This is a genomic window from Novosphingobium mississippiense, assembly GCF_044029535.1.
GTDB lineage: Bacteria > Pseudomonadota > Alphaproteobacteria > Sphingomonadales > Sphingomonadaceae > Novosphingobium.
Window position 1 is genome coordinate 1,083,621 of sequence record NZ_CP147001.1, and the last position, 57,671, is coordinate 1,141,291.

The following is a 57,671-nucleotide window of genomic DNA, read 5'->3' on the forward strand; positions in this document are numbered from 1 at the left end:
GCGCCCGGCGCAAAGGCCGATAGCGAAGCGGAAAGTTCGAGTTCGGCGGTGGCCTGCCAGGCGATGGTCGCTTCGGCTTCCTTGCCGACGAACTTCGCGCGGCTGTCTCCGGCGTCGCGGATCAGGTTGCCGGGAATGTCGTAGATCCCGTCCTCCCGCGAATAGCGCCAGTAGGCCATCGCGGCGAGGCTGGCCGAAATGTCCGGCGCAAGCTGCATGCCGAGCGAGGAATAGGCGTTGACGATGTTGTAGGGGCCGACCGGAGAAAGCTCTCCGAAATACTTGCCCTTGGGAAACATCGCATTGAACGTGCCAAGGCGGTTGTCGGTCTTGCTGCCATCGCCGCTGACGACATTGACGCGCATGGTCAGGTCCGGCGCCAGCGGCGCGGCCGGGAAGGCGTGGCCGAGTTCGGTGCCCAGCGTCCAGGCCGAGATCGGGCCATTTGCGAAGCGGCCGAACTGGTAGACGCCCTCGACATTCCAGTGCCAGTCGTCCTGCGTGCCGTGCCAGCGCGCGCCGAGGCTGTGGCGGGTTTCGGTGCCCTCGCGGGTGCCCCAGTGCGCGGCATCGTTGCGATAGCCGAGGTAGTAGAGGTCGAGGTCGGGCAGCGCGGCATAGGCGCCCCACAGCGACTTATCGGGCGAGGTGCGGTCATTGAAGTCGCCCTTGCGCGCCTGCACGGGGCGCACGGCCAGCAGGCTGACTTTGACCGCGCCCACCGTCACATCGCCGCGTACGCCATCGAAGGCGAGCGGCACGTTGGGGCCATAACGCGTACCGATCAGCCGCTCCGTGCCGAGCGAGAGCATCTGTCGCCCGCCGCGCAGGGTGACGGGTCCAAGGTCGGCCTCGGCAAAGCCCTGCAACAGGTCGACACCGCTGCCGTCCACCGGACCGGGCGACGGAGCGACGCCGATCGAGGTGGAGGCGATAGGCTGCACGAAAGCGCGCAACTTGCCGACGTGAAGGTCTGCATAGGGCAAAGCACGCAGCCAGACGTAGCTGTCGTCCGGGGCTTCGGCGCTGCCCCAGAGGTTGTTCGCAAGGTTCTCGTTACGCGCGCGCAGTTCGATGCCGGTGGAGAGCCAGACGTCGTCGCCGATGGGCACGTACTTGAACTGGCCGGTCCAGTGGTGGCCGCGCTTTTCGGCGTCGGCAAGGTCCGACCAGTCTTCGTCGTAGCGGGTGATGGAGAGAGTGGGCGCCTGCCAGGCTTCGGTGGGTTCGGCGTGGGCCAGTGTGGGGGCTAGTGCGGGGGCAAGGCACGCGGCCAGCAAAGTTGCCGCCGAAAATGCCGTCTTTACGCTTGGTGTTCCCCCGAAGCGGGGCCCCCGCCTTCGCGGGGGCGACGAGGAATTTTGGGCGTACCCAACGGAAGATTTAGGCACGGCTCTTGGCCCGGTGGGCAAGGATCGCCACGAGAATGAAGCCGCCGACAAGGCCCATGTGTTCGAAGAAGGCATTGGTGGCGCCGAAGCGCTCGGGCCCGGCCGGCATGGCCCAGAAGGCATTGGCGACAAGCGCGGCAAAGAACGTGAACACGCCCAGCATTCCGGCGCCCAGCCAGACGAGGCGGTCGGTGAGGATCAGCAGCGGGCCGATCAGTTCCACCGCGATGGTCAGCGCGGCCCAGAGCGCGGGCGGGGTCAGGCCGAAGTGGGCCTGTTCGGCCACCGCGCTCGGCCAGTCGGTCAGCTTGGCAAGTCCGCCGACGAGGTAGGCGCCCACCAGCAGAAGGCGGGCGAGGAACCCCGTCGGCGCGAAGTCCAGCACCGATGCGATGAGTTTGGGAGTACCAGTGCTGGACATGGCTCTTCTCAGTTCACTTCGCCGGAGTGGATTTCGGCGATGTAGCCGCCCGGGAAGCGTACGATGGCGGCCTGTCGCTTGCCCGTCGTGTAAGGCGCGACCAGCGTTTCCACGCCTGCGGTCGAGGCCTTGGCAAGCGTCGCATTGAGGTCGCCAACGGCATAGCCGGTCATGTCGCGGCCGTAGGGCCAGGGCAGTTGTCCGTCCGAGACGTAGACCACCATGTTGCCGTAGCCGCTGGTGATCGCAACGCGGCGGATGGTCTTGCCGGGCTCCCCGATTTCGGCGCCATTGGCGGCCTTGTCATCGGCGGTGACCTTGGCATGGGCAAAGCCGGTCCAGCTCTTGATGAACGTGTCGGCGGCATCGACGGTCAGGTAGATGCGGTTTTCCGGCACGGTTTGGAGCGGGGCATAGCTGGGCTTGGCGGTGTGCCAGTAGAGCTGCATGTTCACGCCGCCCGGCCACTGGATCACCGAATCCCGGCCGATCGGATCGGGGAAGGTTTCCAGACGGCGCACCGCGCCGTGGCCGATCGCGGACTTCACTGCGGCATCAAGATCGGTGACCAGATAGCCGGTGCGCTCGTCACCGAAGGGATAGGGGATCGGCGTCTTGAAGCCGAAGACCGACACGGTACCGGCGGGAGTCAGCACCAGTTGCGACTTGGTGAGGCTCTTGGTCGGCGTCACCTGGAATTCGCCCTGCTTGCTGGTGGTACCGCCGAAGGTGGCGACGAAGCTGGCAACGAAGGTGTCGAACTGGTCCTGCGGAACGTAGACGTGCGTGGTGTCGTACTGGGCACCGACCGCATAGTCGGCCGCCGGCTTTTCAGCGGCGAAAGCGGGCGTGAGGGTAGGGCTCGCGACCAGCATGGCGGTCGCGATGATCAGGGTGAAGCGTTTCATGTCCGTGGCTCCGATGGGGGGAGGGCTGTGCCGCTCGGTCGTTGGTGCAAAACCTGTCTAGGCGGTGACCGACGATCTAACGATCCGAATAATATCGACCAATATGTTCGAGATTATGGAATAGTAGCGACACGGCCCCTCCTCGCCCGAAGGGGCCGTGCGGGATCAGACGGCCCAGCAGCCGCAGCCGAGCGAGCCCCAGAAGGTCTGCACGTCGGCGGCGGGAACATTGGCGCCCAGCGCGGCGGCATGGTCGTGGCCGTGGACGCCGCAGCTGCTGGCGCAGCCGCAGGCAGAGGCCAGCTTCTGCTTGGCTTCGGGCGTCTGGTAATAGCCGCCGAATGTGGCGACCGGCGACCAGTCCGGCATCGGGCGCGGCAGTTCGGGGGCGAGTGGGCGATAGTCACCCTCACCATGCACGACCTTGCCGCCGAGCAGAGTCAGGATCGAGCGGATGTGGACGATCTCGTTGTCGGGGACGCTGAAGTAGTCGTCGGACAGCAGCGCAAGGTCGGCAAGCTGGCCGGCCTTGATCTGCCCCTTCTTGCCCACTTCGTTGGAGAACCACGTGTTCTCGTGCGTCCACATGCGCAGCGCCTTTTCGCGGCTGACGCGGTTGTCGCCGCGATAGAGCGAGAGGCCGCCCACGGTGCGTCCGGTGACGAGCCACGAGAGCGAGACCCACGGATTGTAGCTGGCCACGCGGGTGGCGTCGGTACCGCCGCCCACGGGGATGCCGGCTGCCAGCATCCGCGCGATCGGCGGTGTGCGTTCGGCAGCCTTGGCGCCGTAGCGTTCGACGAAGTATTCGCCCTGATAGGCCATGCGGTGTTGCACGGCGATGCCGCCGCCGAGCGCGGCGATGCGGTCGATATTGCGGTCGCTGATCGTTTCGGCATGGTCGAAGAACCAGTTGATGCCCTGAAGCGGAATATCCGCGTTCACCTTCTCGTAGACGTCGAGCGCGCGGCCGATGGTTTCGTCATAGGTCGCGTGCAGGCGCCAAGGCCAGCGATGTTCGGCCAGCAGACGGATGACCGGCTCCAGATCGCCTTCCATGCTGGGCGGCATGTCGGGGCGTTCGACGCGGAAATCCTCGAAATCGGCGGCGGAATAGACCAGCATCTCGCCCGCGCCGTTATGGCGGTAGGTGTCATCGCCTTGTCCGGGGCTGACCTGCTTCACCCAGCCGGAGAAGTCCGCCAGTTCCTCCTTCGGCTTCTGCGTGAAGAGGTTATAGCTGATGCGTACGGTCAGTTGGTCGTCGGCGTGGAGCTTTTCGATGATTTCGTAATCGTCGGGATAGTTCTGGAAACCGCCGCCGGCATCGATCACGCCGGTGACGCCCAGCGCGTTCACTTCGCGCATGAAGTGGCGGGTAGAGTTGATCTGGTACTCGGGCGGAAGTTTCGGCCCCTTGGCCAGCGTGGAATAGAGGATCGTCGCGTTTGGTTGGGCCAGCAGCAGGCCGGTGGGGTTGCCGTTCGCATCGCGCACGATCTCGCCGCCCGGCGGGTTCGGCGTATCCTTGGTATAGCCGACCACGCGCAGCGCGGCGGCGTTCAGCAGCGCACGATCGTAGAGGTGAAGGATGAACACCGGGGTATCGGGCGCAACCGCGTTCAGTTCCGCGATCGTCGGCAGGCGCTTTTCGGCGAACTGATGCTCGGTAAAACCGCCGACCACGCGGACCCATTGCGGGGCTGGGGTGTTGTCGACCTGCTTCTTCAACATGGCCATCGCCTCGGACAGGCTGGTTACGCCATCCCAGCGCAGTTCCATGTTGAAGTTCAACCCGCCACGGATGATGTGCATGTGGCTGTCGATCAGGCCGGGGATCAGGCGGCGGCCCTTGGCGTCGATCACGGCGGCGCCCGGTGCGGCGGCTTCACGCGCTTCCTGTTCGCTGCCCACGGTCAGGAACTTGCCGTCACGGATGACCACGGCTTCGGCCTGCGGATTCTCGCGGTCGAGCGTGGTCACCTTGGCATTGATGATGATCGTGTCGGTCATGGGGGCTTCCTTGGATCGGGCAGTTTGGCTGGTAAGCAGGGTGGGCAGGAGCGACGACGCGGCCGCTCCGGCAAGTGTCTGGCGGCGGGTGATCACGCCTTGGCGCCGAGGTCGGCATCGGCTTCGGGAGACGCGTCTCCCGGCAGGCGGCCAAGCACGTGCTCGCGGCAATCGGTCTGGACGAAGTGGATAACGTCCTCACCGGCGATCATCCGCTTGGCGAGGGGGACGACCTGTTCGCCCAGCAGGATGCCGAGCAGGCCGATCAGTGCGATCACCGGCGGCGCGGGAGAGCGCACGCCCAGCAATCCGTAGATGACACCGACAAGCAGGCCGGCGCCGAGCGAGAGGATATAGATTTTCATGGCCGGTCTCCTGATCGGTTCGAAGGTCAGTCGCGGGCGAAAGCCAGCAGGTCGGCGTTCAGGCGGTCCTGATGGGTCTTGGGAAAGCCGTGCGGGGCATCCGGGTAGGGGATCAGCGTGGCGTTGGGCAGGATCTGCGCCGCGCGCTTGCCGGTGGTTTCGTAGGGGACCACTTCGTCTCCGGTGCCGTGGATGACGAGTGTGGGGATGGTGATCCGCGTCATCTCCTCACGGAAGTCCGATGCCCAGAACTGTTCGACGCAGGCGTAAAGGGCGGTGATGTCGGCCGCCATGCCCTGCTGCCAGAAGGCCATGCGCCAGCCTTCGCTTTTAGGCGCGGCGCCGCCCCGGTGCATGCCGAAGAAGACATCGGGAAAATCGAGGAAGAACTGCGATCGGTTGTCGATCAGCGCCTTGCGCACACGGTCCGCCACGTCGACGGGAACGCCATCGTCATTGCCGTTCACGTTGCCCATCAGCGGGGTGACCGCGCCCAGCAGCACCATCTTGGCCACCCGGCCGGAGCCTTGCGCCGCGCCGTGGCGGGTGACGTAGCGGGTGATCTCTCCACCGCCGGTCGAATGGCCGACCAGGATGGCGTCCTTCAGGTCCAGATGTTCGACCACCGCGGCCAGATCGTCGGCATAAGTGTCCATGTCATTCCCGGTGGCGCTGGCGTCGGACCGGCCGTGGCCGCGACGGTCATGCGCGATCACGCGGAAGCCGTTGTTGGCCAGGAACTGCATCGTGCCGTCCCACGCATCCGAATTGAGCGGCCAGCCGTGCGAGAAGACGATGGGGCGGCCCTGGCCGAAATCGCGATAGAATATGCGCGTGCCGTCAGTGGTGGTGACGTAAGCCATGTTGCTGATCCTTATAGGAAAACGCGGCATCATAACGCCGCGGCGGCGTTTCGGGAATCGGGGAATTCCGCGAACTGGAAGAAGGGGGACCGGCAGCCCGGCGGGGGGGGTGAGGTGCTGCCGGTCCCGAGTTGTTCAGTGCCCGCCTTCGGAGGCTCCGAACATCGTCTTGGCGTACTTGATGCCAAGACCATATGCGCCGCCCACATCGGCAGCGATGCCGGTGGTGCTGTCGTAGGTTTCGCTCCGCGCCCAATCGCGCTGGAGTTCGAGAAGGTATTGCAGCGCGGTGATCGGCACGGCACCCAGCTGGATCATGCGCTGCACGGCCCGCTCATGCGCTTCGGTCGAGATATCGCCGCTGGCATCGGTGATGACATAAGCCTCGAAGCCCTGGTCGATCGCGGAGGCAACGGGGCCGACGATGCAGACGGAGGTCCAGAGCCCGGCGAACACGATGCGCGGCTTGGCGATGCGGTTCACCTCGGCGATCACCGCTTCGTCTTCCCAGGTGTTCATGCTGGTGCGATCGAGCAGCTTCTGGCCGGGGAACGGATCGGTCACTTCGCTGAACATCGGGCCGGAGAAGCTCTTTTCGGCCACCGTGGTCAGGATCGTGGGCACCTTGAAGGAGGCCGCGGCGCGGCTGACGAGCGCAGCATTGTTGCGCAGCAATTCGGGCGCGATCGACTTGGTGGCGAAGGCCATCTGCGACTGGTAGTCGATCAGGACAAGGGCGTGATTGTCAGGCGAAAGCAGCGAGTTGCCAGGCTTGGCGGTGGCGGTGATCGTCATCGGAAAGCTCCATTTGCTTAGCAGCACTTGCTGCGGTGACTGGAAGCTAGGCGGGTTCGCTGATTTCAAAAATCCTGATAAATCAGTCCAAATTGTTCCATTGAGTTGAAAAGATTGCCGGAGCGGCAAGGCGTGGGTGCACGAAGCCCCCGTGACCTAGCGCGTGGTCGCGCCCCGGTCTTGTACGGAAAGGACATGTCCGCATGACCGGACAATCAGGTGATGCGGCGTGCGACGGGCAAGCATGTCTGGTCCTTCGGCGCGGGAAAGCGCGGGCGGTTGCAATAGCCTGCGCTTTCCATCTGATTCGCTTCTGTAATCCTGATCCCGCAGTCACATTGCAGTCGTGAGGCGATTCGTGATGGACGCCGCGTTTACTTTGGCCGCCCTGTCATTCCTGCGGATAGTGGGATTTTCACTTCCCGTTGCGCGATCACACATCAGGCAGGTCCAGCCCGGGGGCATCCAGATCGCATTGCGCCACGAAGCGGTCGATCAGCCAGGAGGCGGCAGGCCCCGGCGGGAGGTCGCGGCGCCAGATGCCGGCAAAGCGATAAGTGCCGCCCGGGTGATCCGGCATCTGCAGATGCACCAGCGTGCCGGAAACGAGGTCCGCCTCCACCATCGGCAGCGGCATGTTGCCCCAGCCGATGCCCTGCCGCAGCAGAGCATGCTTGGCGCCCAGGTCGGCAAGGCGCCAGGTGCGCGCGCTGACCACGGAAAAGTCGCGCCCTTCGGTAAAGCGCGATCGGTCCGACAGCACCAGCTGCGTATAATTGCGTCCGGCGCCCGGCGGGATCGCGGTCATGCGGCCCAGCGGATGATCGGGCGCCGCAACGGGCACCAGCGCCACGGTTCCCGTCGCAACGCTGTCCAATCCGCCGGTGCCGGCGAACAGCGGCCCGGAAATGCCGATTACCGCACGGCCATCCAGTACCATGGCGGTGATCGCGCCCAGCGCTTCGACATGAAGGCGAAGCTGCACGGTGGGAAATTCCGTCTGGAAGGCACGCAGCACCACGCCCAATCGCTCGGCCGGGAACATGACGTCCACCGCCAGGTCCACTTCCGCCTCCAGCCCGTCCAGCAGGCCCTTCACTTTGGCGCGCAGCCCGTCGATCCCTTCGGCCACGCCGCGCGCTTCGGCCAGAACGGCGCGGCCGGCGACGGTCAGCTGCGGCTTTCGCGTGCCCTCGCGATCGAACAGCATCAACCCCAGTTGCGCCTCCAGGTTGGAAATCCCATAACTGACCACGGAGACCGCGCGGTTCAGCTTGCGCGCCGCGCCCGCGAAACTGCCGGTGTCGACCACGGCAAGGAAAATGCGAAGCTGGTCGAAGGTAGGCGTACCCGGATTGCTCACTTATCAACTCCATCGAACAATTGGGTCGATTTTATCCATCTGATCAGGAAAGATGGCAAGGGCTATATGGGTCTTCGACGAGGCGGACCGGGATTGACCGGCACCACCGCCCAGACAGGAGATTTAGGACCATGATCGAACTTCGCCCCTTCGACAGCCTCGGCGGTGCCAACCATGGCTGGCTGGACGCCAAGCACCACTTCTCGTTCGCCGGCTACCACGATCCGGCCCGCGTTCACTGGGGTAACCTGCGCGTCTGGAACGACGACATCATCGCCCCGAAGACCGGCTTTCCGCCGCACCCGCACCGCGACATGGAAATCATCACCTATGTCCGTGAAGGTGCGATCACCCACCAGGACAACCTGGGCAACAAGGGCCGGACCGAAGCCGGCGACGTTCAGGTGATGAGCGCGGGCACCGGGATCCAGCATTCGGAATACAACATGGAAGACGTGGAAACCCGCATCTTCCAGATCTGGATCATTCCCACCCGCAACGGCGAAGAGCCCAGCTGGGGGTCGCGTCCCTTCCCCAAGGGTGAGCGTTCGGGCCAGTTCGTGACGCTGGCTTCGGGTTACGAGAACGACAACGATGCCCTGCCGATCCGCACCGATGCGCGGGTGGTGGCGGCCACGCTGAAGGCCGGCGAGACTGCCGAGTATCCGCTGGGCAAGGACCGCAAGGGCTACCTCGTTCCCGCCACCGGCGCGGTGCAGATCGACGACGTGCGGGTCAACGCCCGTGACGGCGCCGCGATCAGCGACCTGGACGTGCTGCGGGTGACCGCGATCGAGGACAGCGAGATCGTTCTCGTCGACGCAGCCTGATAACAAAAGCCTGATAACAAAGGGGCGGGTGCCCAGCGGTGCCCGCCCTTCCTTTTTTGGAGAGCCAGCCATGACGGTGCAATCTTCCGATGTCGAAGGCGTAGACCTCGTCATCCTCCCCTCGGTCCGCGATCTTGGCGATGGCTTCAAGGTCCGCCGCGCGCTTCCCGTCGCGCAGCGCCGCATGGTCGGCCCTTTCATCTTCTTCGACCAGATGGGCGAGGCGGTGTTCAAGTCGGGCGAAGGCCTGGACGTTCGTCCGCACCCGCACATCGGTCTTTCCACCCTGACCTACCTGATCGACGGTGAGATCCTGCACCGGGATTCGCTGGGTTCGGTCCAGCCGATCCGCCCCGGTGAGGTGAACTGGATGACCGCCGGCAGCGGCATCGTCCATTCCGAGCGCACCTCCCCGGAAATCCGCGCCACCGGCGGCAAGCTGTTCGGCCTGCAGACCTGGGTGGCGCTGCCGAAGGAGTCCGAGGAGATCGACGCCAGTTTCGCCCACCACAAGGCGGACGAGATGCCCGTCAGCGAAGACGCCGGCACGCGCTTCACGCTGATCGCGGGCACTTCGGACGGCATGACGTCGCCGCTGAAGACCTATTCGGACATGATCTATGCCGATATCGTGATGCTGGACGGCGCGCGTTATCAGCTTCGTGCCGAGCATGTCGAGCGCGCGATCTACGTCGTCAGCGGCGCGGTCGAAGTCGTGGGGCAGAGCGGCACGTTCGGGGAAGGCGAACTGGTTGTCTTCCAGCCGGGTGCCGAACTGGTGCTGCGGGCCAAGGGGCCTACTCGCCTGATGCTGCTGGGCGGCGAGCCGCTGCCAGAAGAGCGCCATATTTTCTGGAACTTCGTCTCCTCCTCGAAGGATCGTCTGGAACAGGCGAAGGAAGACTGGAAGGCCCAGCGCTTCGGCACCGTGCCGAACGAGCCCGACTTCATTCCGCTCCCCGCCTGAGAGTTTCGATCATGACGCAAGCTACCGCCACCATCGGCCAGACCCCCTGGCGCACTGAAATCGTGGTCAATGGCCACGCCATCACTGCCGACGAACCGGCTTCACTCGGCGGGCAGGGGGTAGGGCCTGCGCCTTACGACCTGCTGCTCGCCAGCCTGGGGGCCTGCACCGCGATCACGCTGAAGATGTATGCCGCGCGCAAGGGTTGGGAATTCGGCGACCTTACCGTCGACCTTGCGCTGAAGGGTGGGAAGGGCGATCTGCAGATTGCCCGCACGCTGACCATCACCGGGCTGGATGACGAGCAGAAGGCCCGCCTTGCCGACATTGCCGAGCGTACGCCGGTGACGCTGACCTTGAAGAACGGATTGCCGATCGAGACACGGTTGGCTTGAACCGACAGGCCTGATTGCTCCTGATTATCGAATGACATCCAACTCTCCGTCACCCCCGCGAAGGCGGGGATCCCGCTTCCTTCCTGCAACGTCGCACGTCCCGCCGCGTTGGAGAAAGAAAGCGGGGCCCCCGCCTCCGCGGGGGCGACGGCAGGTTTTTCAAGTGGGGGAAGAGGTGGAACGGGAGCGACCGGCGCAGGCGCGCGCGGACGTAAGTTGCATCACCGTTTTCCCGCAGAAACCGCTTGGAACCGGCCGCCAAATCGCTCAGGGTCCGCCGATGGCCGCGCCTCTTCAGGGACGTGCGCGGCGCCAAGGAGCATAAGACGGGTCCATGCATATCGCTTCATCCCAGCCGGGTGAGAGTGCCAAGCCGAAACGCTGGTACGGCCATCTCTATTTTCAGGTCCTCGTCGCCATCGCGCTGGGGGTGGCGATCGGATATTTCCGGCCGGACACGGGCGAAGCGCTGAAGCCGCTGGGCGATGCCTTCATCAAGCTGGTGAAGATGGTGATCGCTCCGGTCATCTTCCTGACCATCACCACCGGCATCGCTTCGATGCGCGATCTGAAGTCGGTGGGGCGCGTGGCCGCCAAGGCTTTCGCCTATTTCCTGTTCTTCTCCAGCCTGGCGCTGGTGGTCGGCCTGATCGTTGCCAACGTGGTGCAGCCAGGGCACGGGCTGAACATCGATCCCTCCACGCTCGATGGCTCCAAGGTCGCGCTCTATTCGGAGAAGGCGCATGAGACTTCGCTCACCGGCTTCCTGATGGCGATGATTCCGGAGACGTTCCTGTCTTCCATGACAGAGGGGAACATCCTGCAGGTGCTGGTCGTCGCGATCCTGTTCGGCATTGCGCTGGCCATGCTGGGGGACCGCGGCGCGCCGGCACTTTCCCTGCTGGAAACGATCTCGCTCGTCTTCTTCAAGCTGGTGTCCATCGTCATGAAAGCCGCGCCGATCGGCGCGTTCGGGGCGATGGCCTTCACCGTGGGCAAATATGGCGTCGAAAGCCTTGCCAACCTGGCGGGGCTGGTGGCGACGTTCTACTTTACATCCGCGCTGTTCGTTTTCGTGGTGCTGGGCACGGCGGCGCGGCTGGCGGGCTTCTCGATCTTCGCGCTGGTCGCCTATCTCAAGACCGAACTGTTGCTGGTGTTGGGCACGTCGTCCTCCGAAAGCGCGCTGCCGCTGCTGATGGAGAAGATGGAGCGTGCCGGCTGCCCGCGCCCGGTCGTCGGCCTTGTCGTGCCCACCGGCTACAGCTTCAATCTGGACGGCACCAATATCTACATGACCTTGGCGGCGCTGTTCATCGCGCAGGCCTGCAACGTCCATCTCTCGCTGGGTGAGCAACTGCTGCTGCTGGGTGTCGCCATGCTCTCGTCCAAGGGCGCGGCGGGGGTTACCGGCGCGGGCTTCATCACGCTGGCCGCCACGCTTTCCATCGTGCCCTCCGTGCCGGTGGCGGGCATGGCGCTGATCCTGGGCGTGGACCGCTTCATGTCCGAATGCCGCAGCCTGACGAACTTCATCGGCAATGCCGTGGCGACGGTGATCGTCTCGCGCTGGGAAAGGGCCATCGACATGGACCAGTTCCGCGCCGTGATCGGCAATCGGGCATCGGCGGATGGCGCTGGCGTGCAGTCTGTGCAACTGGCGGCGCCGGAGTAACCACTGGTGCAGTAATTGCATTCGTAGCGGCGTGACACGGCATCGCGCGCGGTCTATCGACCTCTCGCGAGCTCGTGCCGGATCCCCCGTGGGCCACTCGCCGCTGCCTTTTCCGGGCAGGGCAGCCCACTTCGGCCGGGCCTTCCGAAGTCTGAAGAAAGGTCGCCGATGTCTCCCACCCGTCACGCCGCCGCGCGCGCGTTGCTCTCCGATCCGCTGACCAACAAGGGCACGGCCTTCACGGAGGAAGAGCGCGATCGCTTCGGCCTGCACGGGCTGCTGCCACCCCACGTCGGCACGCTGGAAAGCCAGATCGAGCGGCGCCGCAATGCGCTGGAGGACAAGGAAAGCGACTTTCAGCGCTACGCCTTCCTGCGCGAGCTTCAGGATTCCAACGAAGTGCTGTTCCATGCGCTGGTGCAGAGCGACCTGCCGCGCATGTTGCCGCTGGTCTACACGCCGACCGTGGGCGAAGGGTGCGAACGCTTCAGCGAGATCTATCGCCGCCCGCGCGGCCTGTTCCTCAGTTATCCCAACCGCAACCGCATCGCCGACATTCTGGCCGACCCCGCCTATGACCGGGTGAAGGTGATCGTCGTCAGCGATGGCGAGCGCATTCTGGGCCTGGGCGACCAGGGCGCCGGCGGCATGGGCATCCCGATCGGCAAGCTGGCGCTCTACACCGCCTGCGCGGGCATTCATCCGGCCGAAGTGCTGCCGATCCTGCTCGATCTCGGCACCGACAATCATGCCCGCCGCGAAGACCCGCTCTACATCGGCTATCGCGCGCCCCGCGTGCGCGGCAAGGACTACGACGATTTCGTCGAGGCATTCGTCTCGGCAGTGAACGATCGCTTCCCCGGCGTGCTGCTGCAGTGGGAAGATTTCGCCGGCAAGAACGCCTACGACCTGCTCGTGCGCTACCGCGACCGCCTGCTGAGCTTCAATGACGACATTCAGGGCACCGCCGCCACCGCCGTGGGCACGCTGCTTTCCGCCATTCGCAAGACCGGCGTGCCGATCACCGAGCAGCGCGTCGTGCTGTTCGGCGCGGGCGCTGCGGGCAGCGGCGTGGCCGAGATGCTGGTGCAGGCCATGCAGATCGAGGGGCTGAGCGAGGCCGATGCCCGCGCGAAGATCTGGGCCGTGGACCGCGACGGCCTGATCCTTTCCGACATTCCGCGCCTGCCGCCGCAGCAGGTGAAGCTGGCGCACGATCCGGCCGAGATCGCCGGTTGGAACCTTTCCGGCTCCAACATGATCTCGCTCCAGGACACGATCGCCAACGTGAAGCCGACCGTACTGATCGGCACGTCCGGCCAGAAGTCCGCGTTTGACGAGCGTGCGATCCGCATCATGGCGCAGCATGTGGAGCGGCCGGTGGTCTTCCCGCTCTCCAACCCGCTCTCGCGCGCCGAAGCGCATCCGGCGGACATTCTGGAGTGGACGGACAACAAGGCCATCGTCGGCACCGGCAGCCCGTTCGGCATTCCGGGCGTGACGCAGGTCAACAACGTCTACGTCTTCCCCGGCATCGGCCAGGGTGCGCTGGCGAGCGGGGCCACCACCGTCAGCGACGGCATGTTCATGGCCGCCGCCCGCCGCCTTGGCGAACTGCATGAGGGCGACGAGGGGCTGCTGCCGCCGGTCACTGCGCTGCGTGAAGTGGCGCTGGAAATCGCCGTCGCCGTGGCCGAGCAGGCCGCCGTCGAGGGGCTTGCCACCGCCGAACCCGAAGCGCTGACCCGCGAAAGCATCGCGGCCAGCATGTGGAAGGCGGAGTACGCCTGACATGGCCGGGGCGGCGGATATCGTGCGGGTCGGCCTGATCGGTCACGGCTATGCCGGGGCGACTTTTCACGCGCCGCTGATTTCTGCGGTGCCGGGGCTTTCGCTCGATGCCGTCGCCACATCGCGTCCGGAGCCGATTGCGGAGCGATTTCCGCAGGCGAAAGTTTTCGATGATCCGGACGCGCTGCTGCACGATCCGGGCATCGACCTTGTGGTTATCGCCACGCCCAATGACACCCATTTTCCGCTGGCGGCCGCGGCGTTGCGGGCAGGCAAGCATGTCGTCGTCGACAAGCCTTTCACCCTGGACCTTGCCGAAGCGCGCGCGCTTCTGGCGCTGGAAAAGGAAACGGGCCGCAACCTGACGGTGTTCCACAACCGCCGCTGGGACAGCGACTTCGCCACCGTGCGCAAGGCCATCGACGAGGGGCTGGTGGGCGTGCCCGCGCACCTTGAAATCCACTTCGATCGCTTCCGCCCGCAAGTCCGCGACCGCTGGCGCGAGAATGCCGGGCCTGGCGCAGGCGTGTGGTTCGACCTTGGCCCGCACCTGACCGATCACGCCCTTCTGCTGATGGGCCTGCCGGACCGGGTGACCGCCTCGCTCGCGCTCCAGCGCGATGGCGCGCGCAGCGATGACTGGGCGCATGTCGTGCTGGAATTCGGCGGCCGGCGCGCGATCCTGCATGCCTCGATGCTGGTTTCGGGCGGCGTCCCGCGCTTCATCGTCCACGGTACGGCCGGCAGCGCGGTGAAGCAGGGCATGGATGTGCAGGAGAGCCAGCTTTTCTCCGGCATGACTCCCGGCGCGGCGGGCTGGGGCGAGGATTTGGATCCGTTGGTGCTGCATAAGGCCGATGGCGCACCGCGCAGCATTCCTGCCGAACGCGGCGATCAGCGCGAGTTCTATCGTCTTGTCGGTGAGGCGGCGCGTAGCAGCGCGGCGAATCCGGTGCCGCCGATCCAGTCGCTTGCCGTGATGGCGGTGATCGAGGCGGCGCAGCAATCGGCTGCGGAAGGGCGCTCGGTGGAACTGCCGCTGAGCGACGCTGAACGCGCGGAGTGGCTCGCAAGTTTTTGAGAAGGGATGCTGGGGGATGATCCCCCAGACCCGCAGAATGTCTGCATTGCGCCTCGCCTCTCCGCCGCGCGCGCACTGCGACTTTGAATGGTCTTCGGCCGATAAGGGCGACCGCAGCGTCCGACCGCTCCGAAGTTGAGCCCCCTAGAAGCCTAAAATCACCTCGTCGCCCCCGCGAAGGCGGGGGCCCCGCTTGTTCTTTCGCCCCTACCGCAAGGCCGCGAAGATAAGCGGGGTCCCCGCCTGCGCGGGGACGACGAGGTTTTGTGATCTAACCGTCAGTCTGTCCGGAAGACGATCAGAGGATCCCCGGCAGATCCAGCCCCTTCTCCCGCGCACAATCGAGCGCGATCTCATACCCGGCATCGGCATGGCGCATCACGCCGGTCGCCGGGTCGTTCCACAACACGCGCTCCAGCCGCTTGGCCGCCGCCTCGGTGCCGTCGGCGACGATCACCATGCCCGAATGCTGCGAATAGCCCATGCCGACGCCGCCACCGTGGTGCAGCGAAACCCAGGTCGCGCCGCTGGCGGTGTTGAGCAGGGCATTGAGCAGCGGCCAGTCCGAAACCGCGTCCGAACCGTCGCGCATGGCTTCCGTCTCGCGGTTGGGCGAGGCGACCGAGCCACTGTCGAGGTGATCGCGGCCGATCACGACCGGGGCCTTCAGTTCACCCTTCGCCACCATCTCGTTGAAGGCAAGGCCAAGCCGGTGGCGGTCACCCAGGCCGACCCAGCAGATGCGCGCGGGCAGGCCCTGGAACTGGATCTTCTCGCGCGCCATGTCGAGCCAGTTGTGCAGGTGTGCGTGGTCCGGCAGCAGTTCCTTCACCTTGGCATCGGTCTTGTAGATATCCTCGGGATCGCCCGAGAGCGCGGCCCAGCGGAACGGGCCAATGCCGCGGCAGAACAGCGGGCGGATATAGGCGGGCACGAAGCCGGGGAAGTCGAATGCGTTCTCCACGCCTTCGTTCTTCGCCATCTGGCGGATGTTGTTGCCATAGTCGGTGGTGGGCACGCCCGCTGCCTGGAAGTCCAGCATGGCCTGAACGTGGACCGCCATGGAAGCCTTGGCTGCCTTGGCAACCGCTTCGGGCTCCCGCTCACGCTTTTCGATCCATTCGGCGACGGTCCAGCCAGCGGGCAGGTAGCCGTTGACGGGATCGTGGGCGGAGGTCTGGTCAGTCAGCAGATCCGGGCGGATGCCGCGCGCGAACATCTCGGGCAGCAGTTCCGCCGCATTGCCGAGCAGGCCGACGGAGACGGGCTTCTTTTCGGCGTTCGCCTTTTCGATGATCGCCATGGCTTCTTCGATGGTGCTGGCCGCAACGTCGAGATAGCCGGTGCGCAGGCGCATTTCGATACGGCTGGGCTGGCACTCGATGGCAAGGCACGATGCGCCGGCCATCACCGCCGCCAGCGGCTGCGCGCCGCCCATGCCGCCAAGGCCGGCGGTCAGCAGCCACTTGCCCGAAAGGTCGCCGTTGTAGTGCTGGCGGCCCATCTCCACGAACGTCTCGTACGTGCCCTGAACGATGCCTTGCGTGCCGATGTAGATCCACGAACCGGCGGTCATCTGGCCGTACATGGCAAGGCCGCGCTTATCGAGTTCGTTGAAGTGCTCCCAATTCGCCCATTCCGGCACGAGGTTGGAATTGGCGATCAGCACGCGCGGCGCATCGGCATGGGTGCGGAACACGCCGACCGGCTTGCCGGACTGGACCAGCAGAGTCTCGTCGTCATTCAGGCGGCGCAGGGTTTCCACGATTTTGTCGTAGCTTTCCCAGTCGCGCGCGGCGCGGCCGATGCCGCCGTAGACCACCAGTTCCTCGGGCCGCTCGGCCACGTCGGGGTGAAGGTTGTTCATCAGCATCCGCAGCGGGGCTTCGGTAAGCCAGGACTTGGCCGTGAGTTCGGTGCCGGTCGCAGGCTTGATGACGCGGCTGTTGTCGAGGCGGGTCATAAGATTTCCTTGATTCAGGTGCGGGCGAAGGCGATTGCGGCCTTCAGCACGTATTGCAGGATCGGGGTGAGGGCGGCGGCGCGGGCTGCCGAGAAGGGGACGGGCCAGTTGCCTTCGCTCGGCACTTCCGGCTCGTCCATGTAGCCGCGAATGGCGAGTTCCATCTGGATCGCGTGGACGCCGATTTCGGGTTTGCCGTAGTGGCGCGTGGTCCAGCCACCCCGGAAACGGCCGTCGAGGACGAAACTCAGCCCACTCGTGGCGCAGACTTCGATGACAGCTGCGGAAAGCGCCGGGTCGCAAGTCTGACCAAGGTTCGTACCAATGTTGAACTGCGGCAGTTCGCCATCGAATAGGCGCGGCACATGGCTGCGGATCGAGTGGGCGTCGTAGACCACAACCTTGCCGTGAATGGCGCGCAGCCGCTCGATCTCGGCCGTGAGTGCGGCGTGGTAGGGATCGAACCAGAGTGAGCGGCGGCGGGCGATCTCGGCTTCGTCAGGGCCTTCGCTCCTGTAGAGCGGCTCACCGTCGAACGTGGTCGTCGGGCACAATTCCGTTGTCGCCTGCCCGGGATAGAGCGAGGCGCCCGAGGGATCCCGGTTGAGGTCGATCACGCTGCGCGAGACGCGCGCCGCAATCGTCGTCGCGCCAAGATCGCGGGCGAAGGCGTAGAGATCGTCCACCCACCAGTCCGCATCGCGCCGGGCAAGCCATTCGGAACGGAACGCCGGCGCAACATCGGCCAGATCGGTGCCGACATGCGGAAAGGCGACGACCAGCGGCGCCTCCCCGCGATGGAGGGTGAAGCTCACGCCGTCACTCATCAGGCGATGCCGGGCAGCAGATCGCCGCCGATGTCCACCAGCGCGCCGGAGCGGATCAGCACGTTCGCGGCTTCCATGTCGGGGTGGAAGTGGCGGTCTTCCTCCAGCGTCGGCACCTCTGCGCGCAGGCATTCGCGGGCCTTTTCCAACGCCTTGCTGGATGCGAGCGGGGCGTGGAAGTCGATGCCTTGCACGGCGGCCAACAGTTCGATGCCCAGTACCGCGCTGGCATTCTCCACCATGCCGACAAGGCGGCGGGCGCCGTGGGCGGCCATCGAAACGTGGTCTTCCTGATTGGCGGAAGTCGGGATCGAATCGACCGAGGCCGGATAGGCCTTCTGCTTGTTTTCGGAGACCAGCGCGGCGGCGGTCACCTGGGGGATCATGAAGCCGGAATTGAGGCCGGGGCGCGGCGTCAGGAACGCAGGCAGGCCGGAAAGCGCCGGGTCCACCAACATCGCCACGCGGCGTTCGGAGATCGAGCCGATCTCGCACACGGCCAGCGCGATCATGTCGGCGGCGAAGGCGACCGGTTCGGCATGGAAGTTGCCGCCGGAAAGGGCTTCGTCCGCTTCCGGGAAAATCAGCGGGTTGTCGGAAACGCCGTTGGCCTCGATCTCCAGCGTGGTCGCGGCCTGGCGCAGCACGTCGAGCGCGGCGCCCATGACCTGGGGCTGGCAGCGCAGGCAATAGGGATCCTGCACGCGGGCGTCGTTTTCCAGATGGCTGGCACGGATCGCGGAGCCGTCCATCAGTGCGCGCAGGGCGTCGGCAACCTCGATCTGGCCGGGATGGCGGCGCAGCGCGTGGATGCGGCGATCGAACGGGGTGTCGGAACCCTTGGCCGCCTCTGTCGAGAGCGCACCGGTGACGAGTGCCGACTGGAACAGGCGCTCTGCCTCGAACAGCCCGGCCAAAGCATTCGCGGTCGAGAACTGGGTGCCGTTGAGGAGGGCCAAGCCTTCCTTGGCGCCGAGTTCGACTGGCGCGAGGCCGGCTTCAGCCAGTGCTTCGGCGGCGGGCAGGCGCTTGTCATCGACGAAGATTTCGCCCACGCCGATCATCGTCGCGGCCATGTGCGACAGCGGGGCAAGGTCGCCGCTGGCACCGACCGACCCTTGCGAGGGCACTACCGGCGTCAGGCCCTTGGCCAGCATCGCTTCCAGCAGCTCCACCGTCTCGACCCGCACGCCCGAGGCGCCTTGGGCAAGACTGGCAAGCTTCAGCGCCATCATCAGGCGGATTACCGAAACGGGCGAAGGCTCACCGGTGCCGGCGGCGTGGCTCAGCACGATATTGCGCTGGAGCGTGGCAAGATCCTCATCACCGATGCGCACGCTGGCCAGCTTTCCGAAGCCGGTGTTGATGCCATAGACCGGCTGGCCCTTGGCCAGAATGCGGGCGACGGCGGCGGCGCTTTCGGCGATCACCGGCATGCACTTGGAATCGAGCTTCACGCCGGCGCCGCGATAGATCGCGCGCCAATCCCTGAGGCTCACCGTGCCGGGGGTTAGCAGCACTTCGTTCATTGACCACTCCAGATGCGGGCATGGAGCGGGTTCAGCCCCATGCGATAGACAAGTTCGGACGGATGTTCGACATCCCAGATCGCCAGATCGCAGCGCTTGCCGGCCTCCAGCGTGCCCCGGTCCGTGAAACCGAGCGCGCGGGCGGCATGGCCGGTCACGCCGAGCAGGCATTCATCGACGGTGAGGCGGAACAGCGTTGCGCCCATGTTCATGGTCAGCAGCAGCGAAGTGAGCGGCGAGGTGCCGGGATTGCAGTCAGTCGCCAGCGCGATCGGCACGCCGGCGGCGCGCAGGCCCGCGATCGGTGGCAGCACGGTTTCGCGCGTGAAGTAATAGGCGCCGGGCAGCAGCGTGGCGACCGTGCCGGATGACGCCATGGCGGCAATCCCGGCCTCGTCCAGATGTTCGAGGTGATCGGCCGAAAGCGCGCCGAACCGGGCGGCCAGTGCCGCGCCGTGGAGGTTGGAAAGCTGCTCCGCGTGGAGCTTTACCGGCAAGCCGTGCGCGCGGGTGGCGGCGAACAGGCGCTCGGTTTGCTGCGCGGAAAAACCGATGCCTTCGCAGAAGGCGTCCACCGCATCGGCAAGGCCTTCGCGTGCGACTTCGGGCAGCATCACCTCGCAGACGTGATCGATGTAGCCATCGGCATCGCCGGCGAATTCGGGCGGCAGGGCATGGGCGCCAAGGAAGGTGGTGGCGATGGAAACGGGGCGCTCGCTGCCCAGCCTGCGCGCGGCGCGCAGCATCCGGAGTTCGCTGGCAAGGTCGAGGCCATAGCCGGACTTCACTTCCACCGTGGTCGCGCCTTCGGCCAGCAGCGCGTCCAAGCGGGGCAGCGCGCTGGCGACAAGGTCGTCCTCGCTGGCGGCGCGCGTGGCGGTCATGGTGGAGACGATGCCGCCACCGGCGCGGGCGATCTCTTCGTAACTGGCGCCGGCCAGCCGCAGTTCGAATTCGCGCGCGCGGTTGCCGGCATGGATCAGATGGGTGTGGCAATCGACAAGGCCCGGAGTGATCCAGCGGCCTTCGCAATCGGTGACGACGCGGCCCTGCAATGCGGGCGCATCGGCCTGGGGCCCGGCGTAGACGATCTTCCCGTCCGTCGCCGCGATCATGCCGTGCTCGATCACGCCAAGGCCGTCCGCTTCCGGGGCCATCGTGGCGAGGCGGGCGTTGGTCCAGATCGTATCGCAGCGCATGGCGGGTCAGTCTCTCCGGGCGGTTCACTCTCTGCCGCGTCTTATTGCATCGGCCTGCGATAATGTATAGACAAAAAGAAGTCCAAGGGAGTGCCCGATGTCTCAAACCCAGCCGCGTCAGTCCTTTACGATCCATGCGGGCCGCGCATTCATCGAGTCTGGTTGGGCGCGGGATGTGCGCTTGACGGTCGCGGATGGGCGGATTGCGCGGATCGAGTTGGGTGCCGGGCCGGAAGCAGGCGACGAATGTCACGCCTGCGTGGTTCCGGGCATTCCGAACCTGCACAGCCACGCCTTCCAGCGCGGCATGGCGGGCCTTGCCGAACAGCGCGGCAATAGCGACGACAGCTTCTGGACATGGCGCGAAGTGATGTACCGTTTCCTCGACCGCATGACGCCGGAGGACCTCCACGCGATCGCGGCGCTGGCGGCGGTGGAGATGCTGGAGAGCGGCTTCACCCGCCTTGGCGAGTTTCACTATCTCCATCACGATACGCAGGGCCGGCCCTATGCCGATCCCGCGCGCATGTGCACAGCGATTGCGGAGGCAGCGGCGGAGACCGGCATCGGGCTGACGCTGTTGCCGGTGTTCTACGCCCATTCCGGCTTCGGCGCGCTGGCGCCGAACCATGGGCAGCGACGCTTCCTGCACGATCTGGATGGCTTTGCACGGCTGTTGGAAGGCGCCCGCGCGGCGGTTTCCGGATTGGACGAGGCAGTGGTCGGCGTCGCGCCGCACAGCCTGCGCGCGGTCTGCCCGGATGAACTGCTGCGTCTGGAAGCGATGGCCGGGCAGGCCCCGATCCACATCCACATCGCCGAACAGATGAAGGAAGTCGAAGACTGCCTTGCATGGAGCGGCCAGCGCCCGGTCGAATGGCTGCTGGATCACGCGGAAGTCGATCGCCGCTGGTGCATGGTCCACGCCACGCACATGACGGCGGAGGAGACATCCCGCCTTGCGCTCAGCGGGGCGGTGGCCGGGCTATGCCCGATCACCGAGGGCAATCTGGGCGACGGTCTGTTCCCGATGGCGGACTGGCTCGCTGCCGGTGGCGCTTACGGGATCGGCAGCGATTCCAACGTGCTGATCGATGCGACCGAGGAAATGCGCCTGTTGGAATATGGGCAGCGACTGTTCACGCGAAAGCGCAACCTACTGGCCGATGCCGCAACGGCTTCGACCGGGGAGGCGATCTGGCAAGCCTCTCTCAAGGGTGGTGCGCAGGCGCTGGGCGTTGAAGCCGAGCTGAAAACGGGCTGCGCGTTCGACGCGATTTCGCTCGATCTCGACCATCCCTCGCTCTGCGCGCGGGGCGAGGATCGCGTGCTCGACGGGCTGGTGTTCGCATCCGGGCGCGCCGGGATCGATTGCGTCTGGCGCTTCGGCAATCAGGTGGTTAGCTCTGGCCGCCACCACGCACGCGACGGGATCGTCCGACGCTATCGGAAGACCCTGGACCGACTCTGCGCATGACCCTTTCCGAACGTATCCGCCACGATTTCGAGAGCCGCATCCTCTCCGGCACGCTCGCGCCCGGCGAACGCTTGCCGACCGAGCAGGAGTTGATGGAACTCTACGGCTGCGCGCGGATGACGGTGAACAAGGCGCTCTCCGCGTTGTCCGCCGCCGGGCTGGTCGAGCGGCGGCGCAAGGCGGGCACGTTCGTCGCCCGGCCGCGCGTGCATTCGATGGCTATGGACATTCCCGACCTTGGCGCCGAAGTCGCCGCGCGCGGGCAGGCCTATCGCTTTGCGCTCTCGCGCCGCAAGCTGGTGCGAGCCGCCGAAGCTGCGGTGAAATGGGATGTGGACGGCGAAGTGCCGCTGCTCGAACTGTCGGGCATCCACTTCGCGGACGATGCGCCGATGGCGTGGGAACATCGCTTCGTGAACGCGGCAGCAGTGCCGGAGATCGTGGAGGCCGAATTCTCCTCCCCCGGCGGCTGGCTGCTGGAACATGTGCCGTGGACTGAGGCCGACGCCCGGATTACCGCCGCCGCCGCTACCGGCGCGGAGGCCAAGGCGCTGGCCGTCGCAAGCGGCGCGCCGTGCCTCTGCATCGAACGCCGGACATGGCGCGGGGCGGAACCGATTACTTACGTCCGCCAGCTTTTCATGGCGGGCAGCTATGAACTGAACGCCCACTTCGGGCCCTCCGCCGGAATGCGCTAAATCATACAGCGCCGGAGGGATGCTTGCCGCTTCGGCTTGGTCCGTCTGATCGCATTTGCTAAACACCTGTTCAACAAGAGCGGGAGAGAGCATGGCGGATCAGGCACCCATCGCACTGGTTACGGGCGCAAGCCGGGGCGCGGGGCGGGGCATCGCCATCGCGCTGGGCAGTCACGGCTGCACGGTCTACGTCACCGGGCGCAGCCAGTCTTCGGGCGATCATGCGCTTCCGGGCACGATTTACGAGACGGCCGAAGCGGTCACGGCGGCGGGTGGTCGGGGCGTTGCGGTGGCGTGCGATCATTCGGACGACGAACAGGTCGCCGCGCTGTTCGATCGCATTCTCGCGGATGCGGGGCGGATCGACATTCTCGTCAACAATGCTGCGGCCATCCATGATGAACTGACCGATTCCGGGGAATTCTGGGAAAAGCCGCTGAAGCTTTCCGGCTTGATCGATGTCGGCGTGCGCAGCGGCTATGTCGCCAGTTGGCATGCGGCACGGACCATGGCGGAGCGCGATCACGGACTAATCGTCTTCACTTCGGCTTCGGGGGCGGCGCACTATTCGCTGGGCCCCGCCTATGGCGCGCACAAGGCGGGGATGGACAAGATGGCCTTCGATATGGCCGCCGATTTCCGCCACGCGGGCACCGAAGTCGCAGCAGTCTCGATCTGGATGGGCGCGCTGCTGACGGACCGGCTGAAGGCGATCATCGCTTCCGATCCCGCCAAGTACGGCCATCTGGAAGGGCACTGCGAGAACCCGGAGTTCACCGGCCACGTGATCTGGGAACTTTACAACGATCCCTATCTCGCCGGGATGAACGGCAAGACGCTCGTGGGCGCGGAAGTGGCGCGCAAGTACGGGCTTACCGACAAGGGCCGCGTGCCGCCGACCGCCGCCGAACTGCACGGCGTGGAGCCGTTGCAATTCCACCCCGCCGTCATCCGCTGAACCGGAGAGCCTGCCATGGACCAGACCGAGCAACTCGCGCGCGATGTGCGCTATCTGATGGACCGCCGCGCGATAGAGGATTGCGTGCACCGCCACGCGCGGGGACATGACCGCTTCGACGTGGAACTGCTCACCGCCGCCTATCACCCTGACGGCGTGGACGAACATGGTGCCTCAGCCGTGAATGAAGGGCCGGCCTATGCCGAGTGGGCGAACGCCATTCACGGCGCGGGCTGCCAGCTTTGCCTGCACAACATCACCACGCACAATTGCGAGATCGACGGCGATGTGGCCCATGCCGAAAGCTATGTGCTGGTCGGCCTGCTCAACCCGGATGGGAAAACGGTGCGCTTCATCAACGGGCGCTATGTCGACCGGCTGGAGAAGCGCGACGGGGAATGGCGCATCGCCTTGCGCCGTTGCACCGTGGACCTGCTGATCGCGGGCGACGCCTCGATCCTGGAGATGCCGCAGTTCAAGGCGGGCGGCTATATCAAGGGCAGCCGCGATCGGGAGGATGTGTCCTATGCCCGTCCGTTGTCGCTGGAGGTTCCCACCGAGCGTTGGTGATTCAATTCACCGTCGCATCGAACCGGATCGCGAAGCTGGTTCCGGCCCCTAACGTAGGCGCGCTCGCCTTGACGGTGCCCGAGGCATAGGAGGCACCATAAGGGTCGCTTTCGTCGCTGCCCGTATCGTTGTCGTCCTCCGCCGTGGTGGCGCTGGCGCAGTCGCTGCCGGAAGTGATGCTGCCCGCGATATAGGTGAGCGTCGAGGGGATCGGATCGGACGCAGTGACGCTGGTGGCCGCGCTGCTGCCGGTGTTGGCGACGAGGATGCAGTACCGCACCGTTGCGCCGGGGATCGCCTTGGGATTGTTGGTCCCGCTCACCGGATCGCTGACCACCGAACTGGTCTTGGACACGGCCAAGGTCGTGCTCGGGCGGCAGAAGGTGATGTCGTGCAGGGCGATGGCCTGCTGGCCGGGATCGCTGGGCGCCATTGAATGGTTGCCATAGCGGATGACGATGGTGTCGATCGGCTGCGCGAACGTGACGGTAACGGTGCCGTCGGCGCTGGCATCGTCGCTCAGGCCGTCGCCATAGGCGCTATTGCCGATCACGTAGTTGGAAACGCCGTTGGTCAGCGTGGGGGTGACGGTGGCGCCGTTGTAGCGGCCTTCCACGGTCACCTTGTCCGCGAACTGGCCTGAGTAGTAATCGACGTCGAAAATCTTGAACTGCGCGCCGGGCAGGGCGGTGGGCAGGGTGATCGTGGTCGTCGCCTCGGCGCTCACGCTGGGCATGTTGACCATCTCGAACAGCGCATAGTCGTTGAGGCCGCCGTTGACGACGTTCTGCCGCACCGGCGATTGGCCGCCATAGGTCGAACTGCTCAGCCACGTGCCCTGGTTTGTCAGCGCGAAGTTGATCGTGCCCAGCGTGTCGAAGGAATAGGAATTGCTGGTGCTGCCCGCCGTCCAGGCGCGGTTGCTCCAGTCGAATACCACCGTTCCCGCCGCGCAGGAGAGCGTGGGCGGCGTGCCGGCCACGCGGCTGCCGGAGACGGTCAGCGTGGCGCTGGCATAGTCATCCTCGCCGGTGGCGCCGTTGCCGGGGGTGGAGTCCGGATCGTTCTGATCGCTGGCGCTGATCTCGGCGATGTTGGTCAGCGTGGCGCCCGCGCTGGCGTTGACGGTGCCGGTTATATCGATGGTGACGCTGGCCCCGGGTGCGACCGATCCCACCGTCCACACGCCGGTCGCGGCGTTGAAGGATCCGGTGCCGTTGGACGAGACATAAGTGAATCCGTCCGGCAGCGTGTCGGTGACTTTCACGTTGGTCGCCGTGTCGGTGGAGGTGCTGGCGTTGCTCACCGTCAGGCGGAAGGTCGCAAGGCCACCTGCGGTCGGATTGCTGGTGAGCAAGGTATTGGCCAGCGAAAGGTCCGCGCCCTTGCCGTCGAAGGCGAGGCCGGACAGCACGATGAACTGCGCATTGGGGTTCGCCGTGCCGGACACGGCATAGCTGTTGTAGACGATGCGGATGCGCTTCACGGCCAGGGTGCCGAAGTCGAAGGCGATGTTGCCGCGGGTCTGCCCGTTGGTGCTGGCGGCGTTGCCATACCAGCCTGTCGAGGTGCTGGTGACGGCGCTGCCATCGGTCCAGTACGAAGTGCCTGCCGCGTTCACGAAAGTGCCGTTGCCGGTGTCGTAATAGACCGCGACCGCATCCTGGTTGTAGGTGCTGCCGCTGCCGGTCTCGCGATCGACATCGGCCAGCGTGAACGCCAACCCGGTCACGCTGCGGCCCAATGTGATGTCCATCGTGATCTTGTTGTTCGCATCGAAGCGGGACGCATCGAAGTTCAGCAACAGGTTGGGGCTGACGTTGCCGACCGCACCCGTGTTGTAGACCACATAGTTGTTGTAGCCCGAAGCCACCGCGAAAGTGCCGGAACCGCCGACCGTGGTGCTCCATGCGGTGCTGACGGTGGTGCCGTCGCTCGCCGTCATCGTCGTCGAGGTTCCCACCGATCCGCCGTTGGATAGGCCAAGGCTGGACCATGCGGCCGTCGCACTCTGCGCCTGCGCAGTGCCGGCCAGCAGCAGCGCGGCCAGTGCCGTGAAAAGGGCGAGCAGCCGGGCGGTCATCGGCCCAGCCCCAGGAAGCCCAGGCTGTTCTTGTCGAACTTGGCGCGCAGGGTGGCGAACACGCCCTTATTGGTGCTGCGTGCCGCCGAATAGTCGCGGTCGCGGAAGCCGGTGACATTGTAGCCGATGATCAAGAGCATGTCCTGAGTGGGCACTACACTGATCTGCGGGCCAACCGCGAAGCTGGTAGTGCGTTCGGAGAAAGCGCGGCGCACCGTGGCGGTGCCTCCCACGGAGATCCGATCACCGATGCCGATACCCAGATCGAGGCCTGCGACGGCGGTGAAGCCTGCCAGATCGAAATCCGCGTAACGGTCAAAGCTGTAGCGTCCCCCCACGAACAGGCCGACCTCCATGCGGTGCACCATGCTTTTCCCTACAGTGCCATTAACCAACTTTGCGTTAACCAAACCGAGCGGCGACCAGTTGGTGGAGAGGCTGGCTAGCAGGCGGCGCGCGGTGGCATTGTCGCTGGCGGAAAGCGCGCTGTTGCCCGCTGCGTCCGCATTGCCGCTGGTGCCGACCACCGAACGGTCGCTGCGGTATTCCAGCTTGGCGAGCGCGGCGAAGGGCGATTCCGCCGGGCGATGCGCGAGCGACAGCGCGGCGTCCATGACTTCGCTGATCGTGCCGTCCTCGGCTTTCGCATGGGTCCATGTCATGCCGGATCCGACCACGCTGCCTTCGCCGAGCTGGCGGATCGCGCCGAAGGTCAGGCCCCTGCGATCGGTCACTTCGCCGCCCCGCCATTCGGCGCGGCCGGTGACGGACCAGCGCTCATGCCGCCATGCCGCGCCGAAGGTGAGGGCGGTGAAATCTTCGAACAGCAGCGCATCGGACGTGCTGATCTGACCGCCGCTGGCGACCGGCTGGCCCTTGTTGATGATCTTCGCGGCCGAGACGCCGCCCACCGTGCGGTTACCGTCCATGGTGGCATCCAGCGTCAGGCTCTTGGTTACCGGCAGGCTCTGGGCAAGGCCATAGGCGGCGAAGGCGCGATTGCCGTATTCGCCGATGTCCTGAAAGCCCATGCCACCGGAGACGCGCGCGTTGGTCCATGCGGCAGTCTCGATCCCGCCCTTCAGCGTGCGGGCGTTGATGGCATCGCCCAGCGCGATTTCGTAGCTGCCTGTGGCGCGGATATCTTGCGTCACGGCATAGCGCAGGCCCAGGCGGTGGCGGGTCGGCAGGTCGATCGAGTCCGTGCGGGCCAGCGGCATGCTGGAATCGGCGGAGAGTTCGAGGCGGTTGCCCATAAGACGGCGGGTCGCGCCGAATTCCAGCACGGCGGAATTGCCATCGGTGCCGTCCGCCAGATGATCGGCCAGCGCGGTGACACCGGCGCGCAGGTCTGTCTGGCCGTTGCGCCAATTGACCTGCGCCTTCACCGCATCGCGGCGCGCAGCGTCGGTAAGGCTTTCGTCATGCCAGGCGCTGGCGGTGAGGCTGAGGCCCTCGGCAATCGTGTAGCGGCCGTCCACGCCGAACTTGCGGCGGCCACGCTCGGCGATGGATTGCTGGTTGGTGCCGTAATCGGCGTCGATCGAGCGGGCATAGGCCAGCATGTCCAGCTTGCCGGTGTGGTGCTCCACTTCGACCAGCCAGGCCTCCGAAGTCTGGTCGTTCGCGCGGCTGGCGCCCAGTTCCGCCCGCAGTTCGGAGCGGGCACCGAAGCGCAGGCGAGCATCGACCGCGCCGATCTCGGTATGGGTGTCGCCGTCACGGTCCGAAATCGCCGAAGCACCAAGGCGCAGTGCGCCGTTCGCCAAGGTCACGTCGCCGCGCAAGCCCGCGTTCCACTGGCCATGGTCGAGATTGCTGTCCACTTCATAGTCGACGACGATGAAACGCGGGTTCAGTTCGGAATCGCGGCTGAGCACCGGAGCCTTGAAGGTGATCGTGCCCGTCAGCAGGTCCACGTCGTAATCGAGATAGCGGGTCAGCGGCGTGCTCTCGACCACCAGTTCGGAGCGGAAACGATCACGCACCACCAGCGACACCGTCTCGCTGTTGGCGACGATGGCTTTGGAAGAGAGGCTGTAGGGTCCGGAAATACCGGCGCCCTGAATCTCGTCATGGCGGTGGTTGGTCTCGATCTTCGCGGCGAAGCCCTGCACATGGACGGCGCCCATGCGGCCCTCGGCCTTGGCACCGGTGGCGGTGCGGACGTAGCGGGCAAGTTGGGTCTGGTCGAAGCCCGTGTCGATATCGCCGTAGATCGCATAGAACGTGCGGCTTTCGATGCGCACGTAGAGCTTGTCGCGGCTGGCGGCGTCGAAGCGGCGGGTCGAGCCGTCCGCGAACACCGTGTAGTAGGCCTTGGGATCGATGGTTCCGAGCAGGACCTGATCGTCACGCTGCTTGGCGCTGTCATAGGCGGCGGTGACGAGGAAGCTGCCGAGCACGCGGCCCTTGGCATAGAACGCGGTGCGGGCGTGCTTGCCCAGATCGCTGTCGAACTTGCCGCTTTGCTGCATGGCATCGGCGATGGACTGCGATCCCACCGCGCCTTCGGCCAGACCCACCAGCGTCCATTTCTGGTCGCCGGGGACCACCCAGCCTTCAAGGTCCTGCGTGCTGGAAACTTCGCCGTCCGCAAAGGTGAAGGTCAGGTGCAGCGGGCCGGAAACCATGGTGGGCGCCAGTTCGACCAAGGCCACGCCGTCATCGCCCTCCATCGTCCAGGTGGGCGAGGTACTTCCGGTTCCGCTGAGCTGGCGCTGCTGCATCCGCTCGATGGCGGCGGCGCTTTCGTAAGGCGCGTTGATCGAGAGCGCGCCGGAAACGCCCGCGCGCACCGGGTTGCCCTTGCGGTCGGTCAAGCGCAGCGCGATCACCGGGCGCGAGCGGCCATCGGCGACAAGGTGCGAACGCTCGCGCAGGATCTGCGCATGGGCAGGCGCTGCGGCGAAATGCACGTCGCGGGTGAGTTCCGTCACCACCGAGCCATCGGCATTGCGCACGGTGGCAGCCAAATGCGTCACTTCCCCGTCCAGCGGCACACCGCGCCAGATGCTGACGGCGTAGCGGCCATCGGCGGACTTCTTCACGCCATCGAAGCTGAGCGCGGGCACCCGCTTGCCGGCGGCGGTGAGGTCCACCTTCTGGCCGGGCTTGTGGCGGATCACCACGCGAATGGCAGGCGCGCGCGGGTTGTGGTCGGGCGCGGGGAACAGGAAGTCGACGGGGCCATCGCCCATGGCCAGCCAATCGACGCCGCCGCCTGCGGCCTTGGCATCGTCCAGCACGGGCGCGTTGTCAGGAGCGGGCTCGGCCGGGGCAGGGGTCTTGGGATCGACCGGAGCAGGCAGAGCACTCGCGGGCACCACCGCGTAGAAATCGGCGGTGACGAGACTGCCGCCCTGTCCGATGGCGAACAGCGAGTTGGCCTTGCCCGCGCTGCGCACCGAGCTTCGGCAATCGACGAAACGGGCACCGGCGGGCAGCGTATCGGGTTCAGCCTGCACGACATGGGTGCCGGGCACGAGGCCCTCGAAGTGGAAGCGGCCGTCGGCGTCGGTGACGGCGAAGCTGCCGTCCTCCAGCATCACGCGCACGCCGGGGATGCCCTGCCGGGCCGAGGTCACGATGCAGTCGCCCGCGCTGACCCGGCCGATTACGGTCATGCGCGATCCGATCGTGTCCTTCTCGATCTTGACCACGGCGCTGGCCTTTTCGACATCACCGCGCAAGTCGGTGGTTTCGGCAAGGTTCAGCGCTTGTCCGGCCGGTGCATCGCCGCGCACGCTCATGGCATAGACCACGGTGCGGGTGCCGCCGGCGGAGATTGCCGCCAGATTGATGCTCAGGCGGCTGCCATCGGCGGCGACAGTCACCGCGCCATCCTCCGGCTTGGTGCCGTCGACGCGGATGGATGTCTTGCGCAGCCGCAACCAGGTCGAAGGCGTATCGACCAGCACCACGCCCGATTTGGCGCGGCCGGCATCGGTATTGCGCACGGTGACGGTGTAAAACACCACATCGCCCGGATTGGCGCTGACGCGTGAGGCGGTCTTGGTCAGCGACACCGCGTTCTCGGTGCCGTCCACCGGAATGTCGACGCGCACCGGCGCGGGGGAGGACAGCGTGACCACGCCGCCGAAAGAGGCGTCCTCGATCACCATGGTATTGCCGTCCGGCCGGGTGAATGCCGCCAGCACCGATCGCGCGACGGTGGAGGGCGTGGTGTAGCCTTCGGGCGGCTCCACCTCCAGCCGGTAACGGCCCAGCGGGGCCAGCGGGAAGCGGTACTCGCCCGCGTTGAACGCGTAAGTGTTGCCCGCGCCGTCGGTCACCGGCTCGCCCGAAACCACCGTGGAAGGCCATGTGGTAACGCCGTCATCGGCAAAGACGGTGGCAGGCAGGCCGGTGTCCGCATTGATCAGGGTGATGCGAGCGCCGGTCACGGCGGTGCCGCTCTCGCTGTCGAACACCATGCCGTAAGGGTCCGCCAGCACGGCGACCACGGTGCTGGCGATCGTCTTGTGAGTGGCGGCGGAGTTGTAGGCGATGGTGATCGTATCGTCGTTGGCGACGCTGAGGCGACAGTCGTTGGGCTTGGGCGAAGGCGGGATCGCGGTGGTGGGGGTCGAACCAGCGAAGACGCCGGTATTGGCGCCGGTTTCGTAGATCGTGATCTCTTCTGCGTCGCCTTGCGAGGTGGTGAGGGTGACGGTGATAGCGTCGACGGCGGAGGCATCGAGATTGGCGCTGGCCGCCTCGATCCGGATCACCAGATCCTCGCCGATATGGAAAGTCTTGGCGCTGGCGATAGCGGTCAGTGTTGCGGCTGTCGCCGTGCGCGCGGTGGCGGGGAGTTCGGTGCCACCGCAAGTGGACGCGGCCAGCGGCGTCGACAGCGATGAGGATGAGACCGGACGATAGGTCTGGATCGTGGCGATGGTCTGCACGACATCGAAGCTGACTTCGTTGGAGCGGATCGCGCCGCTGGTTCCGTCGTGCATCCAGCTTGCGTCGGCGATATTGGAGACGGTCGCCGCTTCGGCCGGCGGGGCTCCGGCGATCTGGACGCAGGCAAGCGAAAGCAGCGCCCCGAAGGACGCTGCTGCCCGCTTGAAGTTCGTCCAGTATCGCACCCCGGCCTGCCAGTTGCCGTCAGTTGATCGTGGCCTGGAAGACCAGTGTGCGGGTTACGCCCGCCGCAATATCCGAAAGCGTGCCGGTGACGGTGTTGCTGGCGAACGTGCCGCCAGCCGTGCCGTCCGCATTGCAGGTGATGCCGGTGACGGTGCCATTCAGCTTGATCGAACTGGTGACGTAAGTGACGTTGGAAGGCAGCGGATCGTTCACCAAGATATTGGTGGCCGTGGCGCTGCCGGTCGCATTGGCGATGGAGATGCAATACTCGATCGTCGCGCCCGGAATGGCCTTGGGATTGGTGGCCCCGCTGACTGGATCGTTGACCACGCGGCTGGTCTTCAGCACGGTGAGCGCGGCGGCGCTGACCTTGAAGTCGTCCTTGGCCGAAAACGCGCCGTCATTGGCCGCGTCGGTCGCGCCCGCAGCATCGGCCAGCACGGTGTCGACGCCGGTGGTGTTGGTCGCGCTGGTGGTGAGCGCCGCGCCCATCGATCCCGAAGTACCGCCCGCGCGGGCGGTGGCGGTCAGCACGACGGTGGCGATGTCGCCCGTCACTTGCGTCGCCGGAATGTCCATCACCACGAAGATCGTCTTGGCGCCGTCGGCGGCCAGTTCGTCCAGATAGGTGACCTGGGTATCGGCCGCGGTGAACACGCCGTCGCCATTGTCGACATAGATCTTCACGTTGGATCCGTCGAAATTGTCGGTGCCGCCCCAGGCCGCGCTGCCGCCCGATTGCTGCGCAGCAGTCAGTGCGAAATCGAGCGTGTCATTCGACAGGTTGGTGACCTTGAACGTGCTCACCGCCTGAACCTGGCCGGGTGAGACGACGGTGGCCGAACTGCCGACTTCGGTGACGGTGACGTTGACCTTGCGGTCGACCGTGAAGGTGTCCGACGCGGTCTTCGAGGTCTGCGCGACGCCGCCGACCTGGTAGCCGACCGTCACGGTGTTCTGAATGGTGGAGCCGGCCGTGGTCCCCGTGGCGAAGGCGGGGCTGGAGCCGAGCGCGACGAGCGCAAGCGAGCTCACCGCACCCAGCAGCGTGCTGGTGCGTGTCATGAACGAAGTTCCTTCAAGTATGATGGGCCGCGCCTACCCCCGCCCGCGGCCCGTGGCGGAAATCGGCCGGGTCAGCGGACCACGGCGTGATACTCCAGCGCGCCGGCCGCGCGGGGCGCCAGGTGCGCCAGCGTCCAGCGAATATGCGTAACGTCTTCAAGCTGCGCCGCGCGGCGTGTTCCCGCTGCGTCGGCGACAGTCAGTTGTGCGAGCTTTCCGAAGGACTTGCCGCCATCCACCGAAACCTCGAAGCCGCTGTCTTCGGCGGCAAGGCGAACGGGGGCGGGCAGCGGATTGGTGACGACGAAATTGTCGACCGGCTTGTCACCGTCGTTGCTGTAACGCGTGGTGAACAGCAGCCTGTCACCGGGGACGACCGTGGTCGGCGGGGCGAGCACGGTCTTCGTCGCGCCGTTTTCGGTCAAGGTCTTCTCGACCTGAACGTCACCCTTCAGCGAGACCGGCTCCGCCGCCGAAGCGGTACCGGCCAGCGAGAGGCCAAGCGCAAGAGCGGCAACGGAAGAGAGGATGGTGCGGTTCATCGCTTTGGCGACCCTTACTGGATGGTGACGTTGAAAGTGACGGTATGCGTGCTGCCGGCGGCGGCGGTGCCGACCAGCACGTCGATCCCGCTGGCCGAAGCCTTGCCCGCGTCCGCATCGGCGGCATCGCTGAGCGTTGCGGTGTCCAGCTTCAGCGTGCCGGCGGCGTAAGTCGTGCCGGTCGGGATCACGTCGGTCAGGCGCAGGTCGGTGATCGAACCGCTGCCGCCGATGGTGGCGACCAGTTTGTACGTCACCGTCGCGCCGGGAACCGGCTGGGTGCCGCCGAAGGGATCGGCGATCGTGGCCGACTTGACGAGACCGACCGTGGCGACGCTGGCGACCAGCGCTCCGTTGGCGTTTGCACTGGCGCCGGACGCCCCGACCACCGCATCGCCGCCCCCCTGGCCCTTGCCGGCGTAAGTGGTGCCCGGCGTGCCGCTGCCGGTGACGGCGCTGGCGGCAAGCTGGACCTTGCTGGTCTGCGCATCGGTCATGGCCGAAGGGCCGGTGACGATCACGAAGAGCGTGAGCGACTTGTCCTGATCGACCGAAGGCGTCGCGGTGCCGGAAGGCAGCACCACGTCCACCCCGGCATCGTAGACGCCGTTGCCGTTGCTGTCGTAGGCGATTGAGGTGACCGTTGTGGTGAACTGGTTACCGGAAACCGTAGGGTTGGCGGTAAGGGTGAAGGCCTCAGGCCCGTTGCCGGTATTGGTCAGTTGATAGGTCAGCACCGCGCTGCCGGTGGAGATCGAAACTGGCGCGCTGTCTTTCGACACCAGCGTCACGTCCAGCAGTTCGTCAACCTTAACGGTCACCGCGTTGGAATCCACCGTACGAGTGGCGCTGCCGGTGGTGAAGCTGGCCGAAGCGGTGTTCTGGATCAGCGTTCCCGCCGCCACGTTTGCGGCATGCGCCTGCTGTGCAGCGAGTGTCGCCGCAAGGACGACGACGCTGGATACTATACGGGTTTGCGCGTAGGTCATGCCTATCGAGGTGAACCGGTCTGGTTAGCGAAACCTTTCCATTGGCCGGGCTTCATACCAAGGTATGCAATCGTTACTGGAACGAACATACTTTCGGATGTACACCGCGATTTGGGGGCAGATTCTCGCGCTATACGGGGCCGTTGCGCGAGAGACGAGTACTATGGGGGGCTACTTGATTCGACATCTGATCATTGCCGACGACCACCCGATTTGCGTATCGGCGTTAATCGCGGCTGTTCACGCAGTTGACAGTTCCATCCAGGTTCGCACAGCGGAAACGCTTGGCGAAATTCAGGATTTGCTGGCCACGGAAAGCTTCGATGCCTTGTTGCTGGATCTGGCGCTGAAGGACTGTCAGGGCCTTGCCAATCTGGCGGCGGTACAGGCCGTCGCGCCGCGCCTGCCGGTGCTGGTGGTCAGTGGCAACGCGGCTTCCAACCTGCCGGCCAAGGCGGCGATGCTGGGCGCGCGGGGGTTCCTGAACAAGACCGCGCCGCTGGCCGAGATGAAATCGGCGATTGCGGTGATTCTGGAAGGCGGAACCTGGTTTCCCGCGCGGGAGGAGCAGGCCGAAAGCCTTACCGGCCGCCTGTCCCCCGCACAGCTTCGCGTCATGGCGGAACTGGCGCAGGGCAAGTCCAACAAGCTGATCGCCTACAGCCTTGGCCTGACGGAGCCCACGATCAAGTCGCACCTTTCGGCGATCTATCGGGCGCTGGGGGTGCATAACCGTTCGCAGGCCCTGCTGGCGCTGCGACAGGGGGCGGACGAAGCCGCCTGAAGACGGCTATCTGACGGCGACTACTCGGGAAAACGGCGGGCGATCCAGTCGCCCGTCTCTCGTGCCGCCGCAAGCATCAAGGCAAGCGAGGGGGCATCGGCGGGCAGGCCGTCTTCCGGCATTTCCATCTTTTCCAGCGTCTCCGCAGCGCGTGCCAGGCGGATGGCGGAAAGGTTGAAGGCCGCGCCCTTCAGGCCATGGGCCAGCCGCCGCGCGCGTTCAGGTTCGCGGGAAGCGACTGCCGCGGCGATCGCCCAGGCCTCATCCATTATAGTTGCCGCGAAAGCATGGAAGATCGGCACCAGCCGTTCGGCGCCCAGCACATCCAGCGATTGCCCCAGTTCCGCTTCGTCGATGAGCGGCGCTTCGGCGGTCTCCAACATGATCGAACTCCAGCGCGACATGTCCGGCAGCTGCGTTAGCGCGCCAGATCGTTCCATTTTGCGACACCATGTCATTCAGTTCGCCACTGTCGACCGGCAAGGTGATGATAGCCGGGGAAAAGCACTCTGCAACCGGGAAGGCGCCGACCGAAATCGCGGTACGGATCAGTCATGACGGGCATGGCTCGGTTCCTTTCGCGCAGCAGGGCGTCCGGGGGTTCGCCCCGGACCTTCTCGGGCGTCACGCTCGCGCGGATCGCGGCGCTTGCCGCGGCTTATGTGCTGGGCGGCGCCATCGGGCTCGACCTGGCGATTCCACCCGGTTACGCGACGCTGGTCTGGCCGGCTTCGGGCATTGCGCTGGCCGGGCTGCTGGCCTGGGGTCGGCGCTGCTGGCCCGGCGTCTGGCTCGGTTCGATGGCGATCAACCTCTGGCATCAGTTGGCGAGCAGCCCAGACGGTGCGGAGTTCGGGCATATCTCGCCCGCGCTTTCCATCGGTACCGCGGCGATCGTGGGGCTTGGCGCCAGCCTGCAGGCCGGGATCGGCGCCACGCTTCTGCGGCGCTGCTTCATGGCCGGCGTGGAACTGACGCGGATCCGGCGCACGTCCGCTTTTCTGGTCCTGGTGATCTTCGCGCCCTGCGCGATCGCGGCCAGCATGGGCGTGTTCGCGCTGTCGCTCGACGGGCGGATCAACGCGGCGTTGGCGCTGCGGAACTGGTGGACATGGTACCTGGGCGACGTTCTGGGCATAATCGTCGTGCTGCCCACGCTGCTGTTCTCGCCACGCTCGCCAGTGCCGCTGCGTTGGCGGGGGCGGCCGATGCGCGGGGTGACCGCGACGGTCGCGATCTGTCTGGCGCTGTCCATCGGCGTGACTTTCGCCTTGTGGAAGCATAGCGCGGAGCAGCAATTCGCACGCGCCCACGCCAGTTTCTTCGCGCTGACGACCGAGACGGAGCGCGCGCTGGATCGTCGTTTCGAAATCTATTCGCAGGCGCTGGACGGCGCAGCGGGGGTGCTTTCGGTCAACCCGGCAATGGATGAGCAGCGCTGGGTGGCCTATGTCGACGCTACCGGCATCAAACGGCATCTGCCCGGAATGCGCGGCATCGGCACGATCGAGGCGGCAGGGCCTGAAGATCTGCCGCGCCTGATCGCCAACGCCCGGCGCGACGGGATGCCGACGCAGGCGATCAACGCCAACGCGGAACGGAGAGAGCACTTCATCGTCACGCTGGTTGCCCCGCTGGCGCGCAACCGCTCGATCTACGGTCTGGATCTTGGCTTCGAGAAGCATCGGCGGCAGGCGCTGGAACAGGCGCGCCGCACCGGCCAATTGACGATGACGGCGCCGGTCTCGCTACTGCACAACCATCCGCCGGCGCCGGGTTTTCTGCTGATCCAGCCGCTGGGCGACGGTGCGCACGGCCATGTCGGGGAAAGCGATGGGTTTCGGTGGGTCTATGCGCCGATCGGGGTGAACGAGATCTTCGCCGGGCTGACATCGCGGCAGGGGCAGGACTTTGCACTGGAAGTGTTCGACGGCGACCGGGCCGATCCCGCCCATCGGCTCTATTCGGCGGGAATCGCGAGCGGGGGCGATCCCGGAAAGGGCGATCCGCAATTCGTGCGGTTGGCCAATGTCGATGTTGCCGGGCGTCACTGGACGCTGCGCTGGACCAGCCTTGCCCCGTTCGAGGATCGCACGCTTTCCAACGAACCGCTCAGCGTGCTGCTGGGCGGCGGGCTGGTAACCTTGCTGCTGGGCCTGCTGCTGGGCCATTTCGTCCGCCGCGAGGCAACGATCTCGCGCGAGGTCGATCGCGCCACCGGCGAAGTGGCCCGCGTGTCGGAGCAGCGCCGGCTGGCGGTGGAAAACCTCAACGAAAGCAACCGCCTGCTGATGCTGGCGGAGGCGACCTTCCATGTCGGCCACTGGCGGCTGGATTTCGCGACGGACCGGCTCATGTGGTCCGAGGAACTGTTTCGCATCCACGGCGTGGAACGGGGAGAGACTCCCTCGGCGCAGGAAGTTCTGGGCTATTACGTGGAGGAGGATCGCCCGATCGTCTCCGCCGCGATCGCCGCCGCGCGGGCGCATGGCACGCCCTGTCGCTTTGCAGCGCGGATGCACCGCGCCGACGGGGCGCTGCGTTACGTGGAAGTGGTGGCGAATGTGGAGCCGGACGATGCGGGCCGTCCGGCCGGGCTGTTCGGCGTGCTGGCCGACCGCACGGAAGAATCGGTGCTGCGCAACGAATTGCTGCGCACGCGAGACGAAGCGCGTGCCGCCGCCGATGCGAAGACGGCATTCCTGGCCAACATGAGCCATGACATCCGCACGCCGATGAATGCGGTGCTGGGTTTCGCCGAATTGCTGCACCGCGCCGAATTGCCGGTGGAGCAGCATCGGCAAGTGGAAGTGATCCTGGATTCCGGGCGCAACATGATGAGCCTGCTGAACGACATCCTGGACCTTTCCAAGATCGACGCGGGGCGGCTGGAACTGGTGGAGCGTAATTTCGACGTTCGCGATCTGCTGGCCGGCTCCATCGAGATGTTCCGCCAGACTGCCGCCGACAAGGGTATCGCGCTGGAACTGACGCTGGATCCCGCGGTGCCGCAATGGATACGGGGAGACAAGCTGAGGCTGCGCCAGATCCTCGACAACCTGCTGAGCAATGCGCTGAAATTCACGGAGGCCGGTACCGTCACGCTGCGCGCGCGGGTGGAACGGGAGAATGGCACGCGGCGGCTGCTGATGGCGGTCAGCGATACCGGCATCGGCATCGCGTCGGACCGGCAGCAGCGCATCTTCGATGGCTTTACGCAGGCCGATTCCACCATTCACGAACGCTTCGGCGGCACCGGACTTGGGTTGGCGATCTGCGCGCGGCTGGCGGCGCTGATGGGCGGCTCGGTCACGGTGGAGAGCGTGTCGGGAGAAGGGGCCACCTTCGCGCTGCGCCTGCCGCTGCGGATGGGCTTCGGCATCGGCGAGTCCGGCGTGGAAGAGGCCGAGGGCGAGGAGCTGGACCTTGCCGGCCGCGTGCTGGTGGCGGAGGACAACCAGGTCAACCGCATGGTCGCCGCCGCGATGTTGGACCGGCTGGGTGTCCATCACGAATTTGCCGAGGATGGAGAGGAAGCCGTCGCCCGGATCATGGCTGCGCGGGGTGAGGGCGATCCCTATGCGCTGGTGTTCATGGATATCCAGATGCCGCGCATGGGCGGGCACGAGGCGGCTCGCGCCCTGCGGGAGGCGGGCATCGGCGCGGAGGAACTGCCGATCGTCGGCCTTTCCGCCAATGCCTTTCCGGAAGATACCGCGGCCGCACTTGCCGCCGGGATGCAGGCGCACCTTACCAAGCCGCTGCAACTGGAAGCGTTGGCCGCCGTGCTGCGCGAATTCGCGGGTGAGGTATTGCCGGCGATATCCTGAAAGCCGCGTCCTGAAAGCGCGCATCATTGATGAGCGGCGCTCATGGCTGCTTGCCGATTGTCCCGACTTATCGCCTCCGCGCATAGAGCCTAGATTTGCGGTGTTCCCGGGGTCCGGCCCCGGGCACATCACGTGAAAGGATTTCGCATGAAGACGCGCAAACTCGGCAGCATCGGACCGGAAGTGTCGGCCATCGGTTTTGGCTGCATGGGGCTGGATTTCGGATACGGGACCAAGGTTCGCAAGGAAGACGGCGTGGCGCTGATCCGCGCCGCCGTCGATCGCGGCGTCACCTTCTTCGATACGGCGGAGGTCTACGGCCCCTACACCAATGAGGAAATGGTGGGAGAGGCGCTGCGCCCGCTGCGCGACCGGGTGGTGATCGCCACCAAGTTCGGCTTCAACATCGTCAATGGCGAGATGCAGGGTCTGAACAGCCGGCCCGAACAGATCCGCGCCGTTGCCGATGCCTCATTGCAGCGCCTGGGCATCGATGTGATCGACGTGTTCTATCAGCACCGCGTCGATCCCGCCGTGCCGATCGAGGATGTGGCCGGCGCCGTGAAGGACCTGATCGATGCCGGCAAGGTGCGCTGGTTCGGCATGTCCGAACCGGGGGCGGAAACGGTACGCCGCGCCCATGCGGTGCAGCCGGTGGCGATGCTGCAGAACGAATATTCGATGTGGACGCGCGGGCCGGAAACCAACGGCATCCTCGATACGTGCGAGGAGCTGGGCATTGGCCTGGTCCCCTACTCGCCACTGGGCAAGGGCTTCCTGACCGGGGCGATGAATGCCTCCACCGAACTGGCCGAGGGCGACTTCCGTTCCCGCCTGCCGCGCTTCACGCCGGAGGCGATGGAGAAGAACCAGGCGCTGGTCGATCTGTTGAAGCGCGTGGGCGAAGCCAAGGGCGCCACGCCGGCGCAGATCGCGCTGGCCTGGCTGCTTTCACGCAAGCCCTGGATCGTGCCGATCCCCGGCACCACCAAGCTGCATCGGATGGAAGAGAACGTCGGTGCGGCCGATGTCGAACTGTCCGCCAGCGAACTATCGGAACTCCAGGCCGCTGCCGACGCCATCGTGGTGGAGGGCGATCGCTATCCGCCGGAACTGATGGCGACTGTCGGCCGCTGATCCGTCTTGCTCTCTCAGCCGCCGCGGTAGCGCAGCGCGTCCACCAGCAGGCGGAACGCTGCGGAGGACTGGCGGCGGCTGGGATAGTAGAGGTGATAGCCGGGGAAGGGCTGGCACCAGTCTTCCAGCATGGAAACCAACTGCCCGGATTCGACATAGGGCCGGGCATAGGATTCCATCATGAAGGCAACGCCCGCTCCATCGAGGGCGGCCTTCAAGATCATCGGCATCGAATTGAAGGTCAGTTGCCCGTCCACCCGTACATTGAGCGCGCGGCCGTCCTTTTCGAATTCCCAGGCGTAAAGGTTGCCGCGTGTGCGGAAACGCAGGTTGATGCACTGGTGGCGGGAAAGATCGTGGGGCGTTTCCGGCAGGCCGTGCAGCGCGATATATTCGGGCGCGGCGTAGGGCACCAGCCGCATCTCCGGCCCGATGCACACCGCGATCATGTCCCGCGCCACGGATTCGCCAAGGCGGATGCCCGCGTCGAACCGATCCGCCACGATGTCCGCCAGACCGGAATCGACGCTGACCTCCACGTTGATTTCGGGATAGCGTTCCAGGAACGGTTTGAGCGAGGGCCAGAGCAGTTCGTGCGCGGCATGTTCGGTGGTGGTCAGGCGGATGGTGCCGGCCGGCCGTTCGCGCAACTCGCTGATCGAAGTGAGGCTCTGGTCGATTTCGGTGAAGGCCGGACGCAGACTGGCCAGCAGGCGTTCACCCGCCTCGGTGGGCGCTACGCTGCGGGTGGTGCGCGCCAGCAGGCGCACGCCAAGGCGCGCTTCCAGCCGCCGGATCGTGTGGCTCAGCGCCGATTGCGAGGTACCCAGTTTGGCGGCGGCACGGGTGAAGCTGCCTTCGTCGGCCACGGCGATGAAGGCGATAAGGTCGGCCAGATGTTCGCGTTGCATTCATGAAGCTCTATCATGATTGCATTGAGATTTCCTCCCGTTTTCGTTTGGCCGGCGCGACCCTATAAAGACAATGCTGCATTGCGGCACATCTCTCCCCTTGCGTTCCCTCCTCCAAGGAAATTCCATGAAGACCATCGGCTATGCCGCCCAGTCTCCCGAGACCCCGCTTGCTCCCTACGAGTTCGATCGTCGCGATCTGCGCGCGAACGACGTTGCCATCGAAATCCTTTACTGCGGAGTTTGCCATTCGGACCTGCACACCGCCCGCAACGACTGGGGCGGCAGCGTCTATCCGATCGTTCCCGGGCATGAGATCGTCGGCCGCGTCACCGCCGTCGGGCCCGAAGTTTCGCGCCATGCGGTGGGCGACACCGTGGCCATCGGCTGCCTGGTCGACAGCTGCGGCCATTGCGACCAGTGCGAGCGCGACCACGAGAACTACTGCCGCAACGGCTGGGTGGGCACCTACAACGGCCGCGACAAGGTGACCGGCGAAATTACCCAGGGCGGCTATTCGCGCGACATCGTCGTGCGGGAGGAATTCGTGCTGACCATGCCCAAGGGGCTGGACGTGGCGAAGGCTGCGCCGCTGCTCTGCGCCGGCATCACCACCTATTCGCCGCTGCGCGAATGGAACGTCGGCGAAGGCAGCCGCGTCGGCGTGATCGGCCTGGGCGGGCTTGGCCACATGGCGGTGAAGCTGGCCGCCGCGATGGGCGCGGACGTTACCGTGTTCAGCCGCTCGCCCGGCAAGGAGCAGGACGCGCTGGACCTGGGTGCCGCCCGCGTGCTGATTTCCAGCGATGTCGAAGCGATGGCGGCAGCCGCCAGCAGCTTCGATTTCATCATCGACACGGTGCCGGTGAAGCACGATCTGAACCCGTACCTGCCGCTGCTGGATGTTGACGGCAGCCTGGTGCTGGTCGGCCAGATCGGCCCGGTGGACGAACCGATCACCACGCCGCTGGTCTTCGGCCGTCGTCGCATCGCCGGTTCGCTGATCGGCGGCATCGCCGAAACGCAGGAAATGCTCGATTTCTGTGCGGAAAAGAACATCCTGCCCGAAGTGGAGATGATCCGCATGGACGAGATCAACCATGCCTACGAACGCATGGAAAAGTCCGACGTGCATTACCGTTTCGTGATCGACATGGGCACGCTGGAAGGCGCCGCAGCCTGATCGGCTTCGCCTGATTCTTGAATGGCCGGCGGTTTTTCCGCCGGCCATTTCCGGTCGATACCTGATACACCTTGCCACAATTAATTGTGGCCTTTCGCCTTGACCGCAAAGGCAAAACACAGGACATCTGGCCGCTCCCCCAAGGACTGATGGAGTCCCGCGAACTTGCGAGCCGCAATCGTCCGAAGCCTTCCGCTTCCGCTAGTTTTCAGCCTGCTTTCCGCCAGCCTGCTGTCAGGCTGCGCCGTGGGGCCGAACTACGCGCCGAAGAGTGCGGCGGAACTGGGCGTGCCGGATCAGTGGTCGGTCACTGCGCCACCTTCCAGCCAGGATCTGACGCGCTGGTGGCAGGCGTTCGACGATCCGGTGCTGACCCAGCTTGTGGATCAGGCGGCAGCTTCCAACCTCGATCTGGCGCAGGCGCTGGCGCGTTTGCGGCAGGCGCGTGAATCGCTGGTAATCAGCCGCGCGGCGCTGTTTCCCTCCGTCTCCGCATCGGGCAGCGTCAACCGGACGGAGCCGCTGAAAGGCGGCGGCACCACGCTGACCCAGCCGGATGGCACCGTGGTCGTGGCCGGCAGCGGAGGCAGCACCAGCTTCTCGCTGGGCGCGGACGCCAGTTACCAGCTCGATATCTTCGGCGGCAATCGCCGGCAGGTGGAAGCCAGTAAGGCGCAGTTCGAAGGCTCCGGCTTCGATTACGCGACCACGCTGCTCTCGGTGGAGAGCGAGGTGGCACGCAACTACATTCTGGTGCGCGGTTATCAGGCGCAGTTGGACAATGCCCGCGCCAGCCTGGCCATTCAGGACGAGAACCTGCAGATCGCCCGCTGGCGGGTGATGGCGGGCCTCGTCTCCTCGCTGGACGAGCAGCAGGCCCGCGCCAGCCGGGCGCAGACGGCGGCCACGATCCCGCAGTACGAACAGCAATATGCCGCCGCCGTCGCCCGCATCGGCGTGCTGACCGGGCAGGCCCCGGGGGCCTTGCGGTCGCTGCTGGAAACGGCGCGGCCGATCCCCGAAGGCCCGCGCGATCTGGGGGCCGGCATTCCCGCCAATGTCCTGCGCCAGCGGCCCGACGTGCGCTCTGCCGAACGCAACCTGGCCGCCACCACCGCGCAGATCGGCGTCGCCAAGGCGCAACTCTATCCGCAGTTCAATATCTCGGCCAGCATCGACACCAATGCCGCCAGCTTCGGCGGGCTGCTGGAAACGATAACCGGCGGGGTGTTCGGCGGGATCAGTCAGGCGATCTTCAACGCCGGGCGCCTGAATGCGCAGGTCCGGTCCAGCCGGGCCGCGGCGGACGGGGCGTTCGCCGCCTACAAGTCCTCCGTGCTGACCGCCCTGGAAGATGTGGAGAATGCCGCCGTCGCGCTCCAGTCTGCCGAGGCGCGGGAGAAGCAATTCGCCGAAGCGCTGGATGCGTCGAACAATTCCGCGCTGCTGGCGCGGATGCAATACCGCTCCGGCCTGACCGATTTCACGACGCTGAACACACAGGAAGCGGCGCTGGTTTCCGCGCGCAACGGGCTGGTTCAGGCCCATGCCGATCGCGCGACGGCGGTGATCTCGCTCTACAACGCGCTGGGCGGCGGCTGGGATCCGAACGCCGACTATACCGCGCTTGCCAAAAAGCCAGAGGGAACGAACTGAGCATGGCCGAACAGACCCTCGACGAGTTCCTTGGCGCCGACAAGCGGCCGATCTGGCAGCGCAAGTGGGTGGCCTGGGCGGCGCTGGCCGTGGTGATCGCGCTTACGCTGCTGATCTCGCAGTGCTTCGGCGGCGGCGAGAAGGCCAGCTATGCCACCACCAAGGCCGAGAAGGGCAAACTCGTCACCACGGTTTCCGCCACCGGCAAGCTGGCGCCGACCAATCAGGTGACGGTGGGCTCGCAGCTTTCGGGCCTTGTGGTCAAAGTGCTGGTCGACGTGAACGACCGGGTGGAGAAGGGGCAGGTTCTGGCCGAAATCGATCCCGAACAGATCGAGGACCAGATCCGCCAGTACACCGCGCAGATGAACGCCAATCAGGCGCAAGTGGCGCAGGCCAAGGCCACCTTGGCGGAATCGCAGGCACAGCTGGCCCGGCTTGAGGAAGTGGCGCGGCTTTCAGGCGGCAAGGTGCCGTCGAAGACCGAGCTGCAGACCGGCCGCGCCGATGTGCAGCGCGCGCAGGCGGCGGTGAAGACAGCCGAAGCCAATGTCGAGGCCGCCCGTGCAACTCTGGCGCAGAGCCAGACGCAGCGTTCGCGCGCACTGATCGTCTCGCCGGTGTCCGGCGTGGTGCTCGCGCGGGAGGTCGATCCCGGCCAGACCGTTGCATCCTCCTTCAACACGCCGACGCTGTTCGTGATTGCCGAGGACCTCAGCAAGATGAAGCTGGAAGTCGCCATCGACGAGGCGGACGTGGGCACGGTGAAGCAGGGGCAGGGCGCGAACTTCACGGTCGATGCCTTCCCCGGCCAGACCTTCCCGGCGAAGATCACCCGCGTGGAGATCGGTTCGAACCAGACGGTGTCCTCCGCCACGTCCTCCAGCTCGTCCTCGACGACGACAAGCACCAGCGGGCAAGTGGTGTCCTATGCGGCGGATCTTTCGGTCGCCAATGAGGACTTGCGCCTGCGCCCAGGCATGACGGCGACCGCGGAGATCGTCACTTCGGACAAGAACGACGTCCTGCTGATCCCCAACGCCGCGCTTTCCTATGCGCCGGATTCCGGCGGCACCGCCAGGAAGTCCGGCGGCGGCGTCACGTCCGCTATCGGGTTTCGCCCGCCCCGCCGTGGCGGCCAGAGCGCGACCAAGAGCGCGACGCTGGAACGCGGATCGCGCCGGACGATCTATGTGCTGGGCGCCGACGGCAAGCCGCAGGCGATCGAGATCGTGACCGGATCCACCAACGGCCAGCAGACCGAAGTGACCGGTGGCGATCTGAAGCCGGGAATGCAGGTCATCACCGGCCAGCTTGCCTCGGCCGGAAGCTGAGGCGGCGACGATGGCCGAAACCGGGCCGATCATTTCCCTGCGCGGGATCACCAAGGTGTTCGGCACCGGAGAGACCGCGTTTCGCGCGCTGAAGGGCGTGGATCTGGACATCGCGGGCGGCGATTTCGTGGCGATCATGGGGCCGTCAGGCTCCGGCAAGTCGACGATGATGAACATCCTGGGCTGCCTGGATGTGGCCAGCGGCGGGCAATATCTGTTCCACGGCCACCACGTCGAAACGCTGGACCGCGATCAGCGCGCCCTGCTGCGGCGCAAGCATCTGGGCTTCGTGTTTCAGGGTTTCAACCTGCTGGCGCGCACCTCCGCGCTGGAAAATGTGGAACTGCCGCTGCTCTATCGCGGTGATGCCAAGCAAGACCGCCGCCGCATGGCGCTGGAAGCGCTGGACCGGGTGGGCCTTGCCGATTGGGCAAGCCACACGCCGGGGGAGCTTTCCGGCGGCCAGCAGCAGCGCGTGGCGATCGCGCGCGCCATCGTCACCAATCCCGAAGTGCTGCTTGCGGACGAGCCGACCGGCAATCTGGACAGCCAGCGATCGATAGAGATCATGGAGTTCCTCTCCACGCTCAATCGCGATTCCGCGATCACCGTCCTGATGGTCACGCACGAGCCGGACATGGCGGAATATGCGCGGCGGATCGTCCACTTCAAGGACGGCCTGATCGACCGGATCGATCACGGTAACGGGGCCGAGAGTGGGGCCGAGAGTGGAGTGACGGGCTGATGCTGGGCACGATCTTCCTCCTGGCGCTGCGCTCCATCCGTCGCCACGTATTGCGTTCGTTGTTGACGATGCTGGGCATCGTGATCGGCGTGGCCGCCGTGGTTTCCATGGTCACGCTGGGCAAGGCGACGACCGCGGCAGTGACGCAGCAGATCGCGGCACTGGGCACCAACATCCTGCAAGTGCGCCCGGGGCAGGGCTTTGGCCGCGGCGGCGGCGGCGCAACCCCGCGCGATTTCGAACTTGCCGACATCGTGGCCATTCGCCAGCAGGTGGGCGGCGTGACGGCGGTGGCGCCATCGGCCTCTTCCAGCGCGACGGCAATCTACGAAGGCGCGAACTGGTCCACCACGATCAACGGCACCACGTCGGACTACTTCAAGATCCAGCCCTGGCCGCTGAAGGAAGGGCGCCTGTTTTCGGAGGATGAGGAAACCGCCGGCAAGGCCGTTTGCATCATCGGGTCGACGGTATCGAAGAATCTGTTCGGCAATGCCGATCCAGTGGGCAAGCGCTTCCGCATGGGCAACGTCAGTTGCGATGTGATCGCCTTGCTCAGCACCAAGGGGCAGGCCGGCTTCGGCGGCGATCAGGACGATACCGTGATCATGCCGTTGAAGACGGTGCAGCGCCGCTTCCTGGGCACGACCACCATTCGCACCATCCTGGTCGGCGTGGATGACGCCTATTCCAGCGAGCAGGTGCAGTCCACGCTGACCAACCTGCTGCGCGAACGCCGTCGGATCACGGCCGGCAAGGAAGACGATTTCAACATCTTCGACACCAAGCAGATTTCCGATACCCTGACGCAGACCACCTCGATGCTGACCAGCATCGTTGCGGCCGTGGCGGCGATCAGCCTTGTGGTGGGCGGGATTGGCATCATGAACATCATGCTGGTTTCGGTGACGGAGCGCACGCGGGAGATCGGCATACGCCTGGCCATTGGTGCGGTGGCGAGTGAAGTGCTGTTGCAGTTCCTTGTAGAGGCGATCGTGCTGTCCTGCCTTGGCGGCCTGCTGGGTCTGGTGCTGGCGCAACTGGTGGTGGCCGTGGCAGTGCCGCTGATGAGCGTGCCGTGGATATTCGATCCCGGCGTCAACGTCGGCGCTTTCCTGGTTTCGGCGGCGATCGGCGTGATCTTCGGTTACTTCCCGGCCCGCCGCGCGGCCAGCCTCAACCCCATCGATGCGCTTCGTCACGAATAGGATTGTGTAGCGAAGGAGGCGGTATATGCGCGGACTGATCGTGGGCATGGCGAACGACCAGTCGCTGGCGTGGGGTTGCGCAGAGGCATTGCGCGCGGCCGGAGCCGAACTGGCGATCACCTACCAGACGGAGAAGGCACGCCGCTTCGTCGAGCCGCTGGCGCGGGAACTGGATGCACCGATCTTCCTCCCGCTGGACGTGACCGACGCGGAGCAGACCGCCGCGCTGTTCGCGGAGATCGCGCAGCGCTGGGGTGGGTTGGACTTCCTGCTCCACTCCATCGCTTTCGCGCCCAAGGACGATCTGCACGGCCGCGTGGTGGACAGTTCGGTGGAAGGCTTCTGCGCCGCCATGGACGTATCCTGCCATTCGCTGATCCGCCTTGCGCGCCATGCGGAACCGCTGATGAAGCAGGGCGGTTCGATCCTGACGATGAGCTTCTACGGGTCCGAAAAGGTCGTGCCGGGTTACGGCCTGATGGGTCCGGTGAAGGCTGCCCTGGAATCCAGCGTGCGCTATCTGGCGGAGGAACTGGGCCCGCAGGGCATCCGCGTCAACGCGCTCTCCACCGGCCCGGTGCGCACGCGCGCCGCCTCCGGCCTTTCGCATCTGGACGAGTTGATCCGTCTCGCTTCCGACAAGGCGCCGTTGCACCAGTTGGTGACCATCGACCAGATCGGCCACATGGCGGCATTCCTGCTGAGCCCCAAGGCCCGCTTCGTCACCGGGCAGACCATCTATGTGGACAGCGGTTACAACGCCATCGGTGGCTAGAGTTTCTCGCTCTAGAATTTTGGTTTATCGCGTTTTCCTAGTCATCAAGTGATTCCACCTGATTGGAAAACGCTCTAGCCGAACAGCTTGGGATAGCGTTGGATGAACCGTTCGAGCCAGTCCTTGCGGCCCTCCCTGCGGGCGCGCAGCAGATAGATCAGGCCGCCCACGCTGGCGACCAGCGCGCCGATGGTATCGACGATCAGGTCCCACATCGTGTCCGTCAGCCCGGAAGGATCGCCCAGCATCGGTTTCTGCATGTTCATGCCGAAGATCTGGTCCATCGCGAATTCGAAAATCTCCCAAAGCGCGCCCAGCGCCACGGCGAAGCAGAACGCGAACAGCGCCAGGAACGCCGGGCGCAGCGCCATGCCCACGGCCTCCGTCTCGTTCAGGAGGTAAAGCAGGATGAAGCCGAGCAGGCCCAGCAGCACGCCCGAACTGGTGTGCAGGACCAGGTCCCACCACCAGAAGCGGATGTAGAAATCGCGAAACTCGCCCAGGAACAGCGTCGCGAAGATGAAGATCACCGTGCAGACCTGAATTTCCACCGGCACCATGGCGATCACGCCGCGTCGCTGGATCACCGGAAGCGCGATCACCAGCATCAGGCCGACGACCAGCCCCGCCGGGCCCCATCGCGCCGTCCACAGCAGGCCGGCCAGTTCGAAGGCCATGACGGCCAGCATCGCATAAGTGACAAGCGCCTGCTTGCGCCCGACATGGGACGGGGAGGCGGATGGGGAAGGCTGTGCTTCGGTCAAAGGTCGTCCCCTTCGGTTGGGATGCCCGCAACCTGCATGGAACCACCATGGCGCCCCGCTTGCAAGCATGACCTTGCCTTGGGCATCGGATAGGTATCTGATCGTCAGGCTGTTTTTGTGGGAGATTTGCCGTGATGACGCCCTCGATCCTGGTTGCCACCGATCTGAGCGCCCGCAGCGACCGGGCGGTGGACCGGGCCTTCGAACTGGGCCGCGATCTGGGCATGACGGTCGATGTGGTCCACGTTCTCAAGGCCGAGGGGCACGACGGCCTGCCCGAACTCGCGTTGAAGAACCGGGTGCGAGAAACGCTGCCGGAAGAGGGCGAAGCGGCCGAAGTGCTGATCCCCGAAGGCTCGCCGCCCAGCACCATCGCCCGTGTCGCCAGCGAGCGCGGCGCGGCACTGATCGTTGCGGGCGTGGCGCGGTTCAACCAGATTTCGGACTATTTCCTGGGCACCGCCGTCGATTACCTGATCCGCCATGCCGAAGTGCCGGTGCTGGTGGTCAAGCAACGCCCGCGCCGCCTCTATCGCCGGATCCTTGCGCCAACCGACTTCTCGCCCGCCTCGAAAGCCGCGATCCTGGCGGCGGCGCGGTTGTTTCCCGATGCCGCGATCCGCGTTGTGCACGTGTTCCATGTCGGCTTCGAAGGCTGGGGCGTGGCCGACCACGTGCGTGAGGAAACGCTGGCCCGGGCGGAGGGTGGCATGGCGGAATTCTTGGGCGCTGCCGAGTTCGCGGCCGTATCGCCTGGCCGCATCGAAAGCACCCTTGCCAGCGGTGAGCCGGAAAGTGCGGTGGGGCAGGCGATAGAGGATTGGGATGCCGATCTTGTGGTGCTGGGCACGCAGGGCAGCGGCGGTTTGCGGCGGGTCACCGGCGGTAGCCGCGCATCCTCGCTGCTGTCGTGGATCAGGCCGGATACGCTGATGGTCCGCCTGCCTGATTGAGCGGCCGTCCGGGTTTACGCCCTAATTCAGTTCCTCAAACCAGCCCAGCCTGCGCATCAGCATCTTTTCTCCCTCCAGCAGGAAGAACAGCGCGATGCCCACGGCGATCAGTGCGGCAGCATCGCGGATCGAAACCGGCCGGGTGTCGAATATGTCCTGCATCGGCGGCGCATACGTGAAGGCCAGTTGTGCGATGACGGCGCAGGCGATGGCGATCAGCACGACGCGCGTTCCCTGGATGCCTTGCAGCGATAGCGATCGCATGTGCATGTAGCGCACATTGAACAGATAGGCGATCTGGGCGATCACCAGCATGTTCACCACCGTGGTCCTTGCGGTCTGCACGGAATCGCCCAGCCGTTGCGCGCCGAAGAACACGCAGAGCACGGCGGTGGCGAACACGGTCGAAACCAGCAGCACCCGCCAGAGCAGGAAGCTGGAAAGCAGCGATGCGCCGGGGTCGCGCGGCGGGCGCTCCATGATCCCCGGTTCGGCCGGTTCGAAGGCCAGCACCAGCCCCAGCGTCACGGTGGTCACCAGGTTGACCCAAAGGATCTGCGTGGCTGTCATCGGCAGGGTGAAGCCGGCCAGAATGCCCAGCACCACGGCGATGGCGACGCCGCCGTTGGTGGGCAGGGTCCAGGCGATCACCTTGCGGATGTTGTCGTAGACGGTGCGCCCTTCGCGCACGGCGGCCACGATGGAGGCGAAATTGTCGTCCAGCAGCACCATCTCCGCTGCCTCTCGCGCAGCTTGCGTGCCGGTCAGCCCCATGGCGGTGCCGACGTCGGCCTGCTTCAGCGAGGGGGCGTCGTTCACGCCGTCGCCCGTCATCGCCACGATGGCGCCGCGCGATTGCTGGGCCCGGACGATGCGCAGCTTGTGTTCGGGGCTGGCGCGGGCGAACACGGCGATGTGCGGCACGGCCTCTGCCAGTTCCTCGTCGCTCATGCTCTCCACTTGTGCGCCGGTCAGCGCCTGGGGATCGTCCGCCAGGTCGAGCTGGCGCGCGATGGCGACGGCAGTGCCGGCGTGATCGCCGGTGATCATTTTCACGGCGATCCCGGCGGATCGGCATTCGGCGATGGCCAGCCGCGCTTCCTCGCGCGGGGGATCGATGAAGCCCATCAGACCCAGCATCGTCGCGCCTTGCAGCAGTGGAAAGTCCAGCCGATCGGTCGTTTCGGGCAATTCGCGCAGGGCAAAGCCCAGCACCCGTTCCCCCTCGTTGGCCGCGCGGGCGATGGCCTGGTCCCAAATCTCGGCTTCCGCCACGCTGCCACCCAGTGCCAGAACGGCTTCGGGCGCGCCTTTCACGAAGGCGACGGTGTGCCCGGACCCGTCGCGGCATAGGGTGGCCATCAGGCGATGGCTGGCATCGAAGGGAATCTCGTCGATCCGCCGCCATTCGCGGCGCAGCGCCTCATCGTCCATCCCCGCCTTGCGGGCGAGCGCGATCAGCGCGCCTTCCATGGGATCGCCGGTGACCGTCCAGATGCCGTCGACAAGCTTGAGATGGGCATCGTTGCAGAGCGCGCCGCATCGCACGATGTCGGCGGCCATCGCGGCATCGCTCCCTTGGTTGGACGGGGAAACGGCGCCTTCGGGGAGATAGCCGCTGCCCTCCACCGTCAGTTCGTGCCCGCTCGCGAAGATCCGCGTCACCATCATCTCGTTGCGGGTGAGCGTGCCGGTCTTGTCGGTGCAGATTACCGAGGTGGCCCCCAGCGTCTCCACCGCCGGCAGCTTGCGGATCACCGCCTTGCGGGCGGCCATGCGCTGCACGCCGATGGCCAGCGTGATGGTGATGACTGCGGGCAGCCCTTCGGGAATGGCACCCACGGCCAGTGCGACCACCGCGATCAGCGCGTCCACCCAGTCGAATTCGCGCACCAGCACGGCAAAGGCGAACAGGGCGATGCTGGCCAGGAGGATCGCCAGCGTCAGCCGGTTGCCGAACCTGTCGATCTGGCGCAGCAGCGGGGTGACCAGTTCCGGCACCGCCCGCAGCAGGCTGCTGATGCGGCCGATCTCCGTGCGCGATCCGGTGGCGATGACCACGCCGGTTCCCTGTCCGCGCGCCACCAGCGTGCCCGAATAGGCCATGGGCGTGCGATCGGCGAGCGGGGCTGAGGCCTCCACCGGTGCCTCTCGCTTTTCGGCGGCCACGGATTCGCCGGTCAGCGCCGCTTCCTCCACGGCCAGGCCGCGCACGCGGATCAGGCGCAAGTCCGCCGGCACCCGGTCCCCCGCATCCAGCATCACCACGTCGCCGGGCACCAGCGTTGCCGCGTCCACGCTTTCGCGGATGCCTTCGCGCACGACATGGGCATTGTCGGAAATCAGGCTCTCCATCCCGCTGAGCGCCTTTTCCGCGCGGCCTTCCTGAATGAACCCGACGGTGGCATTGACCACGACCACGGCCAGGATCACCAACGCGTCCACCGCATGTTGCAGCAACAGCGCGGCCACGGCCGCCGCGATCAGGAAATAGATCAGGGCATTGTTGAACTGCGAAAGGAAGCGCAGCACCGAATTGCGCCCGCGCGCGGCGGGCAGGGCGTTGGCACCGTACGTGGCAAGGCGGGCGGCGGCGTCGGCCTCGCCCAGGCCATCCGGGCCGGTGTCCAGCGCGGCGAGCACATCGCCGGTTTGAAGGGAATGCCAGTCGCGAAGCGTGTCGGTCTGCATCGAACCTCCCGGGGGGCGGAAGCGGTAAATGTCTGGCATCGGACCATGGCGACGGCAAGATAATCGGCACGTATGGCGGCGTGCAAAGCGGCTGGAAGCCGGTTTCGGCGCCCATCGGTGGAATTGACATGCGATCAATCGCTTGCCCCGGCCCAGACAAGATGGATGGGGACCAAGTGAAAATGCGCAGTATTGATTGACGATTGCAAGTTCAAAGCGCAGTCTGCGCGCCACGTGTACTCTCTCAGTTCGATGTTCTTTCGTATTTCAGGACTTTCGGTGCGCCCGGGATGGTCTTGGTCGGCCGGACGATGTCAGGAGGTAGGCATGGGCTGGATTATCGCGTTGATCGTGGGCGGCGTTGCCGGCTGGCTGGCCAGCCTTGTCATGAACCGTGACGCATCGATGGGCATCATCTGGAACATCGTTGTCGGATGCGTGGGTTCGGTGATCGGCAATTTCATCGCCGGCTTCTTCGGCATGGGCGGCACGGTGCAGAGATTTTCGCTGACCGGGCTGATCATCGCCTTCATCGGCGCGGTCGTCCTGCTGGGTATCGTCAATCTGATTCAGCGTGGTAACGTGCGCTGACGAAACAGGCGGCCCGTTTCTGGGGCAATTTGCAGAGGACCGGATGAAGTCAGGAATGGGTTGGGCGCTGGGCGCGTCAATGGTGTTGGCCGCAACGTGCTGGACGAATCCTGGCTTCGCGCAAGGCGCCAAGGCAACCTCGCCGGCGGAATTCGCGCGGCGGATAGATGCGCTGAAGCCGGGCGAATGGGTATGGGCGCCCACCGTGTCGCCCAGCGGGCCGGTGCTGGTCTACGTCGATCTTTCGAAGCAGATCGCGCTGGTGTACCGCAACGGCGTCCGCATCGCGGCCACCACGGTGTCCAGCGGCAAGGACGGCCATGAAACGCCCACCGGCGTGTTCACGATCCTGCAGAAGGACGCGCAGCACCGGTCCAGCAAGTACAACAACGCCGCCATGCCCTATCAGCAGCGGCTGACGTGGGACGGCGTGGCCCTTCATGCCGGCGGGCTGCCGGGTTATCCGGAAAGTCACGGCTGCGTGCACATGCCCTATGGCTTCGCGCGCGAACTGTTCGCGATCACCAAACTGGGCGTCACCGTGGTGGTGGAGGGCGATGCCGCCACCCACATGCGCACCAGCGAGAACAGCCTGCTGACCCCGTTCGACAATCGCGGCCATCCCACGGAACACAAGCCGCTGTCGGACGGCCAGCAATATCGCTGGCAGCCCGAACTGCAATCGCAGGGCCCGCTGTCGATCATCGTTTCCAAGCTTGACCAGCGCGTGGTGGTGTTGCGCGGCGGAACCGAGATCGGGCGCAGCATTGCCGAGATCAACGATACCGACCACGGCAGCCATGTGATCACGTTGGTCACCCGCAACGGAAAACCGGAATGGGTCTATGTCGGCCTGCCGGGCCATGCGGAGGATGCCGGTCGTTCGTTGGACGAGGCCGTGCTCAATCGCCTGCGCCTGCCGCGCGGCTTCTATGACAAGGTGAAGGCCGCCATCCAGCCCGGGGCGACGATCCTCGTCACCGATTCGCGTGTCGGTTCCGGTCCTCTGGAACACTTGACGGTGATCGACGCGGTGCAGCCCACTCTCTGATCGTCCCGCCCGCAGCACATATCGTCGATGGCAACCCAGATGGGGGCCGACAGCGGCGCTCGGGTTTGTCAGGTCACGTGCTGCTCCTTTGGAAATCTCCATGACTTCAGGAGAACTTGCTTGAAGATCGCCGTTTTCAGCACGCGCCCCTACGACCGTGAATTCCTGGATCAGGCCAACCAGGCGGCGGGCGGGCGACACCGCTTTTCGTGGTACGAATCCCGCCTGAATGCCACCACCGCCGATCTTGCGCGGGATCACGATTGCGTCTGCGCTTTCGTGAACGACCATCTGGGACGCCAGGAACTGGAAATCCTGGCCGGGCAGGGTACGCGCCTGATCGCGTTGCGCAGCGCCGGGTTCAACAACGTCGATCTGGAAGCGGCGCGCGATCTGGGGCTGCAGATCGGCCGGGTGCCGGCCTATTCGCCCGATGCCATCGCCGAACATGCCGTGGCGCTGATCCTTTGCCTGAACCGCAAGATCCACAAGGCCTATGCCCGCGTGCGCGAAGGCAACTTCGCGCTGGAAGGGCTGCTGGGTTTCGACCTCAAGGGCAAGGTCGCGGGCGTGATCGGCACCGGCAAGATCGGGATCAACGTGGCGCGCATCCTGAAAGGCTTCGGCTGCGAGGTGCTGGCCAGCGATCCTTTCGAAACCCCCGAATTGGCGCAGATCGGCGGGCGTTACGTTCCGGTGGAGGAGCTGATGGCCGCTTGCGACATCATCACGCTGCACTGCCCGCTGACGCCCGATACGCGGCACCTGATCGATCGCGCGGCGATCGGCCGGATGAAGCACGGGGTGATGCTGATCAACACCAGCCGCGGCGCGGTGATGGATGCGCGGGCGGTGATTTCCGGCCTGAAGAACGGGCGCATCGGCTACGTCGGCCTGGACGTTTATGAGGAAGAGGAAGACCTGTTCTTCGAGGACTTGTCCGAACAGGTGATCCGCGATGACGTGTTCGTGCGGCTGATGACGTTCCCGAACGTGCTGATTACCGGCCACCAGGGCTTCTTCACGCGGGAGGCGATGTCCGCCATCGCCGGCACCACCATCGGCAACATCAGCGCTTTCGAGGATAGCGGCACGCCATTGTACCCGGTTCAGGTCGAACGCCGGGGCTGACCCGTGGCGGGGTTCGCGCTTCTCCCCATCCTGGTCCTCGTGGTTCTGATGATCGTGCTGCGATGGTCGGCGGCGGCAGCAGGAACGCTGTCGGCAGTGACGGCGGCGATCGTGGCGGTGGTGGTCTTCCAGTTCGGGGAGACTCCGGCGGACCTTGCCGGGCCGATCCTGGAGGCGGCGTTCACGGCGGCGACCATTCTGTGGATCATCTTTCCCGCACTCTCGATCCACGAATACCAGACCCGCGTGGGTGGGACCGGCGTGATCGGCGAATGGCTTTCCTCCATCTCCGAAGACCCGGCGGCGACGGCGCTTCTGCTGGGGTGGTTCTTCACCATGTTCCTGGAAGGCGCATCGGGTTTCGGCACGCCGATCGCCATTGTTGCGCCGATGCTGGTGGCGCTGGGCATTCCGGCATCGCGCGCGATTCTGGTGGCCTTGCTGGGGCATGTGGTGGGCGTGTCGTTCGGGGCCGTGGGCGCGCCGATGGTGCCGCTGCTGGAAGCGGCGATCATGGATGAGCGGCGCCTCTCGCTGGAGATCCTGCTGCTACACGCCTGTCTAGGCTGGGCGATGACGCTGTTCGTCGTCCAATACGCGACGGGTGGGGCTGGGGATGGGAGTGGCGCTGGGGGCGCAATGGCTGTCTCGGGCCGGGCGCGTCGCCTGGCGCTGGTGGCGGCCATCTGCTTCTTCGGCGCGGCGGCGCTGATCGCGGCGCTGACCGGTGCGGAATTGCCGACATTGGGCGGGGCGCTGGTGGGCGGGGCATTGTTCGCCGCTTGGCTGCGGCGTGGCCCATCCGCCTCTACCCGACCGGGGCCGGGCGGAAAGGCCATCCTGCTGGCCGGGTTGCCCTATGTCATGCTGGTGCTGCTGATCCTTGCCACCCGCCTGATCGATCCGCTGCGCACGGCCGCACGCGCCTATCGGCTGGACTGGACTTATGGCACTGGTTTCGGGGACGTGATGCTGCCGTTCTACCACCCCGGCACCATGCTGTTCGCGGCGTTCCTGGTGACAGTGGTGGTCCGCCGCAGCCCGCCGCGCCTGGTGGGCGCATCGATGGTGGCGGCGGCGCGGCGGCTGCCGCAAGTGGCGATCGCGCTGCTGGCGGTGCTGACGCTGGCGCGCTTCATGGTGCATGGCGGGATGATCGATGCCCTGGCCGTGGCGGCGACGACGCTGTTCGGACGGTTATGGCCATTGGCGGTGCCGCTGGTGGGGGCGCTGGGATCGTTCGTGACCGGATCGGGCACCGCGTCCAACATCATCTTCGCCAACTTCCAGGTCGCCGCCGCCGACGGCGTGCGGCTGCCGCACGGGCTGGCGCTGGCGGGGCAAAGCGTGGGTTCGGCGATCGGCAATATCATGGCGCCGCACAACATCGTGGCCGGAACCGCCACGGTGGGGCTGGTCGGGCGGGAAGGGGAGACGCTTTCGCGCACCGTGCCGATCTGCCTTGCCTATGCGGTGGCGGCGGGCGTGCTGCTCCTGCTGCTTCAGGTCGTGCTGCCTTAGGTCAGCGCGATCTATTCACGCGCCGGGAAGATATCGCGGGTTAACTTATTCTGGTTTACGCGATGTAAACCAAGTTCTTGAGCCAATATTTCCTGCTTTACTCCGCTATTTTTTCAACGGACTTGACTTCTACATTGGGATGATTGTCTTATCCGTGCAATATTTGGCGGCGACAGCGGGCCCGGAGCGGCATTTGCAGTCTCTTCCGAAAGTTTCGTGGCAGGTCCCTGAACGCCTGCCCGCAAGGGAGTGCGTCGCCAGGACCGGCAGCGACTGGGTTCTGACGGCGTCATTTTCCGCCTCCTGTCCCAATTCACCACCGAGCGCGACAGGAGGCGGAAAATACCCCCGACCCTTTTGTCTTCTTTGTAAGCGGCGATGGAGTGTGTTCTGCGCAAGTCGAACCGACGCACCTTCTGTCATCGCCAAGTCGCGGGTGCCTGCAATAGTTTCCCTCATCTGATCCGTCTCGATTGATGATCGGAATTTTGCATGAAGGTCAGTGCAATGCGGCCTTTGAACGCATCGCGGATTCTGGCAATGTCCCGGCATCGGCAGACGATTCCGGTAAATTCCCCCACGGCGTCCGCAAGCGCCTGCCTGCCTCCGGCTATTCCATGACGTAAGCCCCATCGCCCGGAAGAGGATCCAAAAAAAAGGCCGGGAAGAGGAACCAACAAGGAGAAAATCCATGGACGCGAAGACCAGTGGCTGCCCGATGCACGGCGAACCCGTGCGATCGCTCCTCGGACGTACCAATCGGGACTGGTGGCCGAACCAGCTCAGCCTCGACATTCTGCGGCAGGGTGGGGCCGATCCCAGCCCGATGGATCCGGATTTCGATTATGCCACGGCCTTCAAGTCGCTGGACCTTGCTGCCGTAAAGGCAGACCTTACCGCGCTGATGACCGACAGCCAGCCGTGGTGGCCGGCGGACTATGGCCACTATGGCCCGTTCCTGATCCGCATGGCCTGGCACAGTGCCGGTACCTATCGCATCGGCGACGGGCGCGGCGGTGCCGGCGCGGGCGACCAGCGTTTCGCGCCGCTCAATTCCTGGCCGGATAACGCCAACCTGGACAAGGCGCGCCGCCTGCTCTGGCCGGTGAAGCAGAAGTACGGGGCCAAGCTGTCCTGGGCGGATCTGATGATCCTGGCGGGCAATGTCGCCTTCGAATCGATGGGCGCGCCAGTGCTGGGCTTCGGCGGCGGGCGTGCCGATGTGTTCGAGCCGGAAATTGCCGTTTACTGGGGCACCGAGGAGCAATGGGTCGGCCAGGGCGCCGAAACGCGCATCCAGCCGGAGCGTGAGATGGCGCTGGAAAACCCGCTGGCGGCGATCCAGATGGGCCTGATCTACGTGAACCCGGAAGGCCCTGGCGGCAATCCCGATGCGCTCGGTTCGGCCCGCGACATTCGCGAGACGTTCGCGCGCATGGGCATGGACGATATCGAGACTGCGGCGCTCACCGTGGGCGGCCACACGTTCGGCAAGTGCCATGGCGCCGGTGATGCCGCCAAGGTCGGCGCCGAGCCCGAAGGCGCCGATAT

46 protein-coding genes (2 of these 46 cut by a window edge) are annotated in these 57,671 nt (G+C 65.6%); 25 read left to right on the top strand and 21 right to left on the bottom strand.

Annotation, left to right across the window (positions count from 1 at the left end):
* The 8 genes from WBP06_RS05095 to WBP06_RS05130 form a co-directional block, all read right to left on the bottom strand.
* On the bottom strand, positions 1-1,466 hold the 5' portion of the coding sequence (locus tag WBP06_RS05095; protein ID WP_395332503.1) for an alginate export family protein. Its footprint begins 70 nt before the window's first position; the window shows 1,466 of its 1,536 coding nt (coding positions 1-1,466); its start codon is at positions 1,464-1,466; its stop codon lies beyond the left edge, outside the window.
* Positions 1,384-1,812, bottom strand: a complete 429-nt coding sequence (locus tag WBP06_RS05100; RefSeq protein WP_395332505.1) for a DoxX family protein — start codon at positions 1,810-1,812, stop codon at positions 1,384-1,386. The genes WBP06_RS05095 and WBP06_RS05100 overlap by 83 nt, the downstream gene beginning before the upstream one ends.
* 8 nt (positions 1,813-1,820) lie before the next feature.
* Positions 1,821-2,720: a glyoxalase gene (locus WBP06_RS05105; protein ID WP_395332507.1), complete on the bottom strand. Its 900-nt coding sequence runs from the start codon at positions 2,718-2,720 to the stop codon at positions 1,821-1,823.
* Positions 2,721-2,885: 165 nt separating this feature from the next.
* The gene (locus tag WBP06_RS05110; protein WP_395332509.1) at positions 2,886-4,733 is read right to left on the bottom strand and encodes an amidohydrolase; all 1,848 of its coding nucleotides are present in this window, start codon (positions 4,731-4,733) and stop codon (positions 2,886-2,888) included.
* A 92-nt stretch (positions 4,734-4,825) separates the two neighbouring features.
* Entirely contained in the window at positions 4,826-5,098 is a 273-nt protein-coding gene (locus WBP06_RS05115; RefSeq protein WP_395332511.1) for a DUF1427 family protein, read from the bottom strand.
* Between the two features lie 26 nt (positions 5,099-5,124).
* A complete protein-coding gene (locus tag WBP06_RS05120; RefSeq protein WP_395332513.1) occupies positions 5,125-5,961 on the bottom strand; it encodes an alpha/beta fold hydrolase in 837 nt (278 codons plus the stop codon).
* A gap of 135 nt (positions 5,962-6,096) precedes the next feature.
* Positions 6,097-6,756 (bottom strand): hydrolase, encoded by a 660-nt coding sequence (locus WBP06_RS05125; protein ID WP_395332515.1) that lies wholly within the window; start codon positions 6,754-6,756, stop codon positions 6,097-6,099.
* 433 nt (positions 6,757-7,189) lie between these two features.
* Positions 7,190-8,119 (bottom strand): LysR family transcriptional regulator, encoded by a 930-nt coding sequence (locus tag WBP06_RS05130; protein WP_395332517.1) that lies wholly within the window; start codon positions 8,117-8,119, stop codon positions 7,190-7,192.
* A 131-nt stretch (positions 8,120-8,250) separates the two neighbouring features.
* Here WBP06_RS05130 and WBP06_RS05135 point away from each other — a divergent pair, with 131 nt between their 5' ends.
* From WBP06_RS05135 to WBP06_RS05160, 6 genes are all read left to right on the top strand, one after another.
* Positions 8,251-8,949 carry a pirin family protein gene (locus WBP06_RS05135; protein WP_395332519.1) on the top strand — a complete coding sequence of 233 codons (699 nt, stop codon included), beginning with the start codon at positions 8,251-8,253 and terminating at the stop codon, positions 8,947-8,949.
* Positions 8,950-9,019: 70 nt separating this feature from the next.
* Positions 9,020-9,916 (top strand): pirin family protein, encoded by an 897-nt coding sequence (locus WBP06_RS05140; RefSeq protein WP_395332521.1) that lies wholly within the window; start codon positions 9,020-9,022, stop codon positions 9,914-9,916.
* A gap of 11 nt (positions 9,917-9,927) precedes the next feature.
* A complete protein-coding gene (locus tag WBP06_RS05145) occupies positions 9,928-10,311 on the top strand; it encodes an OsmC family protein (RefSeq protein ID WP_395332523.1) in 384 nt (127 codons plus the stop codon).
* A 334-nt stretch (positions 10,312-10,645) separates the two neighbouring features.
* A complete protein-coding gene (locus WBP06_RS05150) occupies positions 10,646-11,986 on the top strand; it encodes a dicarboxylate/amino acid:cation symporter (RefSeq protein ID WP_395332525.1) in 1,341 nt (446 codons plus the stop codon).
* 168 nt (positions 11,987-12,154) lie between these two features.
* Positions 12,155-13,777, top strand: a complete 1,623-nt coding sequence (locus tag WBP06_RS05155) for an NAD-dependent malic enzyme (protein WP_395332527.1) — start codon at positions 12,155-12,157, stop codon at positions 13,775-13,777.
* Position 13,778: 1 nt separating this feature from the next.
* Positions 13,779-14,858, top strand: a complete 1,080-nt coding sequence (locus WBP06_RS05160) for an oxidoreductase (RefSeq protein WP_395332529.1) — start codon at positions 13,779-13,781, stop codon at positions 14,856-14,858.
* 298 nt (positions 14,859-15,156) lie between these two features.
* On the opposite strand, the gene hutU is transcribed toward WBP06_RS05160, so the two are convergent.
* Genes hutU through hutI form a run of 4 tightly spaced genes read right to left on the bottom strand, consistent with a single transcriptional unit; the run spans position 15,157 to position 20,376 of the window.
* Positions 15,157-16,821: a urocanate hydratase gene (gene hutU / locus WBP06_RS05165; protein ID WP_395332531.1), complete on the bottom strand. Its 1,665-nt coding sequence runs from the start codon at positions 16,819-16,821 to the stop codon at positions 15,157-15,159.
* A 14-nt stretch (positions 16,822-16,835) separates the two neighbouring features.
* The gene (hutG, locus tag WBP06_RS05170) at positions 16,836-17,648 is read right to left on the bottom strand and encodes an N-formylglutamate deformylase (protein ID WP_395332533.1); all 813 of its coding nucleotides are present in this window, start codon (positions 17,646-17,648) and stop codon (positions 16,836-16,838) included.
* The gene (gene hutH, locus WBP06_RS05175) at positions 17,648-19,177 is read right to left on the bottom strand and encodes a histidine ammonia-lyase (RefSeq protein ID WP_395332535.1); all 1,530 of its coding nucleotides are present in this window, start codon (positions 19,175-19,177) and stop codon (positions 17,648-17,650) included. The genes hutG and hutH overlap by 1 nt, the downstream gene beginning before the upstream one ends.
* Complete coding sequence (gene hutI, locus WBP06_RS05180; protein WP_395332537.1) at positions 19,174-20,376, bottom strand: imidazolonepropionase; 1,203 nt, start codon at positions 20,374-20,376, stop codon at positions 19,174-19,176. The genes hutH and hutI overlap by 4 nt, the downstream gene beginning before the upstream one ends.
* A gap of 97 nt (positions 20,377-20,473) precedes the next feature.
* Here hutI and WBP06_RS05185 point away from each other — a divergent pair, with 97 nt between their 5' ends.
* The 4 genes from WBP06_RS05185 to WBP06_RS05200 all read left to right on the top strand — a co-directional run bounded on the left by WBP06_RS05185 (position 20,474) and on the right by WBP06_RS05200 (position 24,079).
* Complete coding sequence (locus WBP06_RS05185; protein WP_395332539.1) at positions 20,474-21,853, top strand: formimidoylglutamate deiminase; 1,380 nt, start codon at positions 20,474-20,476, stop codon at positions 21,851-21,853.
* The gene (locus tag WBP06_RS05190) at positions 21,844-22,551 is read left to right on the top strand and encodes a UTRA domain-containing protein (RefSeq protein ID WP_395334035.1); all 708 of its coding nucleotides are present in this window, start codon (positions 21,844-21,846) and stop codon (positions 22,549-22,551) included. The genes WBP06_RS05185 and WBP06_RS05190 overlap by 10 nt, the downstream gene beginning before the upstream one ends.
* Before the next feature lie 91 nt (positions 22,552-22,642).
* A complete protein-coding gene (locus WBP06_RS05195) occupies positions 22,643-23,509 on the top strand; it encodes an SDR family NAD(P)-dependent oxidoreductase (protein ID WP_395332541.1) in 867 nt (288 codons plus the stop codon).
* Positions 23,510-23,524: 15 nt separating this feature from the next.
* Positions 23,525-24,079: a nuclear transport factor 2 family protein gene (locus tag WBP06_RS05200; RefSeq protein WP_395332543.1), complete on the top strand. Its 555-nt coding sequence runs from the start codon at positions 23,525-23,527 to the stop codon at positions 24,077-24,079.
* 1 nt (position 24,080) lies between these two features.
* Here the strand turns inward: WBP06_RS05200 and WBP06_RS05205 are convergent, their stop codons facing one another.
* The 5 genes from WBP06_RS05205 to WBP06_RS05225 all read right to left on the bottom strand — a co-directional run bounded on the left by WBP06_RS05205 (position 24,081) and on the right by WBP06_RS05225 (position 33,855).
* Complete coding sequence (locus WBP06_RS05205; RefSeq protein ID WP_395332545.1) at positions 24,081-26,162, bottom strand: proprotein convertase, P; 2,082 nt, start codon at positions 26,160-26,162, stop codon at positions 24,081-24,083.
* Positions 26,159-31,258: a hypothetical protein gene (locus WBP06_RS05210; protein ID WP_395332547.1), complete on the bottom strand. Its 5,100-nt coding sequence runs from the start codon at positions 31,256-31,258 to the stop codon at positions 26,159-26,161. The genes WBP06_RS05205 and WBP06_RS05210 overlap by 4 nt, the downstream gene beginning before the upstream one ends.
* Before the next feature lie 19 nt (positions 31,259-31,277).
* Complete coding sequence (locus WBP06_RS05215) at positions 31,278-32,324, bottom strand: hypothetical protein (protein WP_395332549.1); 1,047 nt, start codon at positions 32,322-32,324, stop codon at positions 31,278-31,280.
* Positions 32,325-32,395: 71 nt separating this feature from the next.
* On the bottom strand, positions 32,396-32,866 hold the full coding sequence (locus WBP06_RS05220) for a hypothetical protein (RefSeq protein WP_395332551.1): 471 nt from the start codon (positions 32,864-32,866) through the stop codon (positions 32,396-32,398).
* 14 nt (positions 32,867-32,880) lie between these two features.
* A complete protein-coding gene (locus tag WBP06_RS05225; protein WP_395332553.1) occupies positions 32,881-33,855 on the bottom strand; it encodes a hypothetical protein in 975 nt (324 codons plus the stop codon).
* 163 nt (positions 33,856-34,018) lie between these two features.
* Between WBP06_RS05225 and WBP06_RS05230 the strand changes: the two genes are divergently transcribed.
* Entirely contained in the window at positions 34,019-34,639 is a 621-nt protein-coding gene (locus WBP06_RS05230) for a DNA-binding response regulator (RefSeq protein ID WP_395332555.1), read from the top strand.
* A 20-nt stretch (positions 34,640-34,659) separates the two neighbouring features.
* Here the strand turns inward: WBP06_RS05230 and WBP06_RS05235 are convergent, their stop codons facing one another.
* Positions 34,660-35,079 (bottom strand): Hpt domain-containing protein, encoded by a 420-nt coding sequence (locus WBP06_RS05235; RefSeq protein ID WP_395332556.1) that lies wholly within the window; start codon positions 35,077-35,079, stop codon positions 34,660-34,662.
* A gap of 114 nt (positions 35,080-35,193) precedes the next feature.
* On the opposite strand from WBP06_RS05235, the gene WBP06_RS05240 reads away from it, so the two are divergent.
* Positions 35,194-38,469 carry a CHASE domain-containing protein gene (locus tag WBP06_RS05240; protein ID WP_395332558.1) on the top strand — a complete coding sequence of 1,092 codons (3,276 nt, stop codon included), beginning with the start codon at positions 35,194-35,196 and terminating at the stop codon, positions 38,467-38,469.
* A gap of 147 nt (positions 38,470-38,616) precedes the next feature.
* On the top strand, positions 38,617-39,606 hold the full coding sequence (locus tag WBP06_RS05245) for an aldo/keto reductase (protein ID WP_395332560.1): 990 nt from the start codon (positions 38,617-38,619) through the stop codon (positions 39,604-39,606).
* 14 nt (positions 39,607-39,620) lie between these two features.
* Here WBP06_RS05245 and WBP06_RS05250 read toward each other — a convergent pair whose 3' ends face one another.
* Positions 39,621-40,517, bottom strand: coding sequence for a LysR family transcriptional regulator (locus WBP06_RS05250; protein WP_395332562.1), 897 nt, complete (start codon positions 40,515-40,517; stop codon positions 39,621-39,623).
* Positions 40,518-40,644: 127 nt separating this feature from the next.
* Between WBP06_RS05250 and WBP06_RS05255 the strand changes: the two genes are divergently transcribed.
* The 6 genes from WBP06_RS05255 to fabI all read left to right on the top strand — a co-directional run bounded on the left by WBP06_RS05255 (position 40,645) and on the right by fabI (position 47,418).
* Entirely contained in the window at positions 40,645-41,700 is a 1,056-nt protein-coding gene (locus WBP06_RS05255; protein ID WP_395332564.1) for an NAD(P)-dependent alcohol dehydrogenase, read from the top strand.
* A 165-nt stretch (positions 41,701-41,865) separates the two neighbouring features.
* Positions 41,866-43,356, top strand: coding sequence for an efflux transporter outer membrane subunit (locus WBP06_RS05260; RefSeq protein WP_395332566.1), 1,491 nt, complete (start codon positions 41,866-41,868; stop codon positions 43,354-43,356).
* 2 nt (positions 43,357-43,358) lie between these two features.
* Positions 43,359-44,690 (top strand): efflux RND transporter periplasmic adaptor subunit, encoded by a 1,332-nt coding sequence (locus WBP06_RS05265; protein WP_395332568.1) that lies wholly within the window; start codon positions 43,359-43,361, stop codon positions 44,688-44,690.
* Between the two features lie 10 nt (positions 44,691-44,700).
* A complete protein-coding gene (locus tag WBP06_RS05270) occupies positions 44,701-45,435 on the top strand; it encodes an ABC transporter ATP-binding protein (RefSeq protein ID WP_395332570.1) in 735 nt (244 codons plus the stop codon).
* Positions 45,435-46,643, top strand: a complete 1,209-nt coding sequence (locus WBP06_RS05275; RefSeq protein ID WP_395332572.1) for an ABC transporter permease — start codon at positions 45,435-45,437, stop codon at positions 46,641-46,643. Before WBP06_RS05270 ends, WBP06_RS05275 begins: the two co-directional genes overlap by 1 nt.
* Before the next feature lie 25 nt (positions 46,644-46,668).
* Positions 46,669-47,418 carry an enoyl-ACP reductase FabI gene (gene fabI, locus WBP06_RS05280; RefSeq protein WP_395332574.1) on the top strand — a complete coding sequence of 250 codons (750 nt, stop codon included), beginning with the start codon at positions 46,669-46,671 and terminating at the stop codon, positions 47,416-47,418.
* A 74-nt stretch (positions 47,419-47,492) separates the two neighbouring features.
* Here the strand turns inward: fabI and WBP06_RS05285 are convergent, their stop codons facing one another.
* The gene (locus WBP06_RS05285; protein WP_395332576.1) at positions 47,493-48,182 is read right to left on the bottom strand and encodes a hypothetical protein; all 690 of its coding nucleotides are present in this window, start codon (positions 48,180-48,182) and stop codon (positions 47,493-47,495) included.
* Positions 48,183-48,316: 134 nt separating this feature from the next.
* Here WBP06_RS05285 and WBP06_RS05290 point away from each other — a divergent pair, with 134 nt between their 5' ends.
* On the top strand, positions 48,317-49,135 hold the full coding sequence (locus tag WBP06_RS05290; protein ID WP_395334037.1) for a universal stress protein: 819 nt from the start codon (positions 48,317-48,319) through the stop codon (positions 49,133-49,135).
* A gap of 21 nt (positions 49,136-49,156) precedes the next feature.
* On the opposite strand, the gene WBP06_RS05295 is transcribed toward WBP06_RS05290, so the two are convergent.
* Complete coding sequence (locus tag WBP06_RS05295) at positions 49,157-51,826, bottom strand: HAD-IC family P-type ATPase (RefSeq protein WP_395332578.1); 2,670 nt, start codon at positions 51,824-51,826, stop codon at positions 49,157-49,159.
* 327 nt (positions 51,827-52,153) lie between these two features.
* On the opposite strand from WBP06_RS05295, the gene WBP06_RS05300 reads away from it, so the two are divergent.
* The 5 genes from WBP06_RS05300 to katG form a co-directional block, all read left to right on the top strand.
* Positions 52,154-52,417 (top strand): GlsB/YeaQ/YmgE family stress response membrane protein, encoded by a 264-nt coding sequence (locus WBP06_RS05300; RefSeq protein ID WP_395332580.1) that lies wholly within the window; start codon positions 52,154-52,156, stop codon positions 52,415-52,417.
* A 55-nt stretch (positions 52,418-52,472) separates the two neighbouring features.
* Complete coding sequence (locus tag WBP06_RS05305; RefSeq protein WP_395334039.1) at positions 52,473-53,468, top strand: L,D-transpeptidase; 996 nt, start codon at positions 52,473-52,475, stop codon at positions 53,466-53,468.
* A 120-nt stretch (positions 53,469-53,588) separates the two neighbouring features.
* Positions 53,589-54,599, top strand: a complete 1,011-nt coding sequence (locus WBP06_RS05310) for a 2-hydroxyacid dehydrogenase (RefSeq protein WP_395332582.1) — start codon at positions 53,589-53,591, stop codon at positions 54,597-54,599.
* A gap of 3 nt (positions 54,600-54,602) precedes the next feature.
* On the top strand, positions 54,603-56,120 hold the full coding sequence (locus WBP06_RS05315; protein ID WP_395332584.1) for an L-lactate permease: 1,518 nt from the start codon (positions 54,603-54,605) through the stop codon (positions 56,118-56,120).
* Between the two features lie 691 nt (positions 56,121-56,811).
* A protein-coding gene (gene katG / locus WBP06_RS05320) for a catalase/peroxidase HPI (RefSeq protein WP_395332587.1) crosses the window boundary here: on the top strand, positions 56,812-57,671 show its 5' portion. It continues 1,327 nt past the right edge of the window; only the first 860 of its 2,187 coding nucleotides appear in the window; it begins with the start codon at positions 56,812-56,814; its stop codon lies off the right edge, out of view.

Excerpts from the sequence above, each read along its gene's own strand:
- WBP06_RS05100 (WP_395332505.1), bottom strand. The coding sequence starts at position 1,812 with ATGTCCAGCACTGGTACTCCCAAACTCATCGCATCGGTGCTGGACTTC.
- WBP06_RS05105 (WP_395332507.1), bottom strand. The coding sequence starts at position 2,720 with ATGAAACGCTTCACCCTGATCATCGCGACCGCCATGCTGGTCGCGAGC.
- WBP06_RS05110 (WP_395332509.1), bottom strand. The coding sequence starts at position 4,733 with ATGACCGACACGATCATCATCAATGCCAAGGTGACCACGCTCGACCGC.
- WBP06_RS05115 (WP_395332511.1), bottom strand. The coding sequence starts at position 5,098 with ATGAAAATCTATATCCTCTCGCTCGGCGCCGGCCTGCTTGTCGGTGTC.
- WBP06_RS05120 (WP_395332513.1), bottom strand. The coding sequence starts at position 5,961 with ATGGCTTACGTCACCACCACTGACGGCACGCGCATATTCTATCGCGAT.
- WBP06_RS05125 (WP_395332515.1), bottom strand. The coding sequence starts at position 6,756 with ATGACGATCACCGCCACCGCCAAGCCTGGCAACTCGCTGCTTTCGCCT.
- WBP06_RS05135 (WP_395332519.1), top strand. The coding sequence starts at position 8,251 with ATGATCGAACTTCGCCCCTTCGACAGCCTCGGCGGTGCCAACCATGGC.
- WBP06_RS05140 (WP_395332521.1), top strand. The coding sequence starts at position 9,020 with ATGACGGTGCAATCTTCCGATGTCGAAGGCGTAGACCTCGTCATCCTC.
- WBP06_RS05145 (WP_395332523.1), top strand. The coding sequence starts at position 9,928 with ATGACGCAAGCTACCGCCACCATCGGCCAGACCCCCTGGCGCACTGAA.
- WBP06_RS05150 (WP_395332525.1), top strand. The coding sequence starts at position 10,646 with ATGCATATCGCTTCATCCCAGCCGGGTGAGAGTGCCAAGCCGAAACGC.
- WBP06_RS05155 (WP_395332527.1), top strand. The coding sequence starts at position 12,155 with ATGTCTCCCACCCGTCACGCCGCCGCGCGCGCGTTGCTCTCCGATCCG.
- WBP06_RS05160 (WP_395332529.1), top strand. The coding sequence starts at position 13,779 with ATGGCCGGGGCGGCGGATATCGTGCGGGTCGGCCTGATCGGTCACGGC.
- hutU (WP_395332531.1), bottom strand. The coding sequence starts at position 16,821 with ATGACCCGCCTCGACAACAGCCGCGTCATCAAGCCTGCGACCGGCACC.
- hutG (WP_395332533.1), bottom strand. The coding sequence starts at position 17,648 with ATGAGTGACGGCGTGAGCTTCACCCTCCATCGCGGGGAGGCGCCGCTG.
- hutH (WP_395332535.1), bottom strand. The coding sequence starts at position 19,177 with ATGAACGAAGTGCTGCTAACCCCCGGCACGGTGAGCCTCAGGGATTGG.
- hutI (WP_395332537.1), bottom strand. The coding sequence starts at position 20,376 with ATGCGCTGCGATACGATCTGGACCAACGCCCGCCTCGCCACGATGGCC.
- WBP06_RS05185 (WP_395332539.1), top strand. The coding sequence starts at position 20,474 with ATGTCTCAAACCCAGCCGCGTCAGTCCTTTACGATCCATGCGGGCCGC.
- WBP06_RS05195 (WP_395332541.1), top strand. The coding sequence starts at position 22,643 with ATGGCGGATCAGGCACCCATCGCACTGGTTACGGGCGCAAGCCGGGGC.
- WBP06_RS05200 (WP_395332543.1), top strand. The coding sequence starts at position 23,525 with ATGGACCAGACCGAGCAACTCGCGCGCGATGTGCGCTATCTGATGGAC.
- WBP06_RS05205 (WP_395332545.1), bottom strand. The coding sequence starts at position 26,162 with ATGACCGCCCGGCTGCTCGCCCTTTTCACGGCACTGGCCGCGCTGCTG.
- WBP06_RS05215 (WP_395332549.1), bottom strand. The coding sequence starts at position 32,324 with ATGACACGCACCAGCACGCTGCTGGGTGCGGTGAGCTCGCTTGCGCTC.
- WBP06_RS05220 (WP_395332551.1), bottom strand. The coding sequence starts at position 32,866 with ATGAACCGCACCATCCTCTCTTCCGTTGCCGCTCTTGCGCTTGGCCTC.
- WBP06_RS05225 (WP_395332553.1), bottom strand. The coding sequence starts at position 33,855 with ATGACCTACGCGCAAACCCGTATAGTATCCAGCGTCGTCGTCCTTGCG.
- WBP06_RS05230 (WP_395332555.1), top strand. The coding sequence starts at position 34,019 with ATGGGGGGCTACTTGATTCGACATCTGATCATTGCCGACGACCACCCG.
- WBP06_RS05235 (WP_395332556.1), bottom strand. The coding sequence starts at position 35,079 with ATGGAACGATCTGGCGCGCTAACGCAGCTGCCGGACATGTCGCGCTGG.
- WBP06_RS05240 (WP_395332558.1), top strand. The coding sequence starts at position 35,194 with ATGACGGGCATGGCTCGGTTCCTTTCGCGCAGCAGGGCGTCCGGGGGT.
- WBP06_RS05245 (WP_395332560.1), top strand. The coding sequence starts at position 38,617 with ATGAAGACGCGCAAACTCGGCAGCATCGGACCGGAAGTGTCGGCCATC.
- WBP06_RS05250 (WP_395332562.1), bottom strand. The coding sequence starts at position 40,517 with ATGCAACGCGAACATCTGGCCGACCTTATCGCCTTCATCGCCGTGGCC.
- WBP06_RS05255 (WP_395332564.1), top strand. The coding sequence starts at position 40,645 with ATGAAGACCATCGGCTATGCCGCCCAGTCTCCCGAGACCCCGCTTGCT.
- WBP06_RS05265 (WP_395332568.1), top strand. The coding sequence starts at position 43,359 with ATGGCCGAACAGACCCTCGACGAGTTCCTTGGCGCCGACAAGCGGCCG.
- WBP06_RS05270 (WP_395332570.1), top strand. The coding sequence starts at position 44,701 with ATGGCCGAAACCGGGCCGATCATTTCCCTGCGCGGGATCACCAAGGTG.
- WBP06_RS05275 (WP_395332572.1), top strand. The coding sequence starts at position 45,435 with ATGCTGGGCACGATCTTCCTCCTGGCGCTGCGCTCCATCCGTCGCCAC.
- fabI (WP_395332574.1), top strand. The coding sequence starts at position 46,669 with ATGCGCGGACTGATCGTGGGCATGGCGAACGACCAGTCGCTGGCGTGG.
- WBP06_RS05290 (WP_395334037.1), top strand. The coding sequence starts at position 48,317 with ATGACGCCCTCGATCCTGGTTGCCACCGATCTGAGCGCCCGCAGCGAC.
- WBP06_RS05295 (WP_395332578.1), bottom strand. The coding sequence starts at position 51,826 with ATGCAGACCGACACGCTTCGCGACTGGCATTCCCTTCAAACCGGCGAT.
- WBP06_RS05300 (WP_395332580.1), top strand. The coding sequence starts at position 52,154 with ATGGGCTGGATTATCGCGTTGATCGTGGGCGGCGTTGCCGGCTGGCTG.
- WBP06_RS05305 (WP_395334039.1), top strand. The coding sequence starts at position 52,473 with ATGGGTTGGGCGCTGGGCGCGTCAATGGTGTTGGCCGCAACGTGCTGG.